Here is a 51,398-nt window from a genome sequence, read left to right on the forward strand (position 1 = left end):
ATCGCCGCGCGAGATGCTGACGCCGGGCGACACGCAGATCTCGACGCAATACCACACGCTGCGCATCGGCGGCGACACCGCCGCGTTGACGGGCCTGTGCAAGGCCGTGATCGCCGAGGACGACGCGGCGCGCGCCGCCGGTGCGCCGCGCGTGCTGGACACGGCCTTCATCGATGCGCACACGCACGGCTTCGACGCGTTCGCGCGCTACGTACGCGAGACCCCATGGCACGCGATCGAACGCGAAAGCGGTCTCGCGCGCGCCGAACTCGAGCGCGCCGCCCGCCTGTATTGCCGCGCCAATGCGGTCATCGTGCATTACGGCATGGGCATCACGCAGCATCGGCTCGGCGTGCAGAACGTCCGCATGATCTGCAACTTCCTGATGCTGCGCGGCAATCTCGGCAAGCCCGGGGCCGGCGTCTCGCCGATCCGGGGCCACTCGAACGTGCAGGGCCAGCGCACCGTCGGCATCACCGAAAAACCGGCGCTGGCGCCGCTCGACATCCTGGCCCGCCAGTTCCACTTCGAGCCGCCGCGCGAGACCGGCATGAACGTGGTGGAAGCGTTCGAGGCAATGATCGACGGGCGCGTCGACGCCGTGTTCAACCTCGGCGGCAACCTGGTGCGCTCGGTGCCCGATCGCGGTCGCATCGAGCCGGCCTGGCGGCGCCTGCGGATGACCGTGAACGTCGCCACCAAGCTGAACCGCACCGCGCTGCTGCCCGGCGCGGTGTCCTATCTGCTGCCATGCCTGAGCCGCATCGAGATCGACCGGCAGGCGGGCGGCGAGCAGGCGGTGTCGGTGGAGGACAGCACCGGGCGCATGCACGGCTCGCGCGGCGTGGCCGAACCGGCCGGCGAGACGCTGCGCTCCGAGCCGTTCATCGTCGCCGGCATCGCGACGGCGACGCTCGGTGCGCGCAGCACCGTGGCCTGGGATGCCTGGCGCAACGACTACCGGCTGATCCGCGAGGCGATCGCCCTCACCTACCCCGAGATCTTTCACGATTTCGACGCGCGCATGTGGACGCCCGGCGGTTTCGCCCGCCCGTTGCCGGCACGCGAACGGCGCTGGATGACGCCCAGCGGCAGGGCCGAATTCGCGGTGCCCGAATCGCTCGGCGAAGACCCCGACATGCCGGCCGGCGAAGGCGCGCTGCGGCTGATGACGATGCGCGGCGACAGTCAGTTCAATACCACGATCTACAGCCTCGACGACCGGTTTCGCGGCATCTACGGCGACCGGATGGTGCTGCTCATGCATCGCGACGACATCGCCGCGCATGGCATCGGCACGGACGAGCGCGTGACGCTGGAAACCATCGCCCATGACGGCGTCGAGCGGCGCGTGGCCGGCCTGAAGGTAGTGCCGTACGAGATTCCGCGCGGCTGCGTGGCCGGCTATTACCCCGAGTGCAATCCGCTGCTGCCGCTCTGGCATCACGCGAAGGGCAGCAAGGTGCCGGGGGCGAAGTCGATCCCGGTGCGGATCGTCGCGGCCGGGTGACGGCGATGGCGGCGCCGGCGAGGAACGGCACATGACCGCCCGCCGGCGGCCGCCCGCCCACGATGCCGGCGTGCAGGCCGCACCGCCTCCGCGTTCAACCGTGCGGGCCGATCAGCGCAGCGCGGCGCTCGCCTTCACGAAGGTGCCGGCATCCGAATCACGGATCGCGTGCTTCAACGCCTTCAGGGCAGGCTTCAAGGCGTCCTCCGACGCCGCGTCTCGGTCGACCACGGCTGCGGCCTCCTTCTCCAGCCGGTCCAGCAATTTCGCGGCACAACGCGTGTCGAGGCTGCCGGTTCGCACGAGGTCGGCAAGCTTCTCGCTCAGTTCGACAAGCGCAACCGGTTGCGTCAGTGTCTGCACACTTTCACTGCCCTTCTTACCCATGATGAATTTCCTTTGCGGTCGACTTACTGCCTGCGCCATGCCGAACCAACGCCGCATCGACACACGCCTCGTTACGATTTGCCATCATGCTTTCCCCCCGGCAGTACCGACGCCAGCACCTGCCGCGCGGTATCGGCGACGACACTGCGTTCGCGAGGATCGCCCTTGACCAGCGTCTCGGCAAAATGCCTGGCCTGCTGCAGTGTGACATGCGGCGGCAGCGGCGGCACTTCCGGATCGCTCTTCACTTCCAGCACCACCGGGCGATCGGCCGCCAGCGCCTCGTCCCAGGCCGCCGCGAGCTGCGCCGGATCGTCGACGTAGATCCCCTTCAGCCCGATCAGCTCCGCGAACTTGTGATACGGCACGTTCGGCACCTGCTGCGACGCGTCGAACTTCGGGTCGCCCTCCATCACGCGCTGCTCCCACGTCACCTGGTTCAGATCCTCGTTGTTCAGCACCATGCAGATCCAGTGCGGATTCGGCCAACGCTTCCAGTACTTCGCCACCGTGATCAGTTCGGCCATGTTGCTCATCTGCATCGCGCCGTCGCCCACCACCGCGATCACCGGCCGCGCGGGATGCGCGAACTTCGCCGCGATCGCATATGGCACGGCCGCTCCCATCGACGCGAGCCCGCCCGACAGCGATGCCATCATGCCGCGCCGGATCATCAAATCGCGTGCGTACCAGTTCGCGCACGAGCCGGAGTCGCTGGTCAGGATCACGTCGGCGGGCAGCTTCGGCGACAACTCGGTAAACACGCGCTGCGGATTCACGCCGCGCCCGGGGCTCGCATCGGCCAGCGCGCGCTTGGCGAGCGTGTCGTGCCAGCGCCGGTTCCAGCGCGCGATCCGGTCGCGCCAAGGATGCGTGTCGCGCTCCTTCAGCAGCGGCAGCAACTGGCGCAGCGTTTCGGCGGCATCGCCGACCAGATTCACCTCCATCGGATAACGCAGGCTCAACATGTCGGCCTTCAGGTCGATCTGCACGCCACGCGCCTTGCCCTCTTTCGGCAGGAATTCGGCGTAGGGGAAACCGGAACCGATCATCAGCAGCGTGTCGCATTCGTTCATCAGCTCGCTGCTCGGCTCGGTGCCGAGCAGGCCGATCGAGCCCGTCACCCACGGCAGATCGTCGGGCAGCGCCGCCTTGCCGAGCAGCGCCTTCGCCGCGCCGGCGCCGAGCCGGTCGGCCACGGCGATCACCTCGTCGGTCGCGCCCAGCGCGCCGGCGCCCACCAGCAGCGCGACCTTCGAGCCCGCATTGAGCACCTCGGCCGCGCGCTGCAGATCGGCCTCGTAGGGCACGATCCTGGGCCGCGCATAACCGACGCCCGAATGCGCGGTGCCATGCACACGCTTCGGCGGCTCGTAATCGAGTTGCTGGAGATCGTTCGGCAATATGATCGCCGTCACGGTGCGCGTCGCGATCGCGGTGCGCACGGCCCGATCGATCAGATGGCGCACCTGCGCGGGCACCATGGCGGTCTGCACGAACGCGCCGGCGACATCCTTGAACATCGCGGCCAGATCGAGTTCCTGCTGATAATGCGCGCCGAGCGCGGCACGCGCCTGCTGCCCCACCAGCGCCAGCACCGGCATGTGATCGAGCCGGGCATCGTAGAGGCCGGTGATCAGATGCGACGCGCCGGGGCCGGACGTCGCGATGCACACGCCCAGCTCGCCTGTAAATTTTGCATGCGCGCTCGCCATGAACGCCGCCATTTCCTCGTGCCGGGCCTGCACGAAATCGATCTTGCCCTCGGCGCGGTTCAGCGCGCCGAACACGCCGTTGATACCGTCGCCCGGATACCCGTAGATGCGCCGCACGCCCCACTCCGCAAGCCGTTCGACGATGAAATCTCCGACTGTCGCCATCGCGCTGTTCCTCCATGCATGCGCGCGGCGCACCGACAGGGGCCGGCCGCCTTCCTCGCGCAGGTTGCGCAGATGAATGCGCAAGCGTCGTGCCGCGATCGCGACGTGCTCGATCCGGCCGGATCTGCTCCGCAAAACGGTGAACCGTCGATCACGATGGCACGACTGTTGCTGACATCGACAGACGTAGCGGACCTCGCGTCCCGCCTTGCCAACCGAACACGGAGCGCTCTCATGACCGACAAACCCGATCAGACCACCATGCAGGACCCGCTCACGCAATATCCGCAGCCCGACTTCGACAGACAGCCGCAACCCGCGCCCGGCCTGGCCCGCGAGATGCATCCGAAGCCCGATCACGGGGAGCAGAGCTATCGCGGCGCAGGACGCCTCAAGGGCCGTCGCGCGCTGATCACCGGCGCCGACAGCGGCATCGGGCGCGCCACCGCGATCGCCTTCGCGCGGGAAGGCGCCGACGTCGCCTTGAACTATTTACATGATGAGGAGGCCGATGCCGGCGAGGTCGTCCGCTTGATCGAGGAAGCCGGCCGCAAGGCCGTGGCGCTGCCTGGCGACATCAGCGACGAAGCGTTCTGCACGAAGCTGGTCGACGATGCCGTGCGCGCGCTCGGTGGCCTCGACATTCTCGTGAACGTCGCCGGCAAGCAGGTGTACGTGGAGCACATCGCCGACCTGAGCACCGCGCAACTCGAAGCCACGTTCCGCACCAACGTGTTCGCGATGTTCTGGCTCTGCAAGGCGGCCCTGCCGCATCTGCCGCGCGGCGGCACGATCATCAACACCACCTCGATCCAGAGCTACCAGCCGAGCCCCGGGCTGCTCGATTACGCGTCGACCAAGGCCGCGATCACGGCCTTCACGCACGCGTTCGCCAAACAGGTGATCGACCGGGGCGTGCGCGTCAACGCGGTCGCGCCAGGGCCGATCTGGACGCCGCTGCAACCGAGCGGCGGCCAGCCGCAGGAGAAAGTCGAGGTATTCGGCTCAGAAGCGCCGATGAAGCGCCCCGGCCAGCCGGCCGAGCTTGCGCCGATCTACGTGCTGCTCGCCTCGCAGGAATCGAGTTATGTGACCGGGGAGGTTTATGGGGTGACCGGCGGCAATCACCTGCCCTGATCGGCCGAAGCGCCGATTCCGATCTCGGCACGCCTCGATGCGTCGTGCCGACGTCAAACCAACATCCGTGCGATCGTGCTCGCCAGGATTTCCAGTGGAAACGGCTTCAAAAGCACCGCAGGCTCGGGGCCGGATATCGCGCTGAAATCGAGCTTGTCGGCAAATCCCGTGATAAACACGATGGGCAATCGGGGCGAGCGCTGACGCATCGCGACGGCCAGCTCGCCGCCCGTGACACGTGGCATCGCGTAATCCAGCAACACGATATCGTGCTGCCGCCGATCCAGCGATTGCAGCGCCGCCGGTGCATCGGCTGCGACATCGACGATGTAGCCGAGCATTTCCAGCGAGTCGACAAGTGCGGTCCGAATGGCGTCGTCATCGTCGACCACCAGAACATATTTCGGCTCGGTCGCATAGGCGGACGCCTTCTCTCGGGTTGACGAGCTGGCCACCACCGCCGGTTCCGTCAGTCGCAGGAGGATGGTCACCTTGGTGCCGATTCCGCTTTCACTTTCGATTCGTGCAGTTCCGCCTGCCTGACGGGCAATGCCGAACACCTGCGCCAATCCGAGCCCGGTACCCGCACCGATTTCCTTGGTCGTGAAGAACGGCTCGAATGCCTTGGCACGGACATGATCGGGCATGCCGTGACCGTTGTCCGTGACGCCGATCTCGACATAGCGGCCCCGCGTCAACTCGGGATCGCCGCCCATCTCGACCACGCGCGAAGCGATGACCAACGCGCCGCCCTCCGGCATGGCGTCTCGGGCGTTGATTGCCAGATTCAACAATGCGAGTTCGAGCTGTGTCGAATCGGCCACGACCGGGGTGGCGGATGCGTGTAGCTCGAACGTGATGTCGATACCGGTTCCCAGGCTTCTCGTCAGCATCTCCGACATGCCGGTGATCAAGTCGTCCACCACCACGGAAGACAGCGCGACCTGCTGGGTTCGGGAGAAAGCCAGCAATTGCGCGGTCAGCTTTGCCCCGCGCATCACCGAGCGCGCCGCATTCTGCGCCCATTTCTGCACTTTCTCCGCATCGGCGGCCATGTGCTGAATCAGTTCGAGATTGCCGTGAATCGCCTGCAGCAGATTATTGAAATCATGCGCGAGCCCGCCGGTCAACTGGCCGACCGCTTCCATCTTCTGCGACTGGCGCCGCTGCGCCTCCGCCTGCCGTTGCTCGCGCAGATCGGTGATCACCGCACACACGATGATCTGGTCCGCCAGATCGCTGACAAGCAACGGGCTCAGCGAAATCGAGACGGCAATGGCCGTGCCGCTGTCATTGATCAGTTCGAATTCACGGCGCGCCGGCCGGGTGCTTCCGGTCGCCAGGAAGCTGGCGTAATCGGGAAGCGCGGCGGCATCGAGATGCCGGGCGAACGCATGCCCCACGATGGCGGCGTGTTGCTTTCCCAGCAGTTCGGCGACCACGCGGTTGGCATACAACACCGAGCCATCGGCGGAGAGCATCAGCGCGCCCTCCTGCATCTGCTCGATGAGTTCGCGGTATAGCCGGTCGGCATTCACCAGCGTGTAGAGGCGCGCCGAATGATTCTGCTCGCCGACGACGGCGTCGACCGCCCCGCTTCGGATTGCATCGAGCGCTTCCTCCGCCTCCTGCAATCTGGCCCGAAGTTCTTCGTGGGTCAGATCTGCCAGCTTGGATTCGCGATCGTCGTACTCGCGGTCAGGCATGCTTGTCGACTCCGGAAAGTGGCAGGCTGAGTGCACTTAAAAGTTTGTCGCGATCGGACAAATCGCCAATGATGCGTCGTACGGGAAGCGGAAAGACTTTGACTAGCGTGGGAACGGCGATGATCTGATCCTCCATGCCCGCCTCCGGATCGAGGTACAGATCGATGATCTGCAGATCGACACGGCCGGCCAGCACCGTCGCACAAAGTCTGCCCGCATTCTCGATCGCCCGGGCGGAGCGCGGCGTGCTGCCGGTGACGTAAAGCTTCAAGACATACCGCTCCGGATCAGGGCCGGGTACAGCGGTCGAATGGGTCACATGGCGCCTTTCGTATCGTGTCGAACGTTGCGCGGTAAGCGAGTGCCATGCAACTGTGAAAAGACGCCCCTCGGGCGCTGCCCGCGGAACGTTAGGGTCATTCTCACGTCAGACACCTCGCCGTCGCGCGAGAGTTTCCCGATCTTCGCTCGCCGTTTCCTCGGCAATGCGCGTGACCTGATCTTGTGCGCTCGCTTCTTCGTCTTCCTCATTCAGAGAGGCCTGAAGTTCGGCGATCTGCCGCTTGATCGCCTGGCGCTTGCGTTCTGCCTCACGGTGCGCCCGTTGCGCACTTTCCATTCGCGCAGCGGCTTCCGCGCGCTCCCTGGACTCCTGCGAAACCCGCGCGGCCCCGGTCAACACGCCTCCTGCACCGATGTACGCCGGCACCAGCTCGATTCCCTCCGAACTCAGCGTGTATTCGCGGATCTGGTTCGAATGCGCCATGCCCCGAGCCTTCAGCACATAGAGCGTCCGGTTTCGCTCCCCGTTGGCCTCGGTGTTGAACAATGCGACCCAGACATCCATCAAGGACGACACGCTTCGGTCGTTGACCGAGGCGGCCGTGGCCACATCGACCAGGCTGGTGAAAACGCATGTCGTGCCACGCGCCTTCAGCATGTCGATCAGGCGGAGGAATACCGCATGCACTTCATCCTCCAGCCCGCGGAACGCGGACAACGGATCGATGACGACCAGGGACGGATCGAACTTTTCGATGTCCCGATACATGCGCGCGAGATGCATCTCCAGCCCGAAAAGGCTGGGACGCGCCGATTCGAAACGCAATTGGTCGCCCAGGAACTTGCCCAGATCGATGCCGACCGAGCGGAGGTTGCGGATAACCTGAGCGGGCGACTCCTCGAATTCGAAAAACAGGACCCGTTCGCCACGCTCGCAACTCGCTTGCGCAAAGGCCGCCGCAAACGTGGTTTTACCGGTGCCCGCGAGGCCCGAAATGAGGACGCTTGAGCCGCGATAGATCCCGCCCCCGTCGAGCATCCGATCAATGCCGGCTATGCCCGTGGGGATGATCTCTTCGGGCGAGGGATGATCCAGGCTCGCCGAGGTAATCGGTAAAACGGTAATGCCCTCGGCATCGATCAGAAACGGGTATTCGTTGGTGCCATGGGCAGACCCCCGATACTTCACCACGCGCAGCCGGCGCGTGGTGACCTGGTCGCGCACCCGGTTGTCGAGCACGATCACGCAATCCGACACATATTCTTCAATGCCGTAGCGCGTGAGCGTGCCGTCGCCCCGCTCGCCCGTGACGATGGCCGTCACGCCACGCTCCTTCAACCAGCCGAACAGACGGCGCAACTCGGAGCGAAGCATGCTTGCATCGTTGAACGAGGCAAACAGGGTTTCGATGGTGTCGATCACGACGCGCCGGGCCTTGACCTTGCGAATCATGACATCCAGGCGGATAAACAGGCCTTCCAGATCGTAATCCGGCGTCTCGTCGGTTTCCGATGGCCGCAGCTCGATATGGTCGATCAGAAGCCGGTTCTGATTGGCAAGCTCGGCTACGTCATAGCCGAGCGATGCCACGTTGGCGGCCAGATCCTCCGAGCGCTCCTCGAAGCTGACGAAAACGCCCGGTTCGTCATACCGAGTGGCCCCTTCGACCAGAAACGTCATGGCGAACAAGGTCTTGCCACAGCCCGCGGCGCCGCACAGCAGCGCCGATCGCCCACGCGGCAGCCCGCCGTGGGTCAACTGATCAAATCCGGCGATCCCGGTCGGGGTCTTCGGGATTCCTGATGGATGAAAGGTTGCCAACGCTGGCCTTTGATAAGTGGACGTTACGGGGAGCGAGAGGACATCGGAAGCTCATTGTCGCACCATATGGGGCAAACGGCGGCGACTCGCCGCCGTTTCCGTCAACGCCCCCTGTCGAACGGCGGCCGCGCTTACTGACCGACGTTCTTTCCTTCCGGCGTGGCGAGTGCCTCCGCCAAATCGGACAGCACGATGGGTTTGACGAAATAGCGCTCGAAGCCGGCAGCGGCGGCACGGTTGCCGTCGCCGGACTGGCCGTACCCCGTGAGTGCAAACAGCCGGAGCTTCGCATGCCGGGGCTGACTTCTCAGAACGCCCGCCAGCGCATAGCCGTCCATCCCGGGCAAACCGATGTCCAGGATGGCGACATCGGGCTCGAATTGCCCCGCGACGGAAATCGCATCAACCGGATTGATCGCCGTCGAAACCTCAAAGCCCTTCATGGTCAGATACGCCTCCATGACCGATAGTCCGTCCAAATAATCGTCGACCAATAGCACCCGCATGCTGTCACCTGTTTGTTGCGCTCGCCCGGTTTCGGGCAATGCGCTTTGCATAATGGAAAAGATTCGTGTGTGTCGAACCGAACCGGTGGCCCGAACTCGTGGCGATCGCCGCACGTCATCACGGCCCGCGAAACGTCCTGCCAAGGCATGGCCGACGCCCGCGCCGCCCGTCGAGCCATCGAGGCACGGTGAGATTCTGGCGCATTAACGGCATGCCGATACGAATTATCGGCCTTGGACGCAGCCAAGGAAAAACCGGCGGCAGCCGGGTTGCGGGTCCAGCACGGATCGAGCCTGCACTCGGTCGCCGCGCTGCATCGACTCCGGCACCTCGCGGAAGATGCCGTTGCCGCATACGCGCAACGCCCCGTCGCGGAACGCCACGCTCGCCCAGAAGTCGCCATCCACATCGCCACGCGCCGGCGTCTGCCGGCCGGCATAGTGGTCCAGCGGCGGCCGCGTCAAATGGTACTTCAGCTCGATGTCGGCGCTTTGTATAGTCGCGTCACATCCGAATCCCGGCCGACACGCCGGGCAGCGAGATGGACATCGACATGGGGGCATCATGCAGGCGCAGGTCCAGAGTCTCGAATTTCGCGGGCAATCCGTCGTGATCCTCAACCTACTCCCGGAAAATACGGCGTTCCATTATCGGGAGGGCCAGTATTTGAGCATCGCGCTGCCGGGCACGGACCAGCATCGCTCCTACTCGATGGCCTCGCCGTGCCGTCCCGACGGGGCGATCGAACTGCACATCCGCCTGCACGAGCATGGGGCGTTCTCGCACATGCTGCGCGAGCGGATCGAGATCGGCAGCACGTTGACGCTGTCGGGCCCATACGGCGACTGCATTTGGAGCGTGCCGGCCGACGCTCGCGCGAAGGTGATCCTGCTGGCGACCGGAACCGGCATCGCGCCGCTCAAGGCCATGATCGAACGACACGCGAGGAGCGCGCCCCGCAACGCGGTGTGGCTGTACTGGGGCGGCGATCGGCCCGAGGACTTCTACGTGGCGCAGGCATTGCACGCCCTGGAGCAGGAATGCGCCCATTTTCATTTCGTGCCGGTGCTGCGGGAGGGCGCTCCGGATTGGGCCGGAGCCCGAGGCTTCGTGCAGGATATCGCGGCAGCCGACCATCCCGATCTCGGCGATGCGTACGTGTTCGCCTGCGGCTCCCCCATCATGGTGCGCATGGCGCGCGAGCGTCTGATGACGACATGCGGCTTGCCGGAGGACAGATTTTTCTTCGACGCCTTCGAGCCCTCCGAGCCCCATGCGGATGCCGCCGCACGCGCGTCCGACGCGCCTGTCACGCTGTCGGTGCAATTGCCCAACGGTGCGCGCCATGCCGTGCGTTGCCGGGCCGGAGAACCGCTGATGCGCTCGCTCGTTGCCGAGCACTTCGTCCAGGCGATCTGCGGCGGCAATCAGTCGTGCGGCACCTGCCGCGTCACCTTCGACGAGGCCGACCTGGCTCGGCTGCCCGTCATGTCCCGGGCCGAGCGGCGCCTGCTGGCGGCGCTGCCGGCCAGTGGCCCGTGCGACCGGCTGTCGTGCCAGTTGAACGTCGACGCCCGCTACGAGGGCTTGCAACTGCGTATTCCCCCACAAGACTTCTGACCGGATCGTCGATCCGGCTGCCAACGTGAAACGAGCCGCTCATGAACCAACCACACAATCCGCTTGAAGCCGTCGGATCGCATTACGACGCGGCACAGATGCTCGTCGCGCGCGAGCACACCCGTCGTGCCGTGCAGGCGATCGCCGCCGCGATGCAGCCCGGCATGATGGAGTCCGAAGCAATCGAGACGGCGAAGGACATCCTGGCCGAGATGGGCCTGCTGCGGGGCTGGCACGACGTGTACGTGCGGTTCGGAAAGAACACCGTGCAGATCGGCGGCACGCCGGACGATCCCGACATCGTGCTCGGGGAAGACGACATCTTCCTGGTGGATATCGGGCCCTGCTGGCAACACTGGGAAGGCGATGGCGGCGACACGTTCGTGACCGGCGCGAATGCGGAAATGGCGCGCTGTGCTGCCGACGTCAAGGCGATCTTCCACGAAGTGCGCCGCCACTGGCTCGCCACGGGGGCATCGGGCAAGCAGTTGTACGACTTCGCGAAAGCCAGCGCCGAACGGCGAAACTGGGTGTTGAATTTCGACTTGCCGGGCCACCGCATTGCCGATTTTCCGCACAAGGCCATCGTCAACGTCCCCTTGTCGGGCATCGAGTTTTGCCCGTCCCAGGAGATCTGGGTGCTGGAGATCCACATCCGTGATCGGGACGGCCGCTTCGGCGCCTTCTTCGAAGACACCTTGCTCGACGATTCGTATTTCGATTGATGGCGCGGCGAGGCGCGAATGCGCTGTTCGTCGTCCGGGTCGAACGTTTCGTCAATTTGATGACCGGGATGTTGACCGGTGAGGCCAGGCGCGCAGCTTCGGCGTTCCAGCTCGATACGCCTCAAGAAGCATCGAACGACGAATGCGCCAGGTGCTTGATCGCGAGATCGACGAATGCGCGAAGACGATGCAACCGGCTGAGATCGCGATGGTAGCCCATCCAGATTTCTCTAGGCGGCGGATCGTCATCCAAATCCAGCCTGCGGATGGCGCGGTTCTGGTCTCCGACAGGTCGGGGTAGCACCGCGATACCCACCCCTTCGCCGCACATCTGCGCCTGGACATTGCGATTATTGGATTGCAATACCACGCTGGCATTCGGGAAGCGCTGCTTCAGCCAATCGATATCCGGGAATGTCCCCGTCGAGGTGTCCATCGCGATCAACCGATTCCCCGCACCGTCGCCATCGACCGGATCGGTGCTGGAGGTCGCGACGTAGACCCCGTATCGCATCCGAAGCAGCCGCTTTTGCACGATGTCCGGCCCCTCGAACGGCACGATACGGAAAGCGACATCCGCCTCGCGTTGAGCCAGATTGAACAAGCGCGTTCCGGTGAGGATCTCGATGTCGACAAGCGGGTATTCGCGCGAGTATTCGGCAATCACCGGCGGCAACGCATAGGCGCCGAACCAATCGGCCGCCGACACCCTGAGCGTGCCTTCCAGCTTCCGCTGTTTGCCGGCCAGCCGCCGCTCCATGGACAGCGCGCTCTCTTCCATTTGCTCCGCGAGCGGCAGGATCGCGGCGCCCTCCTCGGTCAGAACAAAACCGTCCGTGGTTCGCTGAAAAAGCACCTGTCCCGTGGATTCCTCAAGGACACGAAGCCGTCGTCCCATGGTCGGGTGGCTCAAGTGCAGCGCGCGTGCGGCAGCGCCCAGCGTGCCGGTACGCGCTATTGCGAGAAAGATCCTGACGTCGCCCCACTCCATACCAACACCCACATATTTGAACGGACTTCGTTCATTATATTCGATTGCCGAACAATAATGAGTTGAGCGAGACTACGCACCCTCGAATGGAAATAAAGGAAATCGTCATGGCGCACCTTGGCCCCCCTATCGTGTACGTGACCTACGAGGGCACGCCGGACAGTCGCTTCGATCGACGCTACTACGTCGAGCAGCACCTCCCGCTCGTCATGCAGGCATGGCAGCGCCACGGTCTCGAGGGCGTCACGGCTTTCTTTCCGCCGTTGACGCACGTCGGCACGCTGGTGATTTGTGAATGTCGCTTTCGCGACGCAGCGGCAATCGACGCCGCCTTTGGATCTCCGGAAACCCCGGATGTCATGGCCGACGTTCCGAAATTCACCGACATACGCCCAACACGCTTTCGCGTCGCCCCACTTTGAGCGGGTCAATGCAATACCGACACCGTGCCCCCTCACGTTTGAAGACAGGAGAATGATCTTGGCTTTCTGGAAACATGCTTCCCCGCGTACCGTGCGTCGCGGGCATATGTGGATTTCGGGCGATCGAATCGAACGAAATGGACAGACCTACCAACGCGGCCCGCTCTTCGTCGAGTGGGAAACGCCGGACGAGGTGACGCGCCCCTGGCCGATCGTACTTCTGCATGGTGGCGGCTATCAGGGCACCGAGTGGTTCGACACGCCGGATGGCCGGCCCGGCTGGGCGCAGCGCCTGGTGGAGGCCGGCTACGCGGTGCTTGTCGCCGACCGTCCAGGGCAAGGCCGCTCGCCGTTCCACACCGAGACGATGGGGCCCATGGGGGCACCGTTCTCCTACGAACACGGCCGCCATATCTACTTCCCGGCCGAATACGAGGGGCAACACACTCAGTGGCCCTTTGCTCGGGACGATGAAGCGGCAATGGATGAATTCATCGCCGGCTATGGCCCGCTTCCCGCGGACCTCGCGTTTTCCGAAGACATGGAAGCGGATCGGATCGCGAAGTTGCTGGACAGAATCGGCCCGGCAATCCTCCTGACGCATTCGGCGTCGGGGCCGGTCGGCTGGCTGGTGGCAGACCGTCGGCCCGGGCTGGTCAAGGCGATCGTCGCCGTCGAGCCCATGGGGCCGCCCTTTGCGACGATTCCCAATATCGGCTCGCTCACGTGGGGCCTCGCCGCGGCGCCGCTGACCTGGGAACCGCCGGTCGCTTCGCCTGACGCGTTGCGCGCGGCCGCGCCCGGCACGCACCGATTGCCCGCGCTCGCCGGATTGCCGATCGTTGCCGTCACCGCCGAAGCCTCGGCCTTCGCCGCCGCCAGCCAGCCGGCGATCGAGCAACTCAAGGCGGCCGGCAGCGAAGCCGAATTGCTGCATCTACCCGATCACGGCGTGTTCGGCAACGGTCACGGGCTCATCTACGAGAAGAACTCCGATGAGGCGCTGGCGCCGGTGTTGAAGTGGCTCATCGAACATACGGAAGAACAGCACTGAGTGAAGGGGAACACCGTGAAGAAAACCTGGTTGATTACCGGTTGCTCCAGTGGTTTGGGTCAATATCTCGCCCAGGCTGTCGCGTCGCGAGGCGACCAACTGGTGGCCACCGCCCGCGACCCCGAAACGCTGCGAACCTTGGCGCAGCAGTTTCCGGAAACGGTGCGAGTGTGTGCGCTGGACGTGACACGATCGGAGGAGGCTCGGGCTGCCGTGGCGCTGGCGGCGCAAGCCTTCGGTGGGCTGGACGTACTGGTCAACAACGCAGGCTACGGCTTGTTCGGCGCGATCGAGGAAGCGGTAGCCGACGAGTACCGCCCGATGTTTGATGTCAACGTGTTCGGGCTGATCGAAGTGACCCGTGCCGCATTGCCGATGCTGCGCCGGCGGCGCGGTGGGCGCATCGTCAATTTGTCTTCGACGGCGGGGATTGCGGGGGCGGCGGGCTCGGGCTATTACGCCGCCACCAAGTTCGCCGTCGAGGGCCTGTCCGAAGCGCTGGATCAGGAAGTACGGCCCTTCGGACTGCGCGTCGTCATCGTCGAGCCGGGCCCATTCCGTACTGCATTCCTGGGGCGCTCGATCACGCTGGCGAAACACCGGATCAGCGACTACGACCCGACTGCCGGCCAGCGGCGCGCTTACCGCGACAGTAACGATGGCAGGCAAGCCGGCGATCCGGCCAAGGCGGTTGATGTCATTCTGCGAGCCGTCGATAGCGACGCTCCGCCGTTGCACCTGCCCTTGGGGCCGGTCGCCTACAGCGTCGCCGATCGCAAACTGGCGGCGTTTCGTGAGGACATCGACGCATGGCGTCGGATCGCCATTGCCACCGACTTCGGTTGAAACTGGGCGAGCACCGTTTTGGTGGCGTACAGGGACGCTTCGATTTCATCCGGGTTTCGATGCCCCCGTTGCATCCAAACGTGCCAAGGCATTCCGGCAAGGGCTCGCCGAAGCCGCATCGGCGCCACGCAACGCCGCGCGGAGTATGATCGCGCGGTCGCGCACGCCGAACGGTCGCGCCGTCTTCACAAGCTTCCACATGTCGCCAATCTCCGTCGCAGACCTGGGCTCACGCATATGTATCATGGGGCCGTCGAACAGTGGCAAATCAACGTTGGCCGGCGCCATCGGCCGCTCGTTTGCACTGCCCGTCATCCATCTCGACCAGCTTTTTCATCAGCCTGATACCCATTGGCAACCCCGCCCGCAACGGGAGTTTATCGCTCTGCATGATCGGGCCATTGCTGAGGATAACTGGGTAATGGAAGGCAACTACTCGGTGTGTCTTCCTCAGCGATTGCAACGCGCAACGGGATTCATCCTCATCGACACGCCGACCGCGATCAGCCTGCTCCGATATCTGCGGAGAACCTTGTTCGAACGCGATCGCCCCGGAGCGCTTGCAGGGGCCGAAGACAAGGTGCGATGGGAAATGGTTCGCCACATTGCCGTTACCACTCGCGCCAATCGAGCGCGCTACGCGGAGATGTTCAACGATATCGGCTTGCCGAAAGTGCGCATGACGTCCGCGCATGCCGTGCGAACGTTTTGTCGTGAATCCGGCGTGATCTTGTTTAGAAAATAGCGAATGGGTGGCGGCTGCCATCTCCAGCCAGTGTTGTGCGACTGCGATGATGCCCCATGGGCCTTCATTTGCGGAAACGCCGAGGTTGCCGGAGATCGTCGGCGGCAGTTTGACATTCCAGCCACTTGCGAAAGGCGTTGAAATCGTCCTGATCGCAAGATAGCGGCTCTCTCCAAACCACGAACCAACTGTACGTATCTTCCGCCTCGGCGTCGCCGACACGAACCAATCGGCCCGCTGCGAGATCATCGGCGGCCAGTACGGATCGTGCCAACGCCACGCCCTGCCCCGCCATCGCGGCTTGCAACAATAACCCCGCATCGTCGTAACTCGGGCCCTGGGTCGGCTCGGGAAGCGCAAGGCCTGCAGCCTTGAACCAGGGCTTCCATTTCTGTCTCGGACTACGAAGCAACGTGACGTCGAGAAAGTCTTCGGCCGATTTGAGCGATGTTCGGGCGAGCAATGCAGGGCTGCATACCGGAAAGATCACGCTTTTCATCAACTTTGTCGTGTGCAAGCCAGGCCAGTGTCCCGGGCCATAACGAATCGCCAAATCGATCCCGTCTCGACCATCCAGCGCCGCAAGCGCCGCGGTAGGTCGAATGGCGATATCGACATCAGGATGGCTCGACTGAAAAAACGAAAGTCGAGGAACCAGCCAGCGAGCCGCAAAGCTCGGCAGAACGCTGACTGTCAGCGTCCGCGTGACCTGGCGTGTTCGGGGACGGGCGCGTGCAGCGTTAAAGGCCTCTGCCAGTCGCTGCAAACCCTCACGCAGATCCAGCACCAGAACTTGCCCGGCCTCCGTGAGCAGCATGCGCTGCCCCTGGCGAACAAAGAGCGTGACCCCGCCAAGCTCTTGTTCCAGACGCGCAATATGCTGGCTGATTGCGCCATGCGTCAGGGAAAGCTCTTTAGCCGCGCGACTGTAGCTCAGGTGCCGAGCAGCCGCCTCGAAGGCCCGAAGTGTTTGGAGCGGTGGCAAATTGGGGATCATCGCGGTTAATCTGGCTATCAATGATGGTTAGTTTACATCGTTTGCCACGCTCGAAAATCAATCGAATAATACGGGCCAAAATGAAGCCCTGCACGAATATATACCGTTAATTTTACTGACGATAAATGGGAGCCAAGGCACCGGCGACAGCAAGGGCTTCATGGTCAACCCACAGGACGCCACGATGGCTATCGACAACACCCTTGCCCATTCAAAACGAACGCTCCCATTGAATTCCACGCCCCTCACGCCCGTCTGGGTTGTATTCGGATTGGCGATGGGGCCGGCGGTGGCGCTGGGCCTTGCACGCTTCGCCTATGCGCTTCTGCTCCCTCCGATGCGCAGCGCGCTCGGATGGAGCTTTGCCGATGCCGGCGCGATGAACACGGCAAATGGCGCCGGATACTTGATTGGCGCATTGGTCGCCGCACCGATTGGGAAACTGATCGGCGACAAACTCGTTTTTGCGCTCGGCTTGTTGTTGACGGCGGTGTTCGTGGGTGCCTCCGGCCTGACAGCCGACTTCACGATATTGCTGACACTGCGAACGATCGCCGGCTTTACGGGGGCACTCTCATTTGTCGCTGGAGCGGGCCTTACCTCGGTAGCCGCCACCGGCGGTGCTCAAAGCCGGGCCCCCACTTTGCTCGGCATTTACTTTGCGGGCGCCGGCATCGGCGTCACCACTTCGGCACTGGCCGTTCCCCCGCTGCTCAACGCGACCGGATGGCGCGGCGGATGGTTGGTACTGGGTGGATTGGGATTGCTGGCGACAGCGTTCGGCTGCTTCGCGCTCAAACGCGCTCGCACGACCGTCTACACGTCGTCCGAGGCCGCACGAGGCGGATGGTCGCCTTGGTTTATGGCACGCAAGCTTATTGCCTACGCGTTGTTTGGCGCAGGCTACATTGCCTACGCAACGTTCATCGTCGCATTCCTCCGTAGCGAGGAAGGGCTGACTGGCCCGGAAATTTCCGCGTTCTGGTCGATCCTGGGGCTTGCATCGATCGGCGCCGCCTTTGCGTGGGGCCCCATTCTTGGACGCCTTAAAGGCGGATGGGGAACTGCGGCAACGATCGGCATGGTCGCGATAGGGGCCGCTATTCCGCTGATATGGAGCAATGTGGTCGGCGCTTTTCTCTCGGCGATCCTGTTTGGTGGTTCTTTTCTCGCGGTGATCGCAGCCGTCACATCGTTTGCGCGCCGAGCTGCGAAACCGCATGCATGGACGAGCGCCATTGCGGCATTGACGATCGCTTTCGGACTCGGCCAGTGCATCGGCCCGGTGCTGAGTGGCGCGCTTTCCGATGGCCCCAATGGCGTGCGTGTGGGCCTCTGGTTGTCCGTCGGCATCTTGATGGCGGCCGCCGTTATCGCAGCTTTACAGCCGGAGCCGGTGGTCATCAATCTCAGATAGACAAGCGGGATTTCAATCGGGCATGTGCCGCGGCGGGGATGGTGGATTTCAACTGGCACGACCTGAGGCACACATGGGCGAACTGACATGTGCAGCGCGGGACGCCGCTGATGATGCTGAAGGAGCTAGGCGGCTGGGAGACGATTTCGATGGTACGGAAGTATGCGCACTTGGCGCCGAGCCACCTGGCGCAGCACGCAGGCAACGTCAAGTTTCTGTCAATGTCGGTGGATCAGGTGGTCGATGAGGCGACCAAGAAATCGCCCAAAACCCTTGCTGCATAAGGATTTCGGCTGGCCCGCCCTACACGATTCGAACGTGTGACCTACGGCTTAGAAGGCCGTTGCTCTATCCGTCTGAGCTAAGGGCGGTCATGAGACAGGCGGCGCCAAAACCGGCACCGCCAGAAAGAAGCGAAGCAACCACCGCACATCCCGGCCCAAACGCCAACACCACCGGAACGCACCGCTCGTCACCTCGAATCGGAACCCCCGAGCGAAGCGCCAACCCCACGCCCCCGACGAATTCCGAGCCAAAGATTATACCCGATCGCTACCGCGCGACCAGCCCAAACCGGGCAAGGTCAAATCAGACCGGCTGCGCATGGAACGCGAACCAACCGAGGCAGAACAGCCCCGCCAGCACGCAATACACGCCGAACGACGCGAGACGCCCGCGCCCTTCGAAATAGCGCATCAGGAAACGAATGCTCAGATAAGCGGCAATCGCCGTCAGCACACCGCCCAGCGCGGCATCGGCCAGTTGATCCGGCGCATGAAACAGCTTCGGCAGTTCAAGCACGCCGGCCGCCAGAATGATCGGCGTGCCAAGCAGGAACGAAAACTCGGCGGCCTTTTCGGTCGTCAGCCCGGCGGCATTGCCGGCGATCATCGTCAGCCCGCTGCGCGAAAAGCCGGGGATCAACGCGCCAACCTGCGCCAGCCCGACCAGAAACGCGCGACCGAACCCGAGCCGCTCCGGCGCACGATGCGCGCGCGAACGCTGCAGGCGATCGCCCCACCACAACAGCACGCCGTTGACGATCAACGCGCCGGCCACGATCCGCAGGTCGTGGAACACGTGCTCGATCTTCTTCTCGAGCAACAGCCCCACCAGCCCGGCAGGAATCGTGCCGATGATCAACGCCCACATCATGTGCGCGTCGTCGTTGGGACGGCCAGCGAACGAGGCGAAGAAGCCTCGCACGAGCGAGCACCAACGCTTGCGGAAATACCAAAGCAACGCGATGGCGGTGCCGAGGTGCAGTGCAACAAGGAACGGCAGCAGTTGCGGCGCATGCTTGTCGATATGCATGCCGATCAATGCGGGCACCAGCAGCGTGTGACCCAGGCTGCTGACGGGGAAAAGTTCGGTCACGCCCTGCAGGACGCTCAGAAATACCAGAAACCAGAGGCTCACGCGTCGGTCCTTTTGTCGATGATGAATGGGAAAAGCGCTCGATACACCGGATGGAGAATCCGGCAGCGCACTGATTATGCACAGCAGCATTCCGTGCGCCAAGTCGCCGGGCCGCACTTCGCGGCTTTCATCGACGGAGCCGTCAAAATTGTCAGGAAATTGAAATACACCCAGAAACAAAAAGGCCCGCAGTCCGGAGGACGGCGGGCCTGGAAGCGCTGCGGAGGCTGACCCGCAGCGGTTTTGGCATCAGCGGCCGAGCTGGTAGAAAAACAGCAGCGTGCTGCCGGTGAACATGCCGAACAGGGCGATTCCCATTGCCATTGCCAGATCCATGCTGCTGACTCCTGATTCGAATGCGGTGTAACGAAAAGTAACCGGTCGGCACAATTATGCGGTCAAACCGACAGACTGCCACCCGCAATTTCCCCACATGGGTTTCCCCTAGGCAAGTTTTTCCGATTTTTGCCGATAACCCGCTGCGGTTCGCGCGCCCTCGCCACTCGCGCAAGCGCGCGGCGTCCGTTATGCTGTCCGCCCGTTGTGTTGACGCCGATCGAAGGACACCATGCCCATCTTCCAGCAGCAGGACATCATCGAACTCGTCGACGGCCCGTCGCGGCTGCGCATCGCGCCGCAAGCCGGCGGCCGTCTCCTGTCGTGGGATATCGATGGCGAGCCGGTCATCTTCTGGCCCGAGCAGGCCGACTGGAGCGCGCCGGCCAAGGTGCGCGGCGGCAACCCGCTGCTGTTCCCGTTTCTGGGCCGGCATCGTGTCGGCAATACAGTCGGCCGCTGGCGCGACGCGGCGGGCGTGGTGCGCGACCTGCCGATGCACGGCTTCGCGCGCGACCTGCCGTTCGCGGCGCACGTGGATGCGGACGGCCGCGGCATCGACATGACGCTCGAATCGAGCGACGCAACGCGCGACGGCTACCCGTTCGCGTTCCGCTTCGATGCGCGCTATCAGTTCGCCGACGCGAACACGCTCGACGTCGAACTGACCACGCGCAACCTCGGCGACGCCCCGTTGCCCTACTACGCCGGCCATCACTTCTACTTCGCGCTGCCGCACGGCGAGCGCGCGCAAACCTCGATCGAGCTGCCGCCGACGCAGCGCCGCTTCCAGGAAGCAGACGGTTCGATCAGCGCGCCGGTCGCCGGCGAGCCGCGCTATACGCTCGACGAGGCGCGCATCCTCGACCGCTTCCACTGCCTCGAAGGCGTGCCGGCCCGCCCGCTGCGCATCACGATGCCGGGCCGCAACCGCCGCATCGACATCGACCTGAACCGACCCGGTTCGGTGGAGTGGTACACGGTGACAACCTGGACCGAGAAGCCGGAATCGGATTTCTATTGCGTGGAGCCGTGGCTCGGCCTGCCCGACGCCATCCACAACGGCCTCGGCCTGCGCATGCTCGCGCCCGGCGCGACGGAAACGGCCTCGCTGCGCATCAGCGTCGCCAAGCTCGACTGAACGACACGGCGCGCGGCCCTGCGCCGGACGCCACGTGCCGCGCGCAGCCTCACGGCGCGGCCATTCGCCCCTTCTGAACGGCCGCGCCGTGACGCCGCGCACGTCTCGTGCGGCGATCGAACCCGCAAATCGGCGCCGCGCGCCGCGAACCCGGTAAAATCCCCGGTTTTGTATCCTGCCGCCGCGCCCCGCGCCGCGCCGTCTTGCGAGGTTTCATGTTGGTCAAAGCCGCCCGAGGGTTCGTCCTTGCTTCACTCGCCGTTGTCCTGGCCGCGTGCGGTTCCGCACCGGTCGGCCCCGGCTTCTATCGCGTCGAACGTGGCGACACGCTGTCGAAGATCGCCCGCTCGAACCGCCAGCCGGTCTCGAACCTCGTGCGCTGGAATTCCATCTCGAATCCCAATGCGATCGAAGTCGGCCAGGTGCTGCGCGTCGCGCCGCCAGGCGGCACGGCATCGAGCAGCGCGCCGGTGCGCACCACCGGTGGCGGCAGCTCGGCGCCCCCGCCCGCAGCCGCCGTCGCGCCGCCGCGCCCCAACGTCTCGATCTCGCTGATCTGGCCGGCGGCCGGCACGGTGGTGCACTCGTTCGATGGCGGCAATTCGAAGGGGATCGACATCGCGAACACGGCCGGCACGCCGGTGGTGGCGGCAGCGGCAGGCACGGTGGTGTATGCGGGCAACGGGCTGCGCGGCTACGGCAACCTCGTGATCATCAAGCACGACGCGGATTTCCTGACCGCCTACGCGCACAACCGCGTGCTGCTCGTGAAGGAAGGCCAGGCGGTCACGCAGGGCCAGAAGATCTCGGAGATGGGCGACAGCGACAACGACCGCGTCGCGCTCCATTTCGAGCTGCGTTACGGCGGCCGGTCGATCGACCCGGCGCGCTACCTGCCCGCGCGCTGACGCACGCGCCGCATCGCGCGGCGCGCATTCCGGCAGCGGCCGCCAGGCCGCCCTGCTGACGAACGGGACCGCTCAGCGCTTGCGATACCGGCCGCTGACGCGGCCGGACAACGGATCAACGCGCGTCGCAAACAACACGACGGCGCTGATGCCGAGCACGCTGAACCCCGTGGCAATCCAAAGCCAGACCATGTTTCATTTCGATTCGTTGAACGAGCGATAGTACGCGGGAACCGGCATGGCCGCCGTGGCGCACATCATCCCTCGTGAAGTGCGACTATCGCGCGAAGGCCGTGACGATACGGTGTAATCTCGGCAATCCGTCTGTTGCGATGTCGCCCGGAGCGCCGATGCTGCCTGAAGCCGACGATTACCCTTCACTGCTTGCCGCGTTCGCGTGGCGCATTCCCGAGCGCTACAACATCGGTGTCGACGTGTGCGACCGCTGGGCCGACGGCAGCGGCCGGCTCGCGCTGATCGACGAGCGCGAGGACGGCACCGTCACGCACTATACGTTCGACGCACTGAAGGCGGCCTCCAATCGCCTCGCCCATCACTTCGCGCGTGCCGGCCTGGTGCGGGGCGATCGCGTCGGCATCTTCATCGCGCAAGGCGCGCAAACCGCGATCGCGCATCTGGCCGCCTACAAGGCCGGCCTGATCGCGGTGCCGCTGTTTGCGCTGTTCGGCGCCGACGCGCTCGAATTCCGGCTGGCCGACAGCGGCGCCGCGGCGCTCGTCACCGATTGCGCGGGCGCGGCCAAGATCGCGCCGCTGCGCGCCGCGCTGCCGACCCTGCACACCGTCTACTGCACCGATGGCGAGCCCGACGGCACGCTGTCGTTCGACGCCGCGCTCGCTGGCGAATCGGACGCCTACCTGCCCGTCGATACCTCGGCCGACGATCCGGCCGTGATCATCTACACCTCGGGCACGACCGGCAAGCCGAAGGGCGCACTGCACGCGCATCGGGTGCTGCTCGGCCATCTGCCCGGCGTGGAGATGTCGCAGAACGGCTTTCCGCGCGGCGCCCGCGTGTTCTGGACGCCGGCCGACTGGGCCTGGATCGGCGGCCTGCTCGACGTGCTGTTGCCGGCCTGGCATCACGGCGTGACGGTGGTGGCGCGTCGCTTCGAGAAGTTCGACGGCGAGGCCGCGTTCGCCCTGCTCGCCCGCCACGGCGTGACCCATGCGTTCCTGCCGCCCACCGCGCTGAAACTGATGCGCGGCGTGGCACGGCCAAGGGAACGGCATGCGCTCGTGATCGAATCGGTCGCGAGCGGCGGCGAATCGCTCGGCACCGAGCTGCTCGATTGGGGCCGCGAGGTGTTCGGCGTGACCCTCAACGAGTTCTACGGGCAGACCGAGTGCAACGTCGTGCTGGCCTCGTGCAGCGCACTGTTCGCGCCGCGCCCCGGGGCGATCGGCAAGGCCGCGCCCGGGCATCGCGTCGAGATCGTCGATGCGGCCGGCCAGCCGGTGCCCCCCGGCACCGAAGGCACGATCGGCATCCGGGCGCCCGACCCGGTGATGTTCCTCGGTTATTGGCGCAACCCCGACGCGACGCGCGAGAAGTTCGCGGGCGAGTATCTATTGACCGGCGACCGCGGCGTCGCCGACGCGGACGGCTTCATCCGCTTCGTCGGCCGCGACGACGACGTGATCACGAGCGCCGGCTACCGGATCGGCCCGGGGCCGATCGAGGATTGCCTGCTGCGCCACCCGGCCGTGCGGATGGCGGCCGTGATCGGCGTGCCCGATCCGACCCGCACCGAGATCGTGAAGGCGTTCGTGGTCGTGCAACCCGGCGTGACGGCCGACGAGGCGCTGGTGCGTGAATTGCAGCAGCACGTGCGCACGCGCTTGGCCGCGCATGAATACCCGCGCGCGATCGCGTTCGTCGACGGGCTGCCGCTGACGGCCACCGGGAAGATCATCCGGCGCGCGCTGCGCGACCTGTGAGCAGGCCACTGCACGGCCGCACGGCGGCGGACATGGGCATGACCGCGTTGCCACAGGCAGAACGGGCGCGCCGGCGGATCGGCTAGAATCGCGGCTCACCCCGCCTTGCAATCCGCACCCGGCCGTCACCCCGGCCGGGCGCCCCCGTTCAAGACCATGACCGCATCGACCCCTCCGTCCGCCGGCGACACGCCCAGCCCGCTCTACCGCCAACTGCTCGGCGAAACCGCCAAGATCGACTGGTGCGATCTCGAACGCTTTTTCGCACAGGGCAAGCTGCTGTCGGTGGCGCGCGACCTCGATCTCGTCAGCGTGGCCGAAGCGGTCGCCTCCGACGATACCGAACAGGTCACGCGCTGGCTGTCGGCTGGCCATGTGGCACGGATGCCCGCCGAACTCGCCCAGGATTACGCCACGCGCTCGCCCGAGCTGTGGGCCGTGGTCGTATCGCCGTGGATCTGCGTGCAGGAACGCACCTGAGCGCCTGCCGATGCCTGCTTCCCCTGCTTCTCCCGCTTCTTCGACCACCGCCGCGCCCGGCCGCACGCCGGTCGACCATCGCAGCGTGCTCGGCCTCGCGATTCCGATCGTGCTGGCCAACCTGACGCAGCCGATCCTCGGCGCGGTCGACACGGCCGTGGCCGGCCACCTCGACGGCCCGCAGGTGCTGGGCGGCGTCGCGCTCGGCAGCCTGTTCTTCAGCTTCGTGTACTGGGGTTTCGGCTTCCTGCGGATGGGCACCACCGGCCTCGTCGCGCAGGCGTTCGGCGCGGGCGATCAGGCCGGCATCCGGCTCGCCGTGTGGCGCGCGCTGGCGCTGGCCGCCGTGCTGGGCCTGGTCGTGCTGGCGCTGAACGGCCCGCTGATCGCGATCGCCCTGCATCTGCTCGGCGGCAGCGACGCGGTGCGTGCCAACGCCCAGGCCTATGCGCAGGCTCGCATCTGGGCCGCGCCGTTCGCGCTCGCGAACTACGCGATCCTCGGCTATCTGCTCGGCGTGCAACGCGTGCGGCTGGCGCTCGTGCTGCAAGCGTTCATCAATGTCGTGAACATCGTCGCCGTGGTGGCGTACGTGTATCGCTTCGACGGCGGCGTGGCCGGCATCGGCGCGGCCACCGCGACGGCCGATCTGGCCGGCTTCGTGCTGGGCGCGATCGTGTTGCTGGTGCGTCGCGGGAGCGGGCACGGCCCCGGGTTCGGCTTGCCGACCCGGGCGGCGTTCTTCGAGCGCACCGCGCTCAAGCGCCTCCTCGTGCTCAATCGCGACATCTTCGTGCGCACGCTGTGCCTGCTGTCGGCGTTCGGCTGGTTCGCGCATCGGGGCGCGCAGCAAGGCGACGCCACGCTCGCGGCCAACGCGCTGCTGCTCAATTTCCTGACCTTCACGTCCTACGCGCTCGACGGCTTTGCCCATGCGGCCGAGGCGCTGGTCGGCGCGGCCGCCGGCGCGCGCGATCGCGACACGTTCCGCGCGGCCGTGCGCGTGACGCTGCAATGGGCGGTGGGATGCTCGGCGGTGTTCACGCTCGTGTATGCACTGAGCGGCAACTGGATCGTCGCGCAACTGACCGATCAGCCGGCCGTGCGCGAGATGGCGGCACGCTTCCTGCCGTGGGCGGCCGTGCTGCCGCTGGTGTCGGTGTGGGGGTTTCTGCTCGACGGCGTGTTCATCGGCGCGACGCAGACACGCACGCTGATGATCGCGATGGCCATCTCGCTGGCCGTGTTCCTCGCGGCCAGCTTTGCGCTGGCCGAGCCGCTCGGCAATCACGGCCTGTGGCTCGCGCTGTCGATCTTCATGCTTGCGCGCGGCGTCACGCTGTCGCTGCGAATGCCCGCGCTCGCGCGCCGGATCGGCAGCGCAGCGGGCTGAGGCCGAACGGCGGCCTTACTGCGACGCGGCGGCCGGTGCGGCCGGCGTGCCCGACGCCGCCGGCGCATCGAGCATCGCCGGCGGCGTCATGTCGGTCGGCACGCCGTGGTAGTCGGCCGGATCTTCCGGCGGCTTGCCGTGATGGCGCGAGCCGTCGCTCGACGCCGATTGATCCACGCAGGCGCTCAACATTACCGCGACGAGCGCGGCCATAACGAAACGGAACATCCTCACCTCGAATTCGAAACACCGCGCGGCGCACGACGCACCGCGCACGCGACGCAGCAGTCTAGCGGAAACCGGCGCGTCCAGCCTCGTGCGCCGGGTTGCCAGATGCGTGATTCGCGCACGGCGCGCTCGCTGCCCGCTCGTGGCGTCGGCAACAAAAACGGCACGACGATCGGATCGTCGTGCCGTTTCGGTATTCGACTTGGCGCGTGCCGGAGGATCAGCGTGCGATCGGCTCGGCCAGGAAGTGGCGGGCGTAGCGGGCGTTGATGTCCGAGAGACGGAACAGCGTCAGGAAATCGGCGCAGTTGAAATCGGGATCCCAGGCCGGTGCGCCGCAGATCTTAGCGCCCAGACGCAGATAACCCTTGATCAGCGGCGGCGGCAGCACCTTCGTGCCCGTCTTCAGCTCGTCCACCGGCAGCGCCGTGTGCGGGAAGGCGTGGTATTCCGGCGCCGTGAGCGAGTCGCTGAGCGACGCGTACAGGTTGGCCGCGTAGTGGCCGCCGTCGGCCATCGACACGCTCGCGCAGCCGAGCATGGTTTCGTAGCCGTTTTGCATCATGTAGGTGCCCAGACCGCCCCAAAGCGCCATGATCACGGCGCCGCTGCGGTAATCGCGATGCACGCACGAGCGGCCGACTTCGACCATTTTCGAGCGCAGATGCGCGAGGCGGGACAGGTCGAACTCGCCTTCCGCGTACAGGCGGCCGATACGGGCGGCCTGATGCGGCGGGAGGACCCGGTAGGTACCGACGACCTTGAGCGTGTCGAGGTCGCGGACCAGCAGGTGATCGCAGTAGGCGTCGAAAGGATCGACGTCGAGGCCAGCGGGGCCGCTGACCGAGGCGCCCATCTCTTCGGCGAACACGTGGTAACGCAGGCGCTGGGCTTCGCGCAGTTCGTCTTCGGTACGCGCCCAAGCGGCGCGCAAGCGGAATTCAGACGTGACCGTTTCGGCCGCGCGCGGCAAACGGCGACGCGACTGATCAAGCGGCAGCGAAGCAAATGGGAGCGTGGGCGTCGGCAGATCTCGCATCAGGCTTTCCTGGTCGTAAGGATTGGAACGACATGGTCGCCAATGTAGTAACCGGCCGTGACGCTTGGATGGCAAATCGGTGTCAGTTGGGTGACATGTCGTCCAAATGACTTTAGCAGAAAGTCGGAAGAAAGGTATCTAGACGCGGAATTGGGCCGGATTCAGGTCAATTCCGGTGAAATTGCGGCCTTCAGGACGGCTTGACCGACACGCTCGATCGAGCGGCTTTGCAGCCAGATCAGCCCGCCTTTTTTCAGCGACCAGCTGTCGTCGATACCCGACAGCAGCTTCGCCGCCACCGCGCCGAGCGTCGGTTGATGGCCAACCACCACCACCGTGGGCGCGATGCCCTCCGGCCAGCCGGCCGCCGTCAGCACGTCGGCCACGCTGCCGCCCGGCGCCAGCTCGCGCACCGTGCGGTATTGATCCGTGAGCGTCTCGATCGTCTGCACGGTGCGCACCGCCGGGCTCGCGAGGATCACGGCGCTGCTTTCGAGCCGCGGCCTCAGCCACTTCGCGACCGCATTCGCATCGCGGCGGCCCCGCACGGTCAATTGGCGGGCGAGATCGCTGGCGGCGTAGTCCTCCGCTTCGGCATGACGCCATAGAATCAGATGCATCCTGATGAACCTCGGCGAGTCGATCGGACCTCCATGCTAACGCGCCTTCAATGACATCTGTACAAGGGATTGACCCGAGTGGCGCAATGAGGCACAATCTTTGGCTTGTCGGAGCGTAGCGCAGCCTGGTAGCGCATCTGATTTGGGATCAGAGGGTCGTAGGTTCGAATCCTATCGCTCCGACCACGAAATACGAAGGGGTTACACGCCACAAGCGTGTAACCCCTTTTTCGTTTCCGGCTTCGGATCACTGCGTGAAGCCGGTTTAGAACACCTGGAATGTTGCGACGCAACAAAAATGCTCGTAGACTGAGCTGGCGTCTACCGCGACATTGCTTCACGGGCGCCGCTAACGGGAGAGCACGCCATGACGACGTATTCGCCTCAACCCAGCCTGTCGCCCCCCGCTCTGCACGTCTTCGAGCAAGATGGCGCCTGGCACTGGGGCATCACCGTCCCGCGAGCCGCGGGCAGCGGATTCAAGCTGATCGCTTTCAGTGAGAAAACCTTCGCCGTTGAAAGCGCCGCCCGCATTGACGGCGGCTCCGCGCTCGCGAGCCTGGCGGATATCGACTCGCGGCATTGATGCTCCGTCGGCACGCTCATCGCGCACCGGAGCCAGGCTGAACGCCGCGTTCCGGATACGCGGAGATACGCGGCGCCCGCTTCGTCAGGACGAAGCCTTCACCATCTTCACGATGACGGGTGCGCCCTTCACGTTCTCGATGCGCACCTTGACCCTCTCCCCCGAATAAGCATTCCGCACCATCGCGGCGCCGCTCGCCTTGTAGGCCATCGTCATCGCGGGCATGCCGAGGTTGGCGAGTTCTCCATGCCTGAGCGTGACCATGCCCGTCGCACTATCGACCTTGACCACCTCGGCGTCGCTCAGTGCCGCGTCCGATGCCTTGGCCGATGACGGCGGCTTCGTCGGCATGGGCATGCCGGCCATGTCGTCGCCGGCGAGAGCCGATGCGGCATAGGCACCGGTGGTACAGGCAAGCAGCGTGAGAACGAGGAAACGTTTCATTGCGATTCTCCAGTGGTGATGGAAGGCACGTTCGTGCCGGAAGGAACTGCGTGAAATGAACCGGACGGGCGCACGGCGCCGTGCCTGCGCAGGCGTCGACGCTGCAGCAGGTACCACGCGGCGGGGATCACGAACATGGACAGCAAGGGCGCGGTGACCATGCCGCCGATCATCGGCGCGGCGATGCGCTGCATGACTTCCGACCCGGCGCCATGACCGAACATGATGGGCAGGAGCCCGGCCAGCACGACGGCGACGGTCATCGCCTTGGGCCGCACGCGCAGCACCGCGCCCTCACGGATCGACGCCAGGAGCGTGGCCTCGTCAAGCGGTGCCCCCCCGGTCAAGCGGTGATCGAGCGCGCGCTTGAGATACAGCAGCATGATCACGCCGAATTCGGCGGCCACGCCGGCGAGCGCGACGAACCCCACCGAGGTCGCCACGGACACCGCATGCCCGAGCGCCCAGATCAACCAGAATCCGCCGACCAGCGCGAATGGCACGGTCGACATCAGCAGCGCCGCGTCGGCGACGGAATCGAAGGTGAGGAACAGCAGCACGAAAATCACCGCGAGCGTCACCGGCACCACCATGCGCAGCTTCGCGGAAGCGCGTTCGAGATACTCGAACTGTCCGGACCACGCGATCGAATAGCCGGGCGGCAGCATCACGTTGCGCGCGACCGCGCGTTGCATCGCGGCGACGGAGGACGCCAGCGCCACATTGCGGATATCGACATACACATAGCCCGCGAGGCGCGCATTCTCGCTGCGTATCATCGGCGGCCCGTCGTCGATGCGCACGCGCGCGACGTCTCCCAGAACGATCTGCGCGCCGCGCTCGGTCACGATCGGCAACTGGCGGACGGCCTCCACCGAATCGCGAATCTCGCGCGGATAACGCACGTTGATCGGGAATCGCTCGCGGCCCGCGATGACTTCGCCCACCTCGTCGCCACCCACCGCCGACGACACCACCGACTGGATCTCGGCGACCGACAGCCCATAGCGCGCGGCGGCGAGCCGGTCGATGTCCACGTCGATGTAGTGTCCGCCGTTCAGCCGCTCGGCCAGCGCCGACGTGACGCCGGGCACGCCCTTGACCGCGGCCTCCACCTGCGTGGCGATGCGGTCGATGCCGTCGAGGTCGGGGCCGGTGATCTTCACGCCCACCGGCGTCTTGATGCCGGTCGACAGCATGTCGAGGCGGTTGCGGATCGGCGGCACCCAGACGTTCGAGAGGCCGGGCACCTTCACGCGCGCATCGAGCTCGTCGATCAGCTTTTCCGGCGTCATGCCGGCGCGCCACTGGCTGCGCGGCTTGAACTGGATCGTGGTCTCGAACATCTCGAGCGGCGCGGGGTCGGTGGCACTGTCCGCGCGCCCCGACTTGCCGAATACCGTCGCCACCTCCGGAACGGTCTTGATCAGCCGGTCGGTCTGCTGCAACAGCTCGGCCGCCTTGTCCACCGAGATCCCGGGAAGCGCCGTCGGCATGTACAGCAGGTCGCCTTCGTCGAGGGTCGGCATGAATTCCTCGCCGAGCCGCGACAACGGAATCGCGGTGAGCGCCAGCGCGACGGCAGCCAGGCCGATCACGCGCCACGGCCGCCGCAACGTCGCGTCCAGCAGCGGGCGGTAGGCACGCACGAGCAGGCGGTTGACCGGATTGGACGCTTCCGGCGGAATGCGCCCGCGGATCAGATAGCCCATCAGGACCGGCACCAGCGTGACCGACAACCCCGCCGCCGCCGCAATCGTGTAGGTCTTGGTGAACGCAAGCGGCGCAAACAGCTTGCCCTCCTGCCCTTCGAGCGAGAACACCGGAATGAACGACAGCGTGATGATCAGCAACGAGAAGAACAGCGCGGGCCCCACCTCGGCGGCGGACTCGGCGATCAGTTCCCAGCGCTGCGACGCGGTGATCGGCGTGCCGGGGCGGGCATGCTCGAACGCTTCGAGATGCTTGTGCGCGTTCTCGATCATCACGATCGCCGCGTCGATCATCGCGCCGATCGCGATCGCGATGCCGCCGAGCGACATCAGGTTCGCGTTCACGCCCTGGTAGCGCATCACGATGAAGGCCGCCAGCACGCCGAGCGGCAACGACAGGATCGCGACGAGCGCGCTGCGCAGATGAAACAGAAACACCGCGCAGACGATCCCGACGACGATGAACTCCTCGATCAGCTTGTCCTGAAGATTGCCGACGGCGCGTTCGATCAGTTTCGAGCGATCGTAGGTCGTGACGATCTCGACGCCCGGCGGCAGCGAGCGCTTCAGATCCGCGAGCTTCGCCTTGACCGCCTCGATCGTCGTCAGCGCATTCTTGCCCGAGCGCATCACGACCACCCCACCCGCGACCTCACCCTGGCCGTTCAGTTCGGCAATGCCGCGACGCATCTGCGGGCCGATCTGGATGCGCGCGACATCGCCGAGTAGGACGGGCGTTCCCGCCGCATTCGTGCGCAGCACGATGTGACGAAAATCGTCGAGCGTTTTCAGATAGCCGGACACGCGCACCATGTATTCCGACTCGGCCAGCTCGACCACCGAACCGCCCGACTCCTGGTTCGCATTCCTGATGGCCTGCGAGACGGCATCCGGCGTGATGCCGAACGCTCGCAGCCGGTCCGGGTCCAGCACCACCTGATATTGGCGCACCATGCCGCCGATGCTCGCGACCTCGGACACGTCGGGCACGGCCTTCAGTTCGAACTTCAGGAACCAGTCGTTGAGCGCGCGCAATTGCCCGAGATCGTGCTGCCCGGTGCGGTCGACCAGCGCATATTCGTAGATCCAGCCCACGCCGGTCGCATCGGGCCCGAGCGAGACCGTCGCGCCCGGCGGCAGACGGCTTTGCACCTGGTTCAGATACTCGAGCACGCGCGAGCGCGCCCAGTACGGGTCCGTCCTGTCGTCGAACAGCACGTAGACGAACGCGTCGCCGAACGACGAGTACGCGCGGATCGTGGTGGCGCCCGGCACGCCGAGCAGCGTCGTGGTGAGCGGGTACGTGACCTGATCCTCGATCACCTGCGGCGCCTTGCCCGGATACGAGGCCTTGACGATCACTTGGGTATCCGAAAGATCGGGCAGCGCGTCGAGCGGCGTCTGCCTGACCGAATACACGCCCCATGCCGCGAGCAGCACCGTGGCGAGCAGCACCAGAAAGCGATTGTGGATCGACCAGCGGATAAGGCGCGCGATCATGGCTGGCCTCCCACCGGTTCGACCTTCGTGAGCTGGTAGCCGCTATCGGTCTGCCGGAATGCGAAACGCACGGTGTCGCCCGCACGAACCTCGGCGAACGCATCGGCGGACGGCTTCTCGAATGCCATGGTCATCGCGCTCCAGTGCAATGCGGGCACTGGTTGATGCGAGAACGTGATCTCGCTCGCGTCGATTTTCTCGACGATTCCCGTGGTTTCGTAGGTTGGCGCGGCACTCGCCGCACTCGCCGCGACCTCCGGGCCGCTCGCTCCGAGACGCGGCAATACCGATTTCAGGCTCGCCTCGGAATCGATCAGGAACTGGCCGGACGCGACGACCTGCTGGCCCTCGGCCAGACCGGAGGCGATCACCGTATTGCCGCCCGCCTCGCGCCCGAGCGTGACTTCGACAGGCCGCATCTGCCCATCGGCGTTGCGCACGATGACGAGCGAACGCTTGCCCGTCGTGATCACGGCTTCCGATGGCACCACCAGTTGCGGCGCAGCCGCAGCGGCACTGACCCGCACGCGCACCAGCATGCCCGGCGTGAGGCTGCCCTGCGCATTGTCGATCTCAAGACGCGCCTGAAGTGTGCGGCTGTCGGTGCTGATGCCGGGCAGGATCTCGCGGATGCGGCCGGTGAAATGCCGCGAGCCATCGGCGGCCGCAACGGCATCGACGCTCATGCCGGGCCGCGCCTGCAGCGCCAGCGATTCGGGAATCTCGACGATCAGCCAGAGCTTCGCGAGCCCCGTGATCTTGGCGAGGGTCTGTCCGGGCGTGACCATCGCGCCTTCGCGCACGTCGAGCTCGCTCACGACGCCGGTTTCGGCTGCGGTGAGCGTGAGATGGGTCTGGACCCGGCCGGTGCGATCGAGCGCGGCAACCAGGGCATCGGGAATCGAGAGCGCCTTCATGCGCGCGCGCGCCGCCGCCAGCAGCCCGCCATCCATGCCGGAGCGCCGCAGCGCGAGATATTCCTCCTGCGGCGCCAGCCAGTCGGGAACGAACAGCGACGCGACCGGCGCGCCCTTCTCGATGCGCTGCATCGGCGCGTTCGCCGCGAGGCGATCGATATAACCGGCCACGCGCGACTGCACGACATCGGCGGTCGATTCGTCGAACTGCGTCGTGCCGATCGCATCGAAGCCGTCGGGCACGCTCACGCGTTGCACCGTCGCATAGCGGATGCCGAGATTCTGCTGCAGCGTCGGGGCGATCCTGATGCCGTGAGCGCCGCCTTCGTCCGCATAGACGGGCTGGAGCTGCATGTCCATGAAGGGCGACTTGCCGGGCTTGTCGAAATGCTGGTTCGGCACCATCGGATCGTGCCAGTAGAGCACCTTGCGGGTCGCGCTTGCATCACGGCGATCGACGCCGGCAGCGGGCACGGACGACGCATGGCGCGTCCCGGCCACATAGCCGGCGCCAGCCAGCACCAGGCCGGCTGCCAGCGCCGCCATGGCGAGAACGAGGGGTTTCGGGTTCATGGTGGGCCTCATGGGTTGACGGCGAGCGCGGGCGGGACGACCTGGTATTCGAGCTGCGCCCAGGTGAGCGCGACCTCCCGTTGCAGGTCGAGGATCTGAAGCTGCGCATCGAGCTGCGCACGCCGGGCGGCGAACGTGTCGGCGAGCGAGCCGGTTCCTGCGCGATACGCGGCGACGGCGAGATCGGCGCGGGCATCGGCGGCAGGCAGCAGGCCAGCCTGCAAGCCGGCGACACGCTCGCGGCCGCTGGCCAGCGTGGTCGACAAGGTCTGGAGATCGGCTTCGACCTGACGGCGGGTGTCCTCGAAGCTCAGGCGCGCCTGGGTGGCGAGGTCGGCCTTGCCCGCGACATCGCGATCCTCGACGCTCGACCGGTGAATCGGCAGCGGAATGCTCACGCCGACGGAGACGAAGTGCGAGTTGCCGCCGCCCTGCAGATACGAGACGTTCCAGGTCCAGTTGGGGCTGCGGCGGCTTTCGGAGACGGCCACCTCCGCGTCGGCGATGCGAATGTCGGCCGCCGCCGTGATCAACGCCGGGTCGACGCTGCGCAACTGGTCGGCGGACAGCGTCGCGACGACCGACTGCGGAGCGGGCGGCTCGCCCGCGACATCGGTCACGGGAATCGCCGTCCAGCGCGACAACGCGATGAGCGCGGCCTGGAAGACCTGCCGCGCCTTGAGCAGATCGTCGCGGGTCCCGGCCTGCATCAGCCGGGCCTGGGCGACGTCGGTGGCCGTTGCTCTCACGCCGCGATACGACGCTTCGGTAGCGGCCAGTTCGTGCGTCATGTGCTCGACAAGCGCCTCGCGCAGCGCGACGGCCCGCTTCGCATAAGCGGCGTCGAGCCACGCCGTGGCGGTGCGCTCGCGCACGGTCGCGAGCTGGGCAAGATAGCCGGACTGCGCGAGCTCGACGCGCTTCGCGGCGAGATCCGACTGGAGCGCCCGCTTGCGCGACGACACCCATTCCTGCTCGATGCCGATACGGCGCATCGTCAGAATGTTCTGGCCGATCGTATAGGCCTGATCGCCGTTGATCGGCAAGGTGTCGATGCCGGCCGTCAGGTTCGGATTGGGTAGTTGGCCCGCGCCGACGACCGCCTGCGCGCTGGCATCGACGGAAGACTGGGCGGCCGAGATGGCCGCGTTGCGCGCGCTCGCGCTTTCCAGCGCGGCGTCGAACGTCAGGGGGGTGGCCTGCGCGTGAGCGGTCGGGCCGTGCGCAAGCGACAGCGCGAGCACGAGCGCGCGCAGCCGCAGCCCGCCGCGCCGGTATGCCGGCGCGGCTTTGACTGGTTGCATGTTGAACTCCGTTGGGTCGAGCCCGTACCTGCCGTCAGGTGGTCGATGCGCACCGTGAAGGCAAATGGACGACAAGCGGACTCACGCCCCGCAAGGGGGCGACATCACCGCGAGGTCGCGGCGTACCGGATGGTGGGAGTCAGAGCGCGCGTGGCGGCCGCCACAACCCGTCGGGGCTGCGCGCGGGACAAGCCTGCGTGTAGTGGAAGCGCAGTTCGCTGACGCGTCCTGCCGGACGCGAAAGGATCGGCAAGGAAACCGGATGGTAGAGATTGCCGGCCTGGCATTGCGCCGTCATCTTGCAAAGCGTGCCGGCGGATTTGCCGTGACCGGCAGCCGAGGATGGCATGCCTTCGCAGTCGGACATGCCCTGCATGCCGGCATCGGACACATCGGCCGCGCCGGTCATCGAAGCCTGCATCGGACACGGGCCGGCCAAGCCGCTGGCCGCCAGCCCGGAGAGGGGCAGCATCGCGCAAAGCAGCAGAACGAGGAATGTCCGGATCAATTTCATCGCCGGGCAGTATAGCCGAGCCTTTGCCGGTGAGGGTCACGCCATCGTGAAGATGGCTTGCCCGCGACCGTGCATGCCGATCGTGCCGCTTCTGCTTGGGTGAACGCCGCCCGCACCTTCTTGCCTCACTCATATATTTCGAATATATTGGAAACATGGAAGAAAAAGACATCATTCGCGCCCTCGCGGCACTCGCCCACGAATTGCGCCTGCGCGTGTTCCGCATGCTGGTTGTCGTCGGGCCGGAAGGGCTGACGCCGGGCACCATGGCGGCCCAGCTCGACGTGCCCAACGCCACGCTCTCGTTTCACCTGAAGGAGTTGATGCATGCCGGGCTGGTCACGCAGGAACGCGACGGCCGCACCTTGATCTACCGGGCCGCCTACGCGCAGATGAACGCGGTCCTCGGTTTCCTGACCGAGAACTGTTGCCAGGGGCAGGCTTGCCTTGGCCCAGGTGCAACGTCGTGCCCATGCTGAACGAGAACGCTGACGAAGCAACCCACGCCGAACCCCTGCCCGTTCGGGCCGCCATGAACCCACCCCACATCGCCGCCGTGCGCAACCACGACTCGAAGCTCGCGATCGGTTTCTTCGAGCGATATCTGAGCGTCTGGGTCGCACTGTGCATCGTCGCGGGCATCCTGCTCGGCCAGTGGCTGCCCGGCGTGTTCCAGACGATCGGGCGCATCGAATATGCCCGAATCAACTTGCCGGTCGGCGTGCTGATCTGGGTGATGATCGTCCCGATGCTGATCAAGGTCGATTTCGGCTCGCTGCATGAGGTGCGGCAACATCTCAAGGGGATCGGCGTCACGCTCGTCGTCAACTGGCTGGTCAAGCCGTTCACGATGGCGTTCCTCGCATGGCTCTTCATCAAGCACCTGTTCGCACCGATGTTGCCCGCCGTGCAGCTCGACAGCTACGTGGCCGGCCTGATTCTGCTGGCGGCCGCGCCCTGCACGGCGATGGTATTCGTCTGGAGCCGCCTCACGGGCGGCGACCCGCTCTTCACGCTCTCGCAGGTCGCGCTCAACGACAGCATCATGGTGGTCGCGTTCGCACCGCTCGTCGGGCTGCTGCTCGGCATCTCGGCCATCACCGTGCCGTGGGCGACGCTGCTCTCGTCGGTGGTGCTCTACATCGTCATTCCGGTCATGCTCGCGCAATTCATCCGCGCGGTGCTGCTGGCTCGCGGCCACGCGGCGTTCGAGGCGGCGATGGCGAAGATCGGCCCGTGGTCGATCACGGCACTGCTCGCCACGTTGGTGCTGCTGTTTGCCTTCCAGGGCGAAGCCATCCTGAAGCAGCCGCTGGTGATCGTGCTGCTGGCCGTGCCGATCCTGATCCAGGTGTTCTTCAACTCGGCGCTGGCGTACTGGCTCAATCGCGCGGTTGGCGAGAAACACAGCATCGCCTGCCCGTCCGCGCTGATCGGCGCATCGAACTTCTTCGAGCTGGCCGTCGCCACCGCAATCGGCCTGTTCGGTTTCCACTCCGGCGCAGCGCTCGCGACGGTGGTCGGCGTGCTGATCGAAGTGCCGGTCATGCTGCTCGTGGTACACGTCGTCAACCGGTCGAAGCACTGGTACGAGCGTGCCTGAACGTTACGAAAAACAAGGCCATGAACGAAGTCACCATTTATCACAACCCGGATTGCGGCACCTCGCGCAATACCCTCGCGATGATCCGCAACGCGGGCATCGAACCCGTCGTCATCGACTATCTGACAAGCCCGCCGTCGCGCGAGACGCTCGTCGAGCTGATCGCGCGGTCTGGACTGAGCGTGCGCGAGGCGTTGCGCGAGAAAGGCACGCCCCATGCGGAACTGCACCTGGACAATCCGGCACTGACCGATGATCAGTTGTACGACGCGATGCTGGCGCATCCGATACTGATCAATCGTCCGTTCGTGGTGACGCCGATCGGCGTGCGGCTGTGCCGCCCGTCCGAAGTCGTGCTCGAGATCCTGCCCGACGCGCAGCGCGGCGCGTTCACGAAGGAAGACGGCGAAGCCGTCATCGATGCGGAGGGCAACCGTGTCAGCCCAGGCAACTGAACTCATGACCGCCCTTGCCCAAGTCGACGCGGCATCGTTCCGCGTGCCCGATATCCGGCGCTTGCAGGTCGCGGAGGCTGCCTCGCATCCGCCCCGCATCCTGCTGCTCTACGGCTCGCTGCGCGAGCGCTCGTTCAGCCGCCTGCTGAGCGAAGAGGCCGCGCGCCTGCTCACGGCGATGGGTGCCGAGGTACGCACGTTCAATCCGAGCGGCCTGCCGCTACCCGACGATGCGCCGGACACGCACCCCAAGGTGGCGGAACTGCGCGACCTGGTGCTGTGGTCGGAAGGCATGGTCTGGTGCTCGCCCGAGCGCCACGGTGCGATGACCGGCATCATGAAATCGCAGATCGACTGGATTCCGCTTTCGGTCGGCGCAGTGCGCCCGACGCAGGGCAAGACGCTCGCGGTCATGCAGGTGAGCGGCGGCTCGCAGTCGTTCAACGCGGTCAATCAGATGCGTGTGCTCGGGCGCTGGATGCGGATACTGACCATCCCGAACCAGTCTTCGGTGGCGAAGGCCTTCGCGGAATTCGACGAGGCCGGCCGCATGAAGCCATCGGCCTATTTCGATCGTGTCGTGGACGTGATGGAGGAACTGGTGAAGTTCACCTTGCTGACGCGCGATGTCGGCCCGTACCTGGTCGATCGCTACAGCGAACGCAAGGAAAGCGCCGCCGAACTGATGCAGCGAGTGAGCCAGAGCCGTATTTGAGCCACCGCGTTGGCTGCCATCTCGTCTCGGCCGGCTCCCACGCGCCGGACATGTCACAGGCCGTGCGAGTTCAACAGCCGATACAAGGTCGCGCGTGAAATGCCGAGTTCGCTCGCCGCCTTGATGTGCTGGTTCCGGTGCCGCAACAACGCGGCTTCGATCGTGCTTTTTTCCGCCCCCTCCCGAGCCTGCGCGAGCGTGGTCGGCACCGGTGTGATGAACTGGTCGAGGCCCAGGTCCGCGGCCGAGATCAACCGGCTGTCGGCCATGACGATCGCGCGCCGGATTCGGTTGATCAGCTCGCGGACATTGCCGGGCCAGGAATAGGCGTGCATGGCCTGGTGCGCGCAGCCGGTGAAGCCAAGAATCATGCGCTCGGCGTCGCCGCGAAACTTCTGCAGGATGTGATACGCGATCAATTCGATATCCCCCCCGCGCTCACGCAACGGCGGCTCGTTGATCCGAAGCACGCATAGACGATAGAACAGGTCCGCTCGAAAGCGCCCGTCATCGATCGCGGCGTCGAGATCGACATGCGTGGCCGTGATCACGCGGACATCGACCGGAATCGAAGCGTGCCCCCCCAGGCGTTCGATTTTTTTATCGGACAGGAAGCGCAACAGGCTCGCGCCGCTTTCGAACGGCAAGTCGCCGATCTCGTCGAGAAACAGCGTCCCGCCGTCGGCAGCCTCGATCCGCCCGATCTTCGGGTGGTTCGCGCCCGTGAATGCACCGCGTTCGTAGCCGAACAATTCGGACTGCAACAGATGTGGCGGTATCGCACCGCAATTGATCGCGATGAACGGCGCCTTGCTTCGCCCCGATTGGGCGTGGATCGCACGGGCCGTCAACTCCTTGCCGGTACCCGATTCGCCCGAGATGAACACCGGCGCGTCGGCCTTCGCGACCTTCTCGATCGAGCGAAACAGGCGTTGCATCGCCTCGCTCGCGCCCACCATGCCATGGCCCCCGACGTTGGCGCCATCGGGCGCGCAGTCATGCTCACGCAGGTCCGCCATCGACGACGCACGATTGACGGCATGATCGACCGCCGCGTAGGTCGACGGCCGCGTCAGGTAATCGAAGCAATAGCGGTGAATCAGTTGGCGCACTTCGGGTTCGGCCAGCCGCAGCGGATCCACCAGCGCGATCCAGCCGATCTGCTTGCTCCGCAGCATCGGTTCGAGCGCGGCGGCTTCGTGAGTGTCGAAGCCGTCGAGATCGACGATGCCGGCATGCACGGCGCCGGGCCGCTCGCGACGACGCACGGGTTTCGAGCTGATCGCGAGCGACACGTCCCAGTGTCGTGCCGCGAGGTACGCCACCAGCGCCGCATCCGGATCTCGTGCCAAATAAAGACACCGACGAACGGCCGGCGCGCTTGACGCCTCATCGGTCGGCAGGCTCGCCGCAGACGACGAAGCGAGAGACACGAGCGGAGAATCGACACGTCGAGGATTTTGCATACCGCCTTGGAGAGGTAATTGCACGGCTTCGCGTAAAAACGGGCGAAGCCGAGCACATGTCGATAACGTTCCGCGCTATCGCGACGTGTCGAAAATGGTCGATAGAAAATTAAAGGTGCTGATACGGTTCATCATCTGCCGGTGCACACAAGCCTGCGATCGCCGCCGCGCCAATCACGGCGGCGACGATGAAAACAAAGCCTCGTCGTCATCGACTTGCATCGGTATGCTCGACACGCCAAACCAAGGCGCCGCCCTGTCGGCCATTACATGAAAAATTCACGAATGGCGGATAGGCAATAACGCCCGTTCAATGCGAAGACTGCCCCGCATTCGGTTCGCGCAATGTGCTTTTTTTTCTCTGGCCGGTCTGTACGGTAAATGCTGATTTTTCCTCGCACGACGATACGGACGGTTCGCCATTTGACCGCCCGATCAAACCCGGGCACGTATCCGTGCGTTGAATTTACCGTCGTGACGAATTTTCCGGCAGGCGCCGGGTGAATTCCGGATCATCGAAGCACGGTATGACCGGTAGGGCTGCGCCCCTTTCATTTCCCGACTATCGGCACGAAGCCGCGATGCGATCGTTGCCGAATGCTCATTGCAACGGGTACGAGCGCTCGCGTCGGCCACCTCGATTCCTCGCGCGAATAGCGGCCGAACCCGCCTCCAGGCGCGGTCTCACGGCCTCGCGGCCTACATGGGAGTCGGCACGAGACGTTCCGCCAGTTGAACGTGGCGCAAGCATGCCCTCGGTGTTTACCTTTATCGAAGATCTCGTGCCAATTGAATGGCGTGAGTCAAAACAACAGAACGTCAAACTTATTTGACGATTAATCCGAGATCGCGAAAATCCATCGACCATATATAAACCATATGATCCTTACCAAAAACATCGCCGCTCACCTGGAATTGACTTATCGATTCGACATGAGAATTTTTGCACGTCGATTTCCATCGCACCTTTGGATTGGCGCATTGGTAAAAACATCCGCGTCAGCGCGCGTGGCCACCCCGTCTCGGTACATTTTCCGGCCTGTTCGCCGTGGCCGGGATTCCGTCCAATCGATTATTTTCGCTGGCCGCTTCACAATGGCGTGCATGGTTTGATCGCCGCAAGCGAAAACGATCACGATTGGCCGCCACCACTTCGTACGATGCCGTACCGATTCGTCCACTCGATGCGCGCACTGTGGGCATCAAGGGTTCATTCCGTTCGAGCGCCGACACCCCGGCCGGCCAGACAGTTCCGCCGTACGGCATCTTCCATCATTTATTTAGGATAACGTCATGACGATAATCGATCCGGCCCAACCCTCTGCTTCAACGCCGGACGGCACGGCGATCATCGGCGGCGAGAGCGGCGAAGGCCCCGGCCCGGACGTGATGGCGGCCGACACGCTGCGTGGCGACAAGCTCATGTCGAGCGACAACGAGGAACTCGGCAAGATCTCGGAGATCATGCTGGACGTGCGTGGTGGGCGGATCGCCTACGCGGTGTTGTCCAGCGGAGGCTTTCTCGGTATCGGCGACACCCTGCGGGCCATTCCGTGGAGTGCGCTGACGCTCGATGCCCATGAGAAGTGCTTTCGGCTCGCCATGACCGCGGAAAGCGTGAAAAACGCGCCCGCGTTCGACAAGAACGCGTGGCCGTCGATGGTGGATCTCGAGTGGGGACGGCAGGTGCACGCGCATTATCAGCGCCGCCCGTACTGGCTCGCTGCGGAGCCGACGCTGCCGGACGATCCGCCCGGGCCGCGGTGAGCGGCAGCGGCGAGCCGGGCCATGCCGGGCTGCCGCACGGCGATCACCGTGGCGACAGCAGCCGATCGCTTTCCTCGCGCACCACCTGATAGCACTCGCACACATGACGCTCCAGCGCGGCGCGATCGAGCACTTCGATCTTGCCGCGCGAGTAGCGGATCAGGCCCGCCTCCTGGAGTTTTCTCGCGGTTTCCGTCACGCTCGCGCGACGCACGCCGAGCATGTCGGCGATCAGCTCCTGCGTCATCTGCACATCGCTTGAATCGAGCCGGTCGAGACTCAGCAGCAACCAGCGGCAGAACTGCTGCGAAATCGAATGATGCCGGTTGCAGACGGCCGTTTGCGCCATTTGCGTGATGAGCGCCTGCGTGTAGCGCAGGAACAGGCGCTGCACCGCACCGCCGCGCGCGAACTCATCCTTGACGACTTGCCCGCTGAGTTTGAACGCGTCGCCTCCGCTCTGGACGATCGCGCGATTCGGCATCGTCTCGCCCCCCATGAACAGCGCCACCCCCACGAGACCGTCGCGCCCCACCACCGCGATCTCGGCCGACGCACCGTTCTCCATTACGTAGAGCATCGAGATGATCGCGGTGGTCGGCAGGTAGATATGGCTGAGATGGTCGCCCGATTCATAGACGACATGCCCGAGCGGCATCGTGACGGGCGTCAGATGCGGCTCGATACGGCGCCGCTCGTCGCCGGGCAGCGCGGCCAGCAAGTGATTGAGTTGCATCGACGGCTCGCCGGCGTCGTGCGGCGCACGATCGTCCTGCTCGTAGCGCAGCACCCGCTCGACCAGGCGTTGCTGCAGTTGTGCCTGTTCGTGGTAATCGCGGCTCGGCAGCAGGCTTTGCACCGACGATCGCAACGTGTCATGGCCAAGCGCATCCAGAATGCGGATCTTGGTCAACACGCCGAGGTCGCTCTTGCCGTTACGCCAGGCCGAAATCTGCGCGCGGGTCAGCCCGAGACTTTCCGCCACCTGAGCATCGCTGGCGAATCGGCCCCTGCGCTTCAATTCATCGAACGTTCCAACCCAATCGAATTGCATGAGTCGATAATCAAAATGGTGTCAAATACATTTGACTTCGCGCCTTGATTTGAGCACAATTAAATTGTGCTATTGGCGTGTCAAATGCGTGGGGCATATATAGTACATGCGCCTATGGTCGCCACGCCGCTTTCGCGCGCACATACCGTTCGTGCATACCTCGAGATTCATGCATGAGCGATCCCCGATCGTACTTCCGTTTGCCCGCCTCGTTGTCTCAGCAGACCGTTGCAGCCGTTCCCGCCCCGATCACCGACGACGAATTCTCCGCATCCCAGCTCGATTTTGTCCGCGATGTCTTTGCCTACGCGGCGCATCTGCGCGAGCATGGACGGCCCACCCCGCTCTCCGATGCCTTCCTCGGCGCGTTCGTCGGCCTGCTCGAAGCCATCGACATGAACTCGCGCGAAGACACGCTGCGCTGCACGTCCCAATTCCGCGAGATCGTTACGCTGCTGATGCCGGATGCGACACCCGATGCGGAGCCGGCAGCGGCCCCGGCCGCGCCGCCTACGAAATAGCCCGCCCGCTGGCGCAGCAGGCCCGTTGACGCCGCGCTGGCGCGACCTCGGCCGCGCTGCCGCCATTCACGCACACCGTACAGAGTTCGGGCGCATGCCCGAGCACACTGATGTCGTCCTCCCGCCTCCCTGGCCGGCCCCCGGAGCATGATCGCGTGTCGGTCGAGCGTGCTGCACCGCGTGGGCCCTCGGCAGTCAATCCAGCACCCACCAGGATCGGTTCATGCCCCTTCCCCCTCGCCTCACGGACAACTATCTGCTCGCTGCACTGTCGGAAGACGAACGGAAGGACATCGCCCCACATCTATCGCTCGTCGAGCTGCCGCTCGGCACCTTGTTGCACGAATCCGGCAGCAGGCAATCCTATGCGTATTTCCCGACCACCGCGATCATGTCGCTGCTGTACGTGATGGAAGACGGTTCATCCGCAGAAATCGCGATCGCCGGGAAGGAAGGGATGATCGGCGTGTCGCTGTTCATGGGCGTGGATACCACGCCGAGCCGAGCGATCGTGCAAAGCGCCGGGCGGGCCTATCGGATGGACGCGCGCCTCTTCGGCCAGGCATTCCAGCGTGGCGGCATGCTGCAACAGATGTTGCTGCGCTACACCCACGCGCTGATTACGCAGATGGCGCAGACCGCCGTCTGCAACCGTCACCACTCCATCGATCAGCAGTTGTGCCGTTGGCTGCTGATGAGCCTCGACCGTCTGCCGTCGAACCAATTGCGCATGACGCAGGAACTCATCGCGAACATGCTGGGCGTGCGCCGCTCGGGCGTCACCGGGGCCGCGCTGAAGCTGCAGGACGCGGGCCTGATCCGCTATAACTACGGGCATATCGAGGTGCTGGACCGCCCCGGCCTGGAAAACCGAGTGTGCGAATGCTATCGCGTCGTCAAGCGCGAGTACGACAAGCTGCGACTCGACCCGAATACGCAATAGCGCGCGGGAGCGGGCACGCACCGTGCGCCGCTTCTCCCAAGCCATGCCGCACGCTGCGAAGCGCAGGACTCGATCGAGCGCGCGCGCGGCGAGCGCGTGGTTGCCGATCCCCTGAAAGAGGTCTTCATGCAGCGAACCATCGCGTATCGCAACTTCGAGATTCATGTCGAATTGACGCCGGCCAAACAGGACACGTTCGATGTGAGCGTCCAGATCGGACGCGGCGCAAGCCTGGCGATGAGCGGCGTCGAGGGGCGCCGCATCGCGCTGCGCAACGGCCCGTTTACCGAACGGTGGGCTTACCTGATCGCCGAGGTCGCCGGCCAGGCCGCGATCGACGTGATCCTGGGGCCGGCAGACTGAGCTTCGCGCCCCGCCGGCCACGCGGCTCGCCGGCCCCACCACCCCGCCCAGCCAAGGAACACTCATGAAACTCCGCGTCGGATACCAATTGTCATACACGTGTTCGCAACCCACGCCGATGATGCTGATGCTGAACACGCACTTCTCGCACGCGAACGATATCGTCGTGCCGGATGTGCTCGTCACTCATCCGCCGCTGCCGCTCCACCAGTATCGCGACGGCTTCGGCAACCTGTGCAGCCGGATCGTGGCGCCGGTCGGGCGCCTCGATTTGAGCACCACCGCGCTGCTGAACGTGTCCGGCGAAATGGAGACGCGCCCCAGCAACGATTGGGGCCATCCGGTGGAGCAACTGCCCGATGAAACGCTGGTGTTCCTGCTCGGCAGCCGCTATTGCGAAACCGACCTGCTGGTTGAAACCGCCTGGCGCCTGTTCGGCCAATGCGTGCCCGGACGCGACACCGTGCTGAAGATCTGCGACTTCGTGCACCAGCACATCGAATTCGACCACGATCACGCACGGCCCACGAAAACCGCGCTGGACGCGTATCGCGAACGCAAGGGCGTATGCCGTGATTTCGCGCATCTGGGTGTTGCGCTGTGCCGGGCCATGAATATTCCGGCGCGCTACTGCACCGGCTATGTCAGCGATGTGGGCTTGCCGCCCGTTACCGCGCCGATGGATTTCGCCGGTTGGTTCGAGGCGTATGTGGGAGGGGGCTGGCAGACGTTCGACCCGCGAAACAACACGCCGCGCATCGGCCGGGTCTTGATGGCCTACGGCCGGGATGCCGCCGACGTGGCCATCAGCAATGCGTTCGGCACCGCGGAACTGACGCACTTCGAGGTGCATTGCGACGAGGCGTGATCACGCCGCGCCTCGCGCGGCATGCCGCGCGGCGATGCGGCGGCGAGCGCACGCCGGGGCGCTTCAGCCATACGTCGTGTGCAACCAGACATGAGCCCAATTGCGGGCATAGGCGATCGCATCGTCGCGACTATCGAAGCCCGCCAGATCTCCACTCAGATAAACGTCGTATTCGCTGCCATCCGCGCGATGGGACCGGATGCGCGCATGCGCCATGTACTCGCCATCGGCATGGCGAGGCGTCGGGTCGACACGGAATCGGCGCGGCGAAGACAGCCCGATGATCTCGATGGCGCCCGCCTCGACGGGCAGGTGACGGTCGACGAAACCGGGGACATCGTATTGAATCGAGCACTGCAGGTCGAATGGGCTCATGTCGCACTCCGGCATCTCCGGCACGCTGGCCGGAATAGGGAAATTCAAGTCGTGCCGAGACTCGCCGGCACCGGCGAAACCGAGATCCTGAAGCGGAAATCACGCCGGCATGGACGTTCGACGCAAGGCAGGGAGGCCGCAAAAACGCGGTGGGTCAAGCCACCACCAGGATCGCGGTTCGGGATCGGTAGCGTGCGGATGGCGCCGAATCACGGAGAAAAGCGCCACCTTCAGCGCTTCATGCTACGCGCCTTAATTGATTTGTATAGCTAAATTTCCTGGTCGATCCGGCGCCTGCCGTGAAGGGAAAAAGTCATTCCAATCTGCGGCATGGGGCGGCGGAATTTCAACCTGGCACGACCCCGGCACACGGCAACGACAACCCATCGAGGCCGGGCCGAAATCCGTCCATGGCCGCAGTCAGGGCGCATCGCCCTGCACCACCACCGCCAGTTCGAGATTGATCTCGTCGTCGGCCGTCCACTTGATCACCGCGGCGGGCGCCCCGAGATACGGCGAGCGAGCCGTCAGCGCGGCGAAGCCCGCATCGGTCAAGCCGATCCGGGCCAGCTTCGCCTCCGACACGGAATAGACCTGGCGTGCGTGGGTCATGCCTGCGTCGCGCAATATCAGCAAGGCATCGCGAAGCTGGACGTCCACCTGTGGGTCGTCGGCGCGCAGGTGAATTTCGAACTCGGCATGGGGATCGTGGCTCGCCGCGTCGGCCAGTGCGTAGGCGGGCGTCGGATAGACGGCATTGCCGATCGCCGCCCCGGCCGAGGTCACTCGGCTCAACGCCCAGGCCTCGGGTATCCGTTCTTCGATGAGGTGGTAGTCGTGGGTCGTCAACATGTTCGTTCTCCAATGGCTGGAGCACCCACGACGATGGCCAACGGCGCGGGCGCAATGGTTACTGACAACATTGCGCCGCAACGCGTACGGCAGAATACTGAGCAGCCACTATAGCATCCGCGCCGAGTCGCGCCCCATGCAATCGGGTTTCCCCTCGCTCCCTCAAGGCGTCTGCAGCGCGCCATCCTTCAAGCGCGTCTGCGTCCACGTCGTCACCGTGTTCTCGCACGGATATTTCGCGGCTTCCGCTTCGTCGATATCGACGCCCAGGCCTGGCTTGTCGTTCGCATATACATGCCCGTCGCGAAATTCGGGCAGCCCCGGAAACACCGCCAACAGCGCCTCGCGCGGCCCCTTCAGTTGCTGGATCACGAAGTTCGGCGGCTCGGTGCCCGACCATTCCTGCACGCCGAAATTGCGCGACGCGAGATCGATATGGATATTGGCCGCGTGCGCGAGCGGCGACATGTCGCCCGGGCCGTGCCACGCCGTTCTCACGCCGAACTGCTCGGCGAAGATCTGCAGCTTGCGGCCGGCCGTGATGCCGCCGATCTGGCTCAGGTGGACGCGGATGAAATCGATCAGCCGCTCGGTGATCAGGAAGCGCCATTCGTAAGGATTGTTGAACAGTTCGCCCTGCGCGAGCGGCGTCGTGGTCTTCTCGCGCAACTGGCGAATCCACTCGCCCTCCTCCAGCGCGATGGCATCCTCCAGGAAAAACAGTTCGTACGGCTCCAGTTCGCGCGCGAAGCGGATCGCCTCGACCGGCTTCAGCCGCTCGTGCACGTCGTGGCACAGCTCGACATCGAAGCCGATCCGGCTGCGGATGCCGTCGAACAGCTTCAGCGTCTCGCGCATGTATTTGCGGCTGTCGAGATAGATGCCGTCGGCCGAGCCGTGCGGCGCGCCAGCCGGCGCCGCACCGAACCCCGCACCGCCGTAGCCGCCGCTCTGACAGCGGATATGCGTGATGCCCTGCTCGCGATACTTCTGGATGTTCTCGCACAGCTCGCCGAGATCGCGGCCATCGGCATGCCGGTACACCGGCACGCCCTCGCGGCACTTGCCGCCGAACAACTGATACAGCGGCAGGTTCGCCATCTTGCCCTTGATGTCCCACAACGCCATGTCCACGCCCGAGATCGCGTTGTTCTCGATCGGGCCGTTGCGCCAGTACGCGTTCTGATGCATCAGTTGCCACAGCTCCTCGATCGCTTCGGCATCGCGGCCGATCAGCAGCGGCCTCAAATAGGCTTCGATGAGGCATTGCACGGCGAGGTGCCGGTACGCGAACGTCGCGCAACCGAGCCCGACCAGCCCGGGCTGGTTGGTCTCGATCTTGACGACGATCAGGTTGATCCCTTCGGGTGCGGTCAGGATGACCTTCACATCGGTAATCAGGGTGGTCATGGGTAGGCGGAAATCCAGAGAATGAGGAATGCGACGCGAGGCGCCAAGTGCATCAGGTACGGCCGAGCGAGGCCGCCGACGGCTCGGCCGGGCGCGGCTCGGCGCGAGCCGGCATGGTCATCATCAGGATCACCGATGCCAGCAGCCCCACCGCCATGAAGATGTACGACGCGGACGGGCTGCCGGTCGCACCGTTCAGGTAGCCGACCACCCACGAGCCGAGGAACGCGCCGAGCGCGCCGCTCGAATTGATGATGCCGATCGCGCCGCCCAGCACGTTGCTCGGCACCAGTTCGGGCACCAGCGCGAAGAACGGCCCGTAAGGCGCATACATCGTCGCGCCGGCAATCACGAGCAGAACGAACGAAATCCAGAAGTGCGAGCCGCCGACCAGATACGACGCCACCAGCGCGATGGTGCCGATCAGCAGCAGCGGCCAGACGAACAGCTTGCGATTGCGCGTCTTGTCCGACAGCCAGGACGCGAGCAGCATCAGGATGATCGCGGCCAGATACGGCACGGCGGCCAGCCAGCCGACCGACACGATGTCGATCGTCGAGGCCGCCTTCAGGATCGACGGCAGCCACATGATGAAGCCGTACACGCCGATGCTCCAGAGCGCATGGATCGCGCAGCACTTCAACACCACCGGCGAACGAAACGCGGCCTTGTAATCACGCACCGGCGCGATATCGGCCTGCTCCGCCTTCAGGCGCGCATCGAGTTCGGCCTTTTCCGCCTGGCTCATCCACGGCGCATCGGCCGGACGGTCCTTGACCGTGAACCACCACACCACGGCCCAGGCGAGCGCGGGCAGCCCCTCGAAGACGAACATTTCGCGCCACCCGAAGCTGCGCACCAGATAGCCCGACACCACCGACATCCACAACACCGTGACCGGGTTGCCGAGGATCAGGAAGGTGTTCGCGCGCGAGCGTTCGGAGCGCGTGAACCAGCGGCTGATGTACATCAGCATCGACGGCATGACCGCCGCCTCCACCACGCCGAGCACGAAGCGCAGCACCATCAGCATCGGGATATTGCTGACCATCCCCGTCGCCGCCGCGCACAGCCCCCACAGAATCAGGCTCGCGAAGATCAGCTTCTTGACGCTGTTGCGCTGCGCGTAGATCGCGCCCGGCACCTGGAACAGGCAATAGCCGAGAAAGAACAGCGAACCGATCAGCGACGACATGCCGTGCGTGATGCCGAGATCCTTGTCGATCCCGGCCGCCGCGGCGAAGCCGTAGTTCGCGCGGTCGAGATAGGCCAGGCTGTAGGTGATGAAGATGATGGGCATCAGATACCACCATCTTTGGGGTGCCACGGGTTTGACGCTGTCCATGATGTCTCCGATAGGTGCGTGCGAGCCGCCGCCCGTCTGGTGTTGTTGGTGTGGGCGGCCGGGGTTCAGGTGCTGCTTACAGGACCGACAGCCAGCCGCCGTCGACGTAGATGATCTGGCCGTTCACGTAGCTCGACGCCGCCGAGGCGAGATACACGGCGGTGCCGACCAGTTCCTCGGGCTTGCCCCAGCGCTGGGTCGGGTTGCTGCTCTTGACCCACGCATCGAAGCTCGCGTTCTCGACCAGCGGCTGATTCATGTCGGTCAGGATGTAGCCGGGGCCGATCGCGTTCGCCTGGATGTTCGACTGCGCCCATTCGGCGCTCATCGCGCGCGTCAGCATCTTGATGCCGCCCTTCGCCGCCGTGTAGGCGCCCACCGTCGCGCGCGCCGCCTCGCTGGTCAGCGAACCGATGTTGATGATCTTGCCGCCCGTGCCGCGCGCGATCATGCGCCGCGCCGCCTGCTGGCCGACGATGAACGCGCTCGTCAGGTTGGTGTCGATCACGCGCTGCCAGTCGCCGAGCGCCAGCTCGACGAGCGGCTTGCGAAACTGGATACCGGCGTTGTTGATCACGATGTCGATCGGCACGCCGTCCCGGTCCCATTGCGCGAACGCGTCGGCCACGGCCTGCTCGTCGGTCACGTCGAACGCGCGGCCTTGCACGTCGAAGCCCCGCTCGGCAAGCCGGCCGACCGCGGCGGCCACGGTGTCGGCCTGCGTGCCGTTCACGATCACGCGCGCGCCGGCGGTGGCGAGGCCTTCGGCCAGCGCGAAGCCGATGCCGCGCGCCGAACCGGTCACGAGCGCCGTGCGGCCGCTCAGATCGAACAAAGAAGTCATGAGGATTCCTCTTGATAGTCGAAGGTCGGGCGCGAGTGCGCCCCTCGCGGCCGCTGCCGGCCGCGATGACGTGAAATGGCGAATCGCCGCTTGGGCGGCTTACAGGGCTTGGAGGCTCAGGTCGGCTTGCCGCCCACGGCCCGATGCAGCGCCGCGCGATCCTCGAAGTCCTGCTCGGCGCGTCGGATCAGCACGAGCGAAGCCGCCTCCGCAGCCGCCTCGTCGCCGTTCTCGATCGCGAGGCACAGCGCTTCGTGCATCGGCAGCGAGCGGGCCGGGCCGCCGGCGATCTCCGAACTGAGCGCGAAGCTGGTTTCGAGGATCGACGACAGCGCGTTCTGCATCTGCTGGACGAACTGGTTGTGGCAGGCGGTCAGGATCGCGCCGTGAAACGCAAGGTCGGCGGGCACGTAGTCGCCGTCGCCGGCCACCGCGCGCGCCATCGCCTGATACGCACGCCGGATCGCGGTGCGATCCGCATCGGTGGCGCGCTTCGCGGCGAGCTTGGCCGCGTTCGGCTCGATGATCAGGCGCAGCTCCATCAGATCCTGGATCAGCGCGTCGTCCACTGTGCCCGCCCGGGCGCGCCAGTGGATCACGTCGGGATCGAACAGTTGCCATTGCGAGCGCGGCAGCACGATCGTGCCGTAGCGCCGCCGCACCTGCAGCATGCCCTTGGCGGACAGCGACTTGACCGTCTCGCGGATCGTGATGCGGCTCACCTTGAGCCGCTCGGCAAGCTCGTCCTCGGACGGCAGCACCTCGCCCGGGGCGAGTTGCCCCGAGCAGATCTGCTCGCCCATCTGGTTCAGTACCTGCCGGTGCAGGGTTGCCATGAATGACTCTCTAGATCATACGTATGATGTAGAAAGATACGGGTGGGAGCCGGCTGCGGCAATCCGGGTTGTCCCGAAGCCGGAGCGCATGGCCGTTCGGGCGCGTCACAACGTCGCCAGCAGCCCCTTGTCGAACGGCCGCAACGCGTCGAGGCGCTGCGCCGCCACGAGGTTCGCCCAGTCCGGGTTCGCGATCAGCGCGCGTCCCACCGCGACCAGGTCGCACTCGCCGGCCGCGAGGCGCGCCTCGACCGGCGCGAGCGGGCCGACCGTGGCGGCGTGCTCGCCTTCGCGCAACGCGCCCACCACGTCGCCGCCCTCCAGCCCGACCGAGCCGACCATGATGGTCGGCAGCCCGGTCAGCTGTTTCGCCCAGCCCGCGAGCCCGAGCGGCGAGCCGTCGAATTCGGGCTGCCAGTAGCGGCGCGTGGAGGCATGCAGCAGATCCGCGCCGGCATCGACGATCGGCGCGAGGAGCTGCTCCAATTCCTGCGGCGTGTGCGCGAGCCGCGCGCCGTAGTCCTGCAGCTTCCATTGCGAAAAGCGGAACAGGATCGGCAGCGCGCCGGCCTCGCGGCGGATCGCGCGCACCACCTCGGCGGCGAGGCGCATGCGGCCGGCCGCGTCGCCGCCGTAGGCGTCGGCGCGCCGGTTTGTGACCGGCCACGCGAACTGGTCGATCAGATAGCCGTGCGCGCCATGCACCTCGACGGCGTCGAAGCCGGCCTCGCGCGCCGCGACGGCGGCACGCGCGAAGGCGTCGATGGTGTCCGCGATGTCGGCGTCGGACATCGCGGCCGTGTGCTCGGCCGCGCGGCTCGGTCCCTCGCTGATTGCGTCGGAATGCGGGCCGGCGCC

At 65.3% G+C, this 51,398-nt stretch carries 50 protein-coding genes, 2 tRNA genes and 2 pseudogenes (1 of these 54 running past the window's edge); 27 read left to right on the forward strand and 27 right to left on the reverse strand.

Features of this window, described 5'->3' with window-relative positions; all coding sequences use genetic code 11:
• On the forward strand, positions 1–1,510 hold the 3' portion of the coding sequence (locus ACYP33_RS21835) for an FdhF/YdeP family oxidoreductase (RefSeq protein ID WP_459623891.1). The gene continues 818 nt to the left of window position 1, outside the view; 1,510 of the gene's 2,328 nt are visible here — the last part of the coding sequence; the start codon falls outside the window, past its left edge; it ends in the stop codon at positions 1,508–1,510.
• 111 nt (positions 1,511–1,621) lie between these two features.
• On the opposite strand, the gene ACYP33_RS21840 is transcribed toward ACYP33_RS21835, so the two are convergent.
• The gene (locus tag ACYP33_RS21840) at positions 1,622–1,897 is read right to left on the reverse strand and encodes a hypothetical protein (protein ID WP_414449766.1); all 276 of its coding nucleotides are present in this window, start codon (positions 1,895–1,897) and stop codon (positions 1,622–1,624) included.
• Positions 1,898–1,968: 71 nt separating this feature from the next.
• The gene (locus tag ACYP33_RS21845; protein WP_459623892.1) at positions 1,969–3,777 is read right to left on the reverse strand and encodes a thiamine pyrophosphate-requiring protein; all 1,809 of its coding nucleotides are present in this window, start codon (positions 3,775–3,777) and stop codon (positions 1,969–1,971) included.
• 234 nt (positions 3,778–4,011) lie between these two features.
• Here ACYP33_RS21845 and ACYP33_RS21850 point away from each other — a divergent pair, with 234 nt between their 5' ends.
• Complete coding sequence (locus ACYP33_RS21850) at positions 4,012–4,914, forward strand: SDR family oxidoreductase (protein ID WP_459623936.1); 903 nt, start codon at positions 4,012–4,014, stop codon at positions 4,912–4,914.
• A gap of 53 nt (positions 4,915–4,967) precedes the next feature.
• On the opposite strand, the gene ACYP33_RS21855 is transcribed toward ACYP33_RS21850, so the two are convergent.
• The 4 genes from ACYP33_RS21855 to ACYP33_RS21870 form a co-directional block, all read right to left on the reverse strand.
• Positions 4,968–6,620 carry a response regulator gene (locus ACYP33_RS21855; RefSeq protein ID WP_459623893.1) on the reverse strand — a complete coding sequence of 551 codons (1,653 nt, stop codon included), beginning with the start codon at positions 6,618–6,620 and terminating at the stop codon, positions 4,968–4,970.
• Positions 6,613–6,891: a circadian clock KaiB family protein gene (locus ACYP33_RS21860; protein ID WP_414444698.1), complete on the reverse strand. Its 279-nt coding sequence runs from the start codon at positions 6,889–6,891 to the stop codon at positions 6,613–6,615. The genes ACYP33_RS21855 and ACYP33_RS21860 overlap by 8 nt, the downstream gene beginning before the upstream one ends.
• A 156-nt stretch (positions 6,892–7,047) precedes the next feature.
• On the reverse strand, positions 7,048–8,724 hold the full coding sequence (gene kaiC / locus ACYP33_RS21865) for a circadian clock protein KaiC (RefSeq protein ID WP_459623894.1): 1,677 nt from the start codon (positions 8,722–8,724) through the stop codon (positions 7,048–7,050).
• Between the two features lie 131 nt (positions 8,725–8,855).
• On the reverse strand, positions 8,856–9,281 hold the full coding sequence (locus tag ACYP33_RS21870; protein ID WP_414449772.1) for a response regulator: 426 nt from the start codon (positions 9,279–9,281) through the stop codon (positions 8,856–8,858).
• 514 nt (positions 9,282–9,795) lie between these two features.
• Here ACYP33_RS21870 and ACYP33_RS21875 point away from each other — a divergent pair.
• Together ACYP33_RS21875 and ACYP33_RS21880 are read left to right on the forward strand one after the other, a co-directional pair.
• Entirely contained in the window at positions 9,796–10,851 is a 1,056-nt protein-coding gene (locus ACYP33_RS21875; RefSeq protein WP_459623895.1) for an FAD-binding oxidoreductase, read from the forward strand.
• Positions 10,852–10,892: 41 nt separating this feature from the next.
• On the forward strand, positions 10,893–11,576 hold the full coding sequence (locus ACYP33_RS21880) for a M24 family metallopeptidase (protein ID WP_459623896.1): 684 nt from the start codon (positions 10,893–10,895) through the stop codon (positions 11,574–11,576).
• A gap of 121 nt (positions 11,577–11,697) precedes the next feature.
• On the opposite strand, the gene ACYP33_RS21885 is transcribed toward ACYP33_RS21880, so the two are convergent.
• Positions 11,698–12,567 (reverse strand): LysR family transcriptional regulator, encoded by an 870-nt coding sequence (locus ACYP33_RS21885; protein ID WP_459623897.1) that lies wholly within the window; start codon positions 12,565–12,567, stop codon positions 11,698–11,700.
• An 86-nt stretch (positions 12,568–12,653) separates the two neighbouring features.
• Between ACYP33_RS21885 and ACYP33_RS21890 the strand changes: the two genes are divergently transcribed.
• The 4 genes from ACYP33_RS21890 (at position 12,654) to ACYP33_RS21905 (ending at position 15,634) form a co-directional block, all read left to right on the forward strand.
• The gene (locus ACYP33_RS21890; RefSeq protein ID WP_459623898.1) at positions 12,654–12,989 is read left to right on the forward strand and encodes an EthD family reductase; all 336 of its coding nucleotides are present in this window, start codon (positions 12,654–12,656) and stop codon (positions 12,987–12,989) included.
• Positions 12,990–13,047: 58 nt separating this feature from the next.
• The gene (locus ACYP33_RS21895; protein ID WP_459623899.1) at positions 13,048–14,043 is read left to right on the forward strand and encodes an alpha/beta hydrolase; all 996 of its coding nucleotides are present in this window, start codon (positions 13,048–13,050) and stop codon (positions 14,041–14,043) included.
• Positions 14,044–14,058: 15 nt separating this feature from the next.
• Entirely contained in the window at positions 14,059–14,889 is an 831-nt protein-coding gene (locus ACYP33_RS21900) for an oxidoreductase (RefSeq protein ID WP_459623900.1), read from the forward strand.
• A gap of 244 nt (positions 14,890–15,133) precedes the next feature.
• Positions 15,134–15,634: a P-loop NTPase family protein gene (locus tag ACYP33_RS21905; protein ID WP_459623901.1), complete on the forward strand. Its 501-nt coding sequence runs from the start codon at positions 15,134–15,136 to the stop codon at positions 15,632–15,634.
• Between the two features lie 64 nt (positions 15,635–15,698).
• Here ACYP33_RS21905 and gcvA read toward each other — a convergent pair whose 3' ends face one another.
• Complete coding sequence (gcvA, locus tag ACYP33_RS21910) at positions 15,699–16,631, reverse strand: transcriptional regulator GcvA (RefSeq protein ID WP_459623902.1); 933 nt, start codon at positions 16,629–16,631, stop codon at positions 15,699–15,701.
• 277 nt (positions 16,632–16,908) lie between these two features.
• On the opposite strand from gcvA, the gene ACYP33_RS21915 reads away from it, so the two are divergent.
• Positions 16,909–18,048 (forward strand): YbfB/YjiJ family MFS transporter, encoded by a 1,140-nt coding sequence (locus ACYP33_RS21915; RefSeq protein ID WP_459623937.1) that lies wholly within the window; start codon positions 16,909–16,911, stop codon positions 18,046–18,048.
• Positions 18,012–18,332, forward strand: a pseudogene (locus tag ACYP33_RS21920) (tyrosine-type recombinase/integrase); the annotation flags it as partial. The gene ACYP33_RS21915 and the pseudogene ACYP33_RS21920, both read left to right, overlap by 37 nt.
• 10 nt (positions 18,333–18,342) lie before the next feature.
• On the opposite strand, the gene ACYP33_RS21925 reads toward ACYP33_RS21920, so the two are convergent.
• Together ACYP33_RS21925 and ACYP33_RS21930 are read right to left on the reverse strand one after the other, a co-directional pair.
• Positions 18,343–18,419, reverse strand: a tRNA-Arg gene (locus ACYP33_RS21925).
• A 217-nt stretch (positions 18,420–18,636) separates the two neighbouring features.
• The gene (locus tag ACYP33_RS21930; protein ID WP_459623903.1) at positions 18,637–19,467 is read right to left on the reverse strand and encodes an undecaprenyl-diphosphate phosphatase; all 831 of its coding nucleotides are present in this window, start codon (positions 19,465–19,467) and stop codon (positions 18,637–18,639) included.
• Between the two features lie 568 nt (positions 19,468–20,035).
• Between ACYP33_RS21930 and ACYP33_RS21935 the strand changes: the two genes are divergently transcribed.
• The 5 genes from ACYP33_RS21935 to ACYP33_RS21955 all read left to right on the forward strand — a co-directional run bounded on the left by ACYP33_RS21935 (position 20,036) and on the right by ACYP33_RS21955 (position 25,686).
• On the forward strand, positions 20,036–20,944 hold the full coding sequence (locus ACYP33_RS21935) for an aldose epimerase family protein (protein ID WP_414449816.1): 909 nt from the start codon (positions 20,036–20,038) through the stop codon (positions 20,942–20,944).
• A 215-nt stretch (positions 20,945–21,159) separates the two neighbouring features.
• A complete protein-coding gene (locus ACYP33_RS21940) occupies positions 21,160–21,852 on the forward strand; it encodes a peptidoglycan DD-metalloendopeptidase family protein (protein WP_459623904.1) in 693 nt (230 codons plus the stop codon).
• A gap of 350 nt (positions 21,853–22,202) precedes the next feature.
• Positions 22,203–23,813 carry an acyl-CoA synthetase gene (locus ACYP33_RS21945; protein ID WP_459623905.1) on the forward strand — a complete coding sequence of 537 codons (1,611 nt, stop codon included), beginning with the start codon at positions 22,203–22,205 and terminating at the stop codon, positions 23,811–23,813.
• A gap of 156 nt (positions 23,814–23,969) precedes the next feature.
• Positions 23,970–24,293, forward strand: a complete 324-nt coding sequence (locus tag ACYP33_RS21950; RefSeq protein ID WP_459623906.1) for a DUF2288 domain-containing protein — start codon at positions 23,970–23,972, stop codon at positions 24,291–24,293.
• Between the two features lie 10 nt (positions 24,294–24,303).
• Positions 24,304–25,686 (forward strand): MATE family efflux transporter, encoded by a 1,383-nt coding sequence (locus ACYP33_RS21955; protein WP_459623907.1) that lies wholly within the window; start codon positions 24,304–24,306, stop codon positions 25,684–25,686.
• Positions 25,687–25,701: 15 nt separating this feature from the next.
• Here ACYP33_RS21955 and ACYP33_RS21960 read toward each other — a convergent pair whose 3' ends face one another.
• From ACYP33_RS21960 to ACYP33_RS21970, 3 genes are all read right to left on the reverse strand, one after another.
• The gene (locus ACYP33_RS21960) at positions 25,702–25,914 is read right to left on the reverse strand and encodes a hypothetical protein (protein WP_459623908.1); all 213 of its coding nucleotides are present in this window, start codon (positions 25,912–25,914) and stop codon (positions 25,702–25,704) included.
• A 220-nt stretch (positions 25,915–26,134) separates the two neighbouring features.
• Positions 26,135–26,953, reverse strand: coding sequence for a GNAT family N-acetyltransferase (locus ACYP33_RS21965; protein ID WP_414444631.1), 819 nt, complete (start codon positions 26,951–26,953; stop codon positions 26,135–26,137).
• Between the two features lie 161 nt (positions 26,954–27,114).
• Positions 27,115–27,573 (reverse strand): SixA phosphatase family protein, encoded by a 459-nt coding sequence (locus ACYP33_RS21970; RefSeq protein WP_459623909.1) that lies wholly within the window; start codon positions 27,571–27,573, stop codon positions 27,115–27,117.
• A gap of 109 nt (positions 27,574–27,682) precedes the next feature.
• On the opposite strand from ACYP33_RS21970, the gene ACYP33_RS21975 reads away from it, so the two are divergent.
• A tRNA-Pro gene (locus ACYP33_RS21975) sits at positions 27,683–27,759 on the forward strand.
• 181 nt (positions 27,760–27,940) lie between these two features.
• Positions 27,941–28,159 carry a hypothetical protein gene (locus tag ACYP33_RS21980; RefSeq protein WP_414444618.1) on the forward strand — a complete coding sequence of 73 codons (219 nt, stop codon included), beginning with the start codon at positions 27,941–27,943 and terminating at the stop codon, positions 28,157–28,159.
• 84 nt (positions 28,160–28,243) lie between these two features.
• Here the strand turns inward: ACYP33_RS21980 and ACYP33_RS21985 are convergent, their stop codons facing one another.
• From ACYP33_RS21985 to ACYP33_RS22005, 5 genes are all read right to left on the reverse strand, one after another.
• The gene (locus tag ACYP33_RS21985; RefSeq protein ID WP_459623910.1) at positions 28,244–28,603 is read right to left on the reverse strand and encodes a copper-binding protein; all 360 of its coding nucleotides are present in this window, start codon (positions 28,601–28,603) and stop codon (positions 28,244–28,246) included.
• Positions 28,600–31,815: an efflux RND transporter permease subunit gene (locus ACYP33_RS21990; protein ID WP_459623911.1), complete on the reverse strand. Its 3,216-nt coding sequence runs from the start codon at positions 31,813–31,815 to the stop codon at positions 28,600–28,602. Before ACYP33_RS21990 ends, ACYP33_RS21985 begins: the two co-directional genes overlap by 4 nt.
• On the reverse strand, positions 31,812–33,305 hold the full coding sequence (locus tag ACYP33_RS21995; RefSeq protein ID WP_459623912.1) for an efflux RND transporter periplasmic adaptor subunit: 1,494 nt from the start codon (positions 33,303–33,305) through the stop codon (positions 31,812–31,814). The genes ACYP33_RS21990 and ACYP33_RS21995 overlap by 4 nt, the downstream gene beginning before the upstream one ends.
• A gap of 8 nt (positions 33,306–33,313) precedes the next feature.
• The gene (locus ACYP33_RS22000; RefSeq protein WP_459623913.1) at positions 33,314–34,609 is read right to left on the reverse strand and encodes a TolC family protein; all 1,296 of its coding nucleotides are present in this window, start codon (positions 34,607–34,609) and stop codon (positions 33,314–33,316) included.
• 139 nt (positions 34,610–34,748) lie between these two features.
• Positions 34,749–35,123 (reverse strand): hypothetical protein, encoded by a 375-nt coding sequence (locus ACYP33_RS22005; protein WP_414449826.1) that lies wholly within the window; start codon positions 35,121–35,123, stop codon positions 34,749–34,751.
• 155 nt (positions 35,124–35,278) lie between these two features.
• Between ACYP33_RS22005 and ACYP33_RS22010 the strand changes: the two genes are divergently transcribed.
• Genes ACYP33_RS22010 through arsH form a run of 4 tightly spaced genes read left to right on the forward strand, consistent with a single transcriptional unit; the run spans position 35,279 to position 37,896 of the window.
• A complete protein-coding gene (locus tag ACYP33_RS22010; RefSeq protein WP_459623914.1) occupies positions 35,279–35,602 on the forward strand; it encodes an ArsR/SmtB family transcription factor in 324 nt (107 codons plus the stop codon).
• A gap of 53 nt (positions 35,603–35,655) precedes the next feature.
• On the forward strand, positions 35,656–36,726 hold the full coding sequence (gene arsB, locus ACYP33_RS22015) for an ACR3 family arsenite efflux transporter (RefSeq protein ID WP_459623915.1): 1,071 nt from the start codon (positions 35,656–35,658) through the stop codon (positions 36,724–36,726).
• A gap of 20 nt (positions 36,727–36,746) precedes the next feature.
• On the forward strand, positions 36,747–37,181 hold the full coding sequence (arsC, locus tag ACYP33_RS22020; protein ID WP_459623916.1) for an arsenate reductase (glutaredoxin): 435 nt from the start codon (positions 36,747–36,749) through the stop codon (positions 37,179–37,181).
• The gene (gene arsH, locus ACYP33_RS22025) at positions 37,147–37,896 is read left to right on the forward strand and encodes an arsenical resistance protein ArsH (RefSeq protein ID WP_459623917.1); all 750 of its coding nucleotides are present in this window, start codon (positions 37,147–37,149) and stop codon (positions 37,894–37,896) included. Before arsC ends, arsH begins: the two co-directional genes overlap by 35 nt.
• Positions 37,897–37,952: 56 nt before the next feature.
• Here the strand turns inward: arsH and ACYP33_RS22030 are convergent.
• Positions 37,953–39,362 (reverse strand): annotated as a pseudogene (locus tag ACYP33_RS22030) (sigma-54 dependent transcriptional regulator); the annotation flags it as partial.
• A 94-nt stretch (positions 39,363–39,456) separates the two neighbouring features.
• Between ACYP33_RS22030 and ACYP33_RS22035 the strand changes: the two are divergent.
• Together ACYP33_RS22035 and ACYP33_RS22040 are read left to right on the forward strand one after the other, a co-directional pair.
• Complete coding sequence (locus ACYP33_RS22035) at positions 39,457–39,636, forward strand: hypothetical protein (protein WP_459623918.1); 180 nt, start codon at positions 39,457–39,459, stop codon at positions 39,634–39,636.
• Positions 39,637–40,655: 1,019 nt separating this feature from the next.
• A complete protein-coding gene (locus tag ACYP33_RS22040) occupies positions 40,656–41,129 on the forward strand; it encodes a PRC-barrel domain-containing protein (protein ID WP_414449831.1) in 474 nt (157 codons plus the stop codon).
• 43 nt (positions 41,130–41,172) lie between these two features.
• Here ACYP33_RS22040 and ACYP33_RS22045 read toward each other — a convergent pair whose 3' ends face one another.
• Positions 41,173–42,183, reverse strand: a complete 1,011-nt coding sequence (locus ACYP33_RS22045) for a helix-turn-helix domain-containing protein (protein ID WP_414449832.1) — start codon at positions 42,181–42,183, stop codon at positions 41,173–41,175.
• 212 nt (positions 42,184–42,395) lie between these two features.
• On the opposite strand from ACYP33_RS22045, the gene ACYP33_RS22050 reads away from it, so the two are divergent.
• The 4 genes from ACYP33_RS22050 to ACYP33_RS22065 all read left to right on the forward strand — a co-directional run bounded on the left by ACYP33_RS22050 (position 42,396) and on the right by ACYP33_RS22065 (position 44,878).
• Positions 42,396–42,704 carry a hypothetical protein gene (locus tag ACYP33_RS22050; protein ID WP_459623919.1) on the forward strand — a complete coding sequence of 103 codons (309 nt, stop codon included), beginning with the start codon at positions 42,396–42,398 and terminating at the stop codon, positions 42,702–42,704.
• Between the two features lie 223 nt (positions 42,705–42,927).
• Complete coding sequence (locus tag ACYP33_RS22055) at positions 42,928–43,647, forward strand: Crp/Fnr family transcriptional regulator (RefSeq protein ID WP_414449834.1); 720 nt, start codon at positions 42,928–42,930, stop codon at positions 43,645–43,647.
• A gap of 126 nt (positions 43,648–43,773) precedes the next feature.
• The gene (locus ACYP33_RS22060; protein WP_414445556.1) at positions 43,774–44,010 is read left to right on the forward strand and encodes a hypothetical protein; all 237 of its coding nucleotides are present in this window, start codon (positions 43,774–43,776) and stop codon (positions 44,008–44,010) included.
• A gap of 64 nt (positions 44,011–44,074) precedes the next feature.
• Positions 44,075–44,878, forward strand: coding sequence for a transglutaminase-like domain-containing protein (locus tag ACYP33_RS22065; RefSeq protein WP_414444607.1), 804 nt, complete (start codon positions 44,075–44,077; stop codon positions 44,876–44,878).
• 63 nt (positions 44,879–44,941) lie between these two features.
• Here the strand turns inward: ACYP33_RS22065 and ACYP33_RS22070 are convergent, their stop codons facing one another.
• From ACYP33_RS22070 to ACYP33_RS22100, 7 genes are all read right to left on the reverse strand, one after another.
• Positions 44,942–45,154, reverse strand: a complete 213-nt coding sequence (locus tag ACYP33_RS22070) for a hypothetical protein (RefSeq protein ID WP_414451971.1) — start codon at positions 45,152–45,154, stop codon at positions 44,942–44,944.
• Between the two features lie 519 nt (positions 45,155–45,673).
• Positions 45,674–46,105, reverse strand: coding sequence for a hypothetical protein (locus tag ACYP33_RS22075; RefSeq protein WP_414444606.1), 432 nt, complete (start codon positions 46,103–46,105; stop codon positions 45,674–45,676).
• A gap of 162 nt (positions 46,106–46,267) precedes the next feature.
• On the reverse strand, positions 46,268–47,515 hold the full coding sequence (locus tag ACYP33_RS22080) for an enolase C-terminal domain-like protein (RefSeq protein ID WP_459623920.1): 1,248 nt from the start codon (positions 47,513–47,515) through the stop codon (positions 46,268–46,270).
• 52 nt (positions 47,516–47,567) lie between these two features.
• Positions 47,568–48,860, reverse strand: coding sequence for an MFS transporter (locus ACYP33_RS22085; RefSeq protein WP_459623921.1), 1,293 nt, complete (start codon positions 48,858–48,860; stop codon positions 47,568–47,570).
• A 76-nt stretch (positions 48,861–48,936) separates the two neighbouring features.
• A complete protein-coding gene (locus ACYP33_RS22090) occupies positions 48,937–49,704 on the reverse strand; it encodes an SDR family oxidoreductase (protein WP_459623922.1) in 768 nt (255 codons plus the stop codon).
• Positions 49,705–49,820: 116 nt separating this feature from the next.
• Positions 49,821–50,540, reverse strand: a complete 720-nt coding sequence (locus tag ACYP33_RS22095) for a FadR/GntR family transcriptional regulator (RefSeq protein WP_459623923.1) — start codon at positions 50,538–50,540, stop codon at positions 49,821–49,823.
• A 105-nt stretch (positions 50,541–50,645) separates the two neighbouring features.
• Positions 50,646–51,398 (reverse strand): oxidoreductase (locus ACYP33_RS22100; RefSeq protein WP_459623924.1); only part of this gene is annotated, 753 nt, incomplete at its 5' end.

This window comes from Burkholderia sp. 3C (genome assembly GCF_054589155.1).

What these genes read in the sequence shown, in the direction of transcription:
- ACYP33_RS21940 (WP_459623904.1), top strand. Translation starts at nt 21,160, where the DNA reads ATGTTGGTCAAAGCCGCCCGAGGGTTCGTCCTTGCTTCACTCGCCGTT.
- ACYP33_RS21950 (WP_459623906.1), top strand. Translation starts at nt 23,970, where the DNA reads ATGACCGCATCGACCCCTCCGTCCGCCGGCGACACGCCCAGCCCGCTC.
- arsB (WP_459623915.1), top strand. Translation starts at nt 35,656, where the DNA reads ATGAACCCACCCCACATCGCCGCCGTGCGCAACCACGACTCGAAGCTC.
- ACYP33_RS21995 (WP_459623912.1), bottom strand. Translation starts at nt 33,305, where the DNA reads ATGAACCCGAAACCCCTCGTTCTCGCCATGGCGGCGCTGGCAGCCGGC.
- ACYP33_RS22055 (WP_414449834.1), top strand. Translation starts at nt 42,928, where the DNA reads ATGCCCCTTCCCCCTCGCCTCACGGACAACTATCTGCTCGCTGCACTG.
- ACYP33_RS21915 (WP_459623937.1), top strand. Translation starts at nt 16,909, where the DNA reads ATGGGGCCGGCGGTGGCGCTGGGCCTTGCACGCTTCGCCTATGCGCTT.
- ACYP33_RS22060 (WP_414445556.1), top strand. Translation starts at nt 43,774, where the DNA reads ATGCAGCGAACCATCGCGTATCGCAACTTCGAGATTCATGTCGAATTG.
- ACYP33_RS22045 (WP_414449832.1), bottom strand. Translation starts at nt 42,183, where the DNA reads ATGCAATTCGATTGGGTTGGAACGTTCGATGAATTGAAGCGCAGGGGC.
- ACYP33_RS21945 (WP_459623905.1), top strand. Translation starts at nt 22,203, where the DNA reads ATGCTGCCTGAAGCCGACGATTACCCTTCACTGCTTGCCGCGTTCGCG.
- ACYP33_RS21990 (WP_459623911.1), bottom strand. Translation starts at nt 31,815, where the DNA reads ATGATCGCGCGCCTTATCCGCTGGTCGATCCACAATCGCTTTCTGGTG.
- ACYP33_RS21905 (WP_459623901.1), top strand. Translation starts at nt 15,134, where the DNA reads ATGGGGCCGTCGAACAGTGGCAAATCAACGTTGGCCGGCGCCATCGGC.
- ACYP33_RS22085 (WP_459623921.1), bottom strand. Translation starts at nt 48,860, where the DNA reads ATGGACAGCGTCAAACCCGTGGCACCCCAAAGATGGTGGTATCTGATG.
- ACYP33_RS22080 (WP_459623920.1), bottom strand. Translation starts at nt 47,515, where the DNA reads ATGACCACCCTGATTACCGATGTGAAGGTCATCCTGACCGCACCCGAA.
- ACYP33_RS22075 (WP_414444606.1), bottom strand. Translation starts at nt 46,105, where the DNA reads ATGTTGACGACCCACGACTACCACCTCATCGAAGAACGGATACCCGAG.
- ACYP33_RS21875 (WP_459623895.1), top strand. Translation starts at nt 9,796, where the DNA reads ATGCAGGCGCAGGTCCAGAGTCTCGAATTTCGCGGGCAATCCGTCGTG.
- ACYP33_RS21965 (WP_414444631.1), bottom strand. Translation starts at nt 26,953, where the DNA reads ATGCGAGATCTGCCGACGCCCACGCTCCCATTTGCTTCGCTGCCGCTT.
- ACYP33_RS21850 (WP_459623936.1), top strand. Translation starts at nt 4,012, where the DNA reads ATGACCGACAAACCCGATCAGACCACCATGCAGGACCCGCTCACGCAA.
- arsC (WP_459623916.1), top strand. Translation starts at nt 36,747, where the DNA reads ATGAACGAAGTCACCATTTATCACAACCCGGATTGCGGCACCTCGCGC.
- arsH (WP_459623917.1), top strand. Translation starts at nt 37,147, where the DNA reads ATGCGGAGGGCAACCGTGTCAGCCCAGGCAACTGAACTCATGACCGCC.
- ACYP33_RS22000 (WP_459623913.1), bottom strand. Translation starts at nt 34,609, where the DNA reads ATGCAACCAGTCAAAGCCGCGCCGGCATACCGGCGCGGCGGGCTGCGG.
- ACYP33_RS21960 (WP_459623908.1), bottom strand. Translation starts at nt 25,914, where the DNA reads ATGTTCCGTTTCGTTATGGCCGCGCTCGTCGCGGTAATGTTGAGCGCC.
- ACYP33_RS21845 (WP_459623892.1), bottom strand. Translation starts at nt 3,777, where the DNA reads ATGGCGACAGTCGGAGATTTCATCGTCGAACGGCTTGCGGAGTGGGGC.
- gcvA (WP_459623902.1), bottom strand. Translation starts at nt 16,631, where the DNA reads ATGATCCCCAATTTGCCACCGCTCCAAACACTTCGGGCCTTCGAGGCG.
- ACYP33_RS22035 (WP_459623918.1), top strand. Translation starts at nt 39,457, where the DNA reads ATGGTCGATAGAAAATTAAAGGTGCTGATACGGTTCATCATCTGCCGG.
- ACYP33_RS22005 (WP_414449826.1), bottom strand. Translation starts at nt 35,123, where the DNA reads ATGAAATTGATCCGGACATTCCTCGTTCTGCTGCTTTGCGCGATGCTG.
- ACYP33_RS22090 (WP_459623922.1), bottom strand. Translation starts at nt 49,704, where the DNA reads ATGACTTCTTTGTTCGATCTGAGCGGCCGCACGGCGCTCGTGACCGGT.
- ACYP33_RS21890 (WP_459623898.1), top strand. Translation starts at nt 12,654, where the DNA reads ATGGAAATAAAGGAAATCGTCATGGCGCACCTTGGCCCCCCTATCGTG.
- ACYP33_RS22040 (WP_414449831.1), top strand. Translation starts at nt 40,656, where the DNA reads ATGACGATAATCGATCCGGCCCAACCCTCTGCTTCAACGCCGGACGGC.
- ACYP33_RS21855 (WP_459623893.1), bottom strand. Translation starts at nt 6,620, where the DNA reads ATGCCTGACCGCGAGTACGACGATCGCGAATCCAAGCTGGCAGATCTG.
- ACYP33_RS21870 (WP_414449772.1), bottom strand. Translation starts at nt 9,281, where the DNA reads ATGCAAAGCGCATTGCCCGAAACCGGGCGAGCGCAACAAACAGGTGAC.
- ACYP33_RS21935 (WP_414449816.1), top strand. Translation starts at nt 20,036, where the DNA reads ATGCCCATCTTCCAGCAGCAGGACATCATCGAACTCGTCGACGGCCCG.
- ACYP33_RS21840 (WP_414449766.1), bottom strand. Translation starts at nt 1,897, where the DNA reads ATGGGTAAGAAGGGCAGTGAAAGTGTGCAGACACTGACGCAACCGGTT.
- ACYP33_RS21885 (WP_459623897.1), bottom strand. Translation starts at nt 12,567, where the DNA reads ATGGAGTGGGGCGACGTCAGGATCTTTCTCGCAATAGCGCGTACCGGC.
- ACYP33_RS22010 (WP_459623914.1), top strand. Translation starts at nt 35,279, where the DNA reads ATGGAAGAAAAAGACATCATTCGCGCCCTCGCGGCACTCGCCCACGAA.
- ACYP33_RS21970 (WP_459623909.1), bottom strand. Translation starts at nt 27,573, where the DNA reads ATGCATCTGATTCTATGGCGTCATGCCGAAGCGGAGGACTACGCCGCC.
- ACYP33_RS21955 (WP_459623907.1), top strand. Translation starts at nt 24,304, where the DNA reads ATGCCTGCTTCCCCTGCTTCTCCCGCTTCTTCGACCACCGCCGCGCCC.
- ACYP33_RS21980 (WP_414444618.1), top strand. Translation starts at nt 27,941, where the DNA reads ATGACGACGTATTCGCCTCAACCCAGCCTGTCGCCCCCCGCTCTGCAC.
- ACYP33_RS22065 (WP_414444607.1), top strand. Translation starts at nt 44,075, where the DNA reads ATGAAACTCCGCGTCGGATACCAATTGTCATACACGTGTTCGCAACCC.
- ACYP33_RS22095 (WP_459623923.1), bottom strand. Translation starts at nt 50,540, where the DNA reads ATGGCAACCCTGCACCGGCAGGTACTGAACCAGATGGGCGAGCAGATC.
- ACYP33_RS21880 (WP_459623896.1), top strand. Translation starts at nt 10,893, where the DNA reads ATGAACCAACCACACAATCCGCTTGAAGCCGTCGGATCGCATTACGAC.
- ACYP33_RS21985 (WP_459623910.1), bottom strand. Translation starts at nt 28,603, where the DNA reads ATGAAACGTTTCCTCGTTCTCACGCTGCTTGCCTGTACCACCGGTGCC.